The sequence below is a fragment of the Alistipes sp. AM16-43 genome (assembly GCF_003435745.1).
GTDB classification, from domain to species: domain Bacteria; phylum Bacteroidota; class Bacteroidia; order Bacteroidales; family Rikenellaceae; genus Alistipes; species Alistipes onderdonkii.
In genome coordinates this window covers 410,666-453,659 of record NZ_QTUQ01000001.1, presented here as the reverse complement: position 1 = coordinate 453,659, position 42,994 = coordinate 410,666, and the positions used below count along the sequence as shown (strand labels likewise).

Annotated in this window: 41 protein-coding genes and 1 tRNA gene; 19 read left to right on the top strand and 23 right to left on the bottom strand. The window is 59.3% G+C overall.

The window, feature by feature from the left end; translation table 11 throughout:
• Positions 1-79: 79 nt before the first annotated feature.
• A complete protein-coding gene (argS, locus tag DW189_RS01865) occupies positions 80-1,861 on the bottom strand; it encodes an arginine--tRNA ligase (protein WP_117506674.1) in 1,782 nt (593 codons plus the stop codon).
• 175 nt (positions 1,862-2,036) lie between these two features.
• On the opposite strand from argS, the gene DW189_RS01860 reads away from it, so the two are divergent.
• On the top strand, positions 2,037-3,314 hold the full coding sequence (locus DW189_RS01860; RefSeq protein WP_117506673.1) for a hemolysin family protein: 1,278 nt from the start codon (positions 2,037-2,039) through the stop codon (positions 3,312-3,314).
• Positions 3,311-4,333, top strand: a complete 1,023-nt coding sequence (gene dusB / locus DW189_RS01855; RefSeq protein ID WP_018697161.1) for a tRNA dihydrouridine synthase DusB — start codon at positions 3,311-3,313, stop codon at positions 4,331-4,333. Before DW189_RS01860 ends, dusB begins: the two co-directional genes overlap by 4 nt.
• 143 nt (positions 4,334-4,476) lie before the next feature.
• Here the strand turns inward: dusB and DW189_RS01850 are convergent, their stop codons facing one another.
• From DW189_RS01850 to DW189_RS01835, 4 genes are all read right to left on the bottom strand, one after another.
• On the bottom strand, positions 4,477-4,971 hold the full coding sequence (locus tag DW189_RS01850; protein WP_026318616.1) for a methylglyoxal synthase: 495 nt from the start codon (positions 4,969-4,971) through the stop codon (positions 4,477-4,479).
• Positions 4,972-5,090: 119 nt separating this feature from the next.
• Positions 5,091-5,495 (bottom strand): DUF5606 domain-containing protein, encoded by a 405-nt coding sequence (locus DW189_RS01845; RefSeq protein ID WP_022331879.1) that lies wholly within the window; start codon positions 5,493-5,495, stop codon positions 5,091-5,093.
• 21 nt (positions 5,496-5,516) lie between these two features.
• Positions 5,517-5,954: a hypothetical protein gene (locus DW189_RS01840; protein ID WP_117506672.1), complete on the bottom strand. Its 438-nt coding sequence runs from the start codon at positions 5,952-5,954 to the stop codon at positions 5,517-5,519.
• A 12-nt stretch (positions 5,955-5,966) separates the two neighbouring features.
• Positions 5,967-6,881, bottom strand: coding sequence for a mechanosensitive ion channel family protein (locus DW189_RS01835; RefSeq protein ID WP_117506856.1), 915 nt, complete (start codon positions 6,879-6,881; stop codon positions 5,967-5,969).
• A 103-nt stretch (positions 6,882-6,984) separates the two neighbouring features.
• Here DW189_RS01835 and serB point away from each other — a divergent pair, with 103 nt between their 5' ends.
• The 3 genes from serB to DW189_RS01820 are packed head-to-tail and all read left to right on the top strand — an operon-like array spanning position 6,985 to position 9,833.
• Entirely contained in the window at positions 6,985-8,208 is a 1,224-nt protein-coding gene (gene serB / locus DW189_RS01830; RefSeq protein WP_117506671.1) for a phosphoserine phosphatase SerB, read from the top strand.
• A gap of 4 nt (positions 8,209-8,212) precedes the next feature.
• Complete coding sequence (locus tag DW189_RS01825; protein ID WP_117506670.1) at positions 8,213-8,974, top strand: DUF5689 domain-containing protein; 762 nt, start codon at positions 8,213-8,215, stop codon at positions 8,972-8,974.
• Positions 8,952-9,833, top strand: coding sequence for a DUF5689 domain-containing protein (locus DW189_RS01820; protein ID WP_117506669.1), 882 nt, complete (start codon positions 8,952-8,954; stop codon positions 9,831-9,833). Before DW189_RS01825 ends, DW189_RS01820 begins: the two co-directional genes overlap by 23 nt.
• On the opposite strand, the gene obgE is transcribed toward DW189_RS01820, so the two are convergent.
• From obgE to DW189_RS01805, 3 genes are all read right to left on the bottom strand, one after another.
• Positions 9,763-10,776: a GTPase ObgE gene (obgE, locus tag DW189_RS01815; protein ID WP_117506668.1), complete on the bottom strand. Its 1,014-nt coding sequence runs from the start codon at positions 10,774-10,776 to the stop codon at positions 9,763-9,765. The two genes, DW189_RS01820 and obgE, sit on opposite strands and share 71 nt — an antisense overlap.
• 199 nt (positions 10,777-10,975) lie before the next feature.
• Complete coding sequence (locus DW189_RS01810; protein WP_117506667.1) at positions 10,976-11,956, bottom strand: fibronectin type III domain-containing protein; 981 nt, start codon at positions 11,954-11,956, stop codon at positions 10,976-10,978.
• Positions 11,957-11,997: 41 nt separating this feature from the next.
• Positions 11,998-13,293 carry a fibronectin type III domain-containing protein gene (locus DW189_RS01805; RefSeq protein WP_141417509.1) on the bottom strand — a complete coding sequence of 432 codons (1,296 nt, stop codon included), beginning with the start codon at positions 13,291-13,293 and terminating at the stop codon, positions 11,998-12,000.
• 281 nt (positions 13,294-13,574) lie between these two features.
• Between DW189_RS01805 and DW189_RS01795 the strand changes: the two genes are divergently transcribed.
• On the top strand, positions 13,575-14,600 hold the full coding sequence (locus DW189_RS01795) for a sensor histidine kinase (RefSeq protein ID WP_117506665.1): 1,026 nt from the start codon (positions 13,575-13,577) through the stop codon (positions 14,598-14,600).
• A complete protein-coding gene (locus DW189_RS01790; RefSeq protein WP_117506664.1) occupies positions 14,597-15,352 on the top strand; it encodes a LytR/AlgR family response regulator transcription factor in 756 nt (251 codons plus the stop codon). The genes DW189_RS01795 and DW189_RS01790 overlap by 4 nt, the downstream gene beginning before the upstream one ends.
• A gap of 21 nt (positions 15,353-15,373) precedes the next feature.
• Here the strand turns inward: DW189_RS01790 and DW189_RS01785 are convergent, their stop codons facing one another.
• The 4 genes from DW189_RS01785 to DW189_RS01770 form a co-directional block, all read right to left on the bottom strand.
• The gene (locus tag DW189_RS01785) at positions 15,374-16,039 is read right to left on the bottom strand and encodes an ATP-binding cassette domain-containing protein (RefSeq protein WP_117506663.1); all 666 of its coding nucleotides are present in this window, start codon (positions 16,037-16,039) and stop codon (positions 15,374-15,376) included.
• The gene (locus DW189_RS01780) at positions 16,026-16,346 is read right to left on the bottom strand and encodes a hypothetical protein (protein ID WP_117506662.1); all 321 of its coding nucleotides are present in this window, start codon (positions 16,344-16,346) and stop codon (positions 16,026-16,028) included. Before DW189_RS01780 ends, DW189_RS01785 begins: the two co-directional genes overlap by 14 nt.
• 119 nt (positions 16,347-16,465) lie before the next feature.
• Positions 16,466-17,572 (bottom strand): alanine dehydrogenase, encoded by a 1,107-nt coding sequence (gene ald, locus DW189_RS01775; RefSeq protein WP_117506661.1) that lies wholly within the window; start codon positions 17,570-17,572, stop codon positions 16,466-16,468.
• Between the two features lie 89 nt (positions 17,573-17,661).
• Positions 17,662-20,088 (bottom strand): TonB-dependent receptor, encoded by a 2,427-nt coding sequence (locus DW189_RS01770; RefSeq protein WP_174760527.1) that lies wholly within the window; start codon positions 20,086-20,088, stop codon positions 17,662-17,664.
• Between the two features lie 261 nt (positions 20,089-20,349).
• Between DW189_RS01770 and DW189_RS01765 the strand changes: the two genes are divergently transcribed.
• Both DW189_RS01765 and DW189_RS01760 read left to right on the top strand, forming a co-directional pair.
• Complete coding sequence (locus DW189_RS01765) at positions 20,350-22,821, top strand: outer membrane beta-barrel protein (protein WP_117506659.1); 2,472 nt, start codon at positions 20,350-20,352, stop codon at positions 22,819-22,821.
• A 513-nt stretch (positions 22,822-23,334) separates the two neighbouring features.
• Complete coding sequence (locus DW189_RS01760; protein ID WP_117506658.1) at positions 23,335-23,880, top strand: DUF4251 domain-containing protein; 546 nt, start codon at positions 23,335-23,337, stop codon at positions 23,878-23,880.
• Positions 23,881-23,991: 111 nt separating this feature from the next.
• On the opposite strand, the gene DW189_RS01755 is transcribed toward DW189_RS01760, so the two are convergent.
• Positions 23,992-25,443 carry an aminoacyl-histidine dipeptidase gene (locus DW189_RS01755; RefSeq protein WP_117506657.1) on the bottom strand — a complete coding sequence of 484 codons (1,452 nt, stop codon included), beginning with the start codon at positions 25,441-25,443 and terminating at the stop codon, positions 23,992-23,994.
• Between the two features lie 298 nt (positions 25,444-25,741).
• Here DW189_RS01755 and ispF point away from each other — a divergent pair, with 298 nt between their 5' ends.
• Positions 25,742-26,254 carry a 2-C-methyl-D-erythritol 2,4-cyclodiphosphate synthase gene (gene ispF, locus DW189_RS01750; RefSeq protein WP_117506656.1) on the top strand — a complete coding sequence of 171 codons (513 nt, stop codon included), beginning with the start codon at positions 25,742-25,744 and terminating at the stop codon, positions 26,252-26,254.
• Positions 26,255-26,300: 46 nt separating this feature from the next.
• Here ispF and DW189_RS01745 read toward each other — a convergent pair whose 3' ends face one another.
• The 5 genes from DW189_RS01745 to DW189_RS01725 form a co-directional block, all read right to left on the bottom strand.
• Entirely contained in the window at positions 26,301-26,906 is a 606-nt protein-coding gene (locus DW189_RS01745; protein WP_232045596.1) for a hypothetical protein, read from the bottom strand.
• Between the two features lie 197 nt (positions 26,907-27,103).
• A complete protein-coding gene (locus DW189_RS01740) occupies positions 27,104-27,646 on the bottom strand; it encodes a DUF4251 domain-containing protein (protein WP_022332683.1) in 543 nt (180 codons plus the stop codon).
• Positions 27,647-27,712: 66 nt separating this feature from the next.
• Positions 27,713-30,535, bottom strand: coding sequence for an excinuclease ABC subunit UvrA (uvrA, locus tag DW189_RS01735; RefSeq protein ID WP_117506655.1), 2,823 nt, complete (start codon positions 30,533-30,535; stop codon positions 27,713-27,715).
• A 103-nt stretch (positions 30,536-30,638) separates the two neighbouring features.
• Complete coding sequence (locus DW189_RS01730) at positions 30,639-31,403, bottom strand: nitrilase-related carbon-nitrogen hydrolase (RefSeq protein ID WP_087403418.1); 765 nt, start codon at positions 31,401-31,403, stop codon at positions 30,639-30,641.
• Between the two features lie 393 nt (positions 31,404-31,796).
• Positions 31,797-33,623, bottom strand: coding sequence for a CocE/NonD family hydrolase (locus DW189_RS01725; protein ID WP_117506654.1), 1,827 nt, complete (start codon positions 33,621-33,623; stop codon positions 31,797-31,799).
• A 214-nt stretch (positions 33,624-33,837) separates the two neighbouring features.
• Between DW189_RS01725 and DW189_RS01720 the strand changes: the two genes are divergently transcribed.
• Both DW189_RS01720 and DW189_RS01715 read left to right on the top strand, forming a co-directional pair.
• Positions 33,838-34,677, top strand: coding sequence for a S1 RNA-binding domain-containing protein (locus tag DW189_RS01720; protein ID WP_022332679.1), 840 nt, complete (start codon positions 33,838-33,840; stop codon positions 34,675-34,677).
• Positions 34,677-35,441, top strand: coding sequence for a class I SAM-dependent methyltransferase (locus DW189_RS01715; protein WP_117506653.1), 765 nt, complete (start codon positions 34,677-34,679; stop codon positions 35,439-35,441). Before DW189_RS01720 ends, DW189_RS01715 begins: the two co-directional genes overlap by 1 nt.
• Positions 35,442-35,547: 106 nt before the next feature.
• Here DW189_RS01715 and DW189_RS01710 read toward each other — a convergent pair whose 3' ends face one another.
• From DW189_RS01710 to DW189_RS01695, 4 genes are all read right to left on the bottom strand, one after another.
• The gene (locus tag DW189_RS01710; RefSeq protein ID WP_009597992.1) at positions 35,548-35,769 is read right to left on the bottom strand and encodes a DUF2795 domain-containing protein; all 222 of its coding nucleotides are present in this window, start codon (positions 35,767-35,769) and stop codon (positions 35,548-35,550) included.
• 161 nt (positions 35,770-35,930) lie between these two features.
• Positions 35,931-36,482, bottom strand: a complete 552-nt coding sequence (locus DW189_RS01705) for a cob(I)yrinic acid a,c-diamide adenosyltransferase (protein ID WP_117506652.1) — start codon at positions 36,480-36,482, stop codon at positions 35,931-35,933.
• On the bottom strand, positions 36,479-36,991 hold the full coding sequence (locus DW189_RS01700; RefSeq protein ID WP_117506651.1) for a hypothetical protein: 513 nt from the start codon (positions 36,989-36,991) through the stop codon (positions 36,479-36,481). The genes DW189_RS01705 and DW189_RS01700 overlap by 4 nt, the downstream gene beginning before the upstream one ends.
• A 5-nt stretch (positions 36,992-36,996) precedes the next feature.
• The gene (locus DW189_RS01695) at positions 36,997-38,274 is read right to left on the bottom strand and encodes an NAD(P)/FAD-dependent oxidoreductase (RefSeq protein ID WP_117506650.1); all 1,278 of its coding nucleotides are present in this window, start codon (positions 38,272-38,274) and stop codon (positions 36,997-36,999) included.
• Positions 38,275-38,358: 84 nt separating this feature from the next.
• Between DW189_RS01695 and DW189_RS01690 the strand changes: the two genes are divergently transcribed.
• The 6 genes from DW189_RS01690 to DW189_RS01665 all read left to right on the top strand — a co-directional run bounded on the left by DW189_RS01690 (position 38,359) and on the right by DW189_RS01665 (position 41,234).
• A complete protein-coding gene (locus DW189_RS01690) occupies positions 38,359-39,294 on the top strand; it encodes a transcription antitermination protein NusB (protein ID WP_117506649.1) in 936 nt (311 codons plus the stop codon).
• A gap of 6 nt (positions 39,295-39,300) precedes the next feature.
• Positions 39,301-39,723: a DUF1573 domain-containing protein gene (locus DW189_RS01685; protein ID WP_117506648.1), complete on the top strand. Its 423-nt coding sequence runs from the start codon at positions 39,301-39,303 to the stop codon at positions 39,721-39,723.
• 71 nt (positions 39,724-39,794) lie between these two features.
• On the top strand, positions 39,795-40,115 hold the full coding sequence (gene yajC, locus DW189_RS01680) for a preprotein translocase subunit YajC (protein WP_018695411.1): 321 nt from the start codon (positions 39,795-39,797) through the stop codon (positions 40,113-40,115).
• 357 nt (positions 40,116-40,472) lie between these two features.
• A complete protein-coding gene (locus DW189_RS01675) occupies positions 40,473-40,721 on the top strand; it encodes a TIGR03905 family TSCPD domain-containing protein (RefSeq protein ID WP_018695409.1) in 249 nt (82 codons plus the stop codon).
• A gap of 65 nt (positions 40,722-40,786) precedes the next feature.
• A complete protein-coding gene (locus DW189_RS01670) occupies positions 40,787-41,038 on the top strand; it encodes a GlsB/YeaQ/YmgE family stress response membrane protein (RefSeq protein ID WP_018695408.1) in 252 nt (83 codons plus the stop codon).
• 13 nt (positions 41,039-41,051) lie between these two features.
• Complete coding sequence (locus DW189_RS01665) at positions 41,052-41,234, top strand: hypothetical protein (RefSeq protein WP_022333428.1); 183 nt, start codon at positions 41,052-41,054, stop codon at positions 41,232-41,234.
• Between the two features lie 161 nt (positions 41,235-41,395).
• Here the strand turns inward: DW189_RS01665 and DW189_RS01660 are convergent.
• Positions 41,396-41,466: transfer RNA gene (locus DW189_RS01660), tRNA-Gln, on the bottom strand.
• 188 nt (positions 41,467-41,654) lie between these two features.
• Between DW189_RS01660 and nhaD the strand changes: the two genes are divergently transcribed.
• On the top strand, positions 41,655-42,992 hold the full coding sequence (gene nhaD, locus DW189_RS01655; protein ID WP_174760528.1) for a sodium:proton antiporter NhaD: 1,338 nt from the start codon (positions 41,655-41,657) through the stop codon (positions 42,990-42,992).
• Positions 42,993-42,994: the final 2 nt, after the last annotated feature.

Genomic DNA, 42,994 nt, shown 5'->3' with positions numbered 1-42,994 from the left:
GACGATACAGGAGGGGCAGCTCCCGCGGGGAGCTGCCCTTTTCGAAATCATATCTCAGCTTTCGCAGCCCGGCAACGGGTTACATCCGCTCCGGGACGTCGATGCCGAGCAAGTTCATGCCGCGGCGGATGACACGCGCCACCTGCCCGGCCAGCCGGAGACGCATCGTGCGGGTCGCTGCATCCTCTTCCCGGAGGATCGAATGGTCATGGTAGTATCCGTTGAACTGCTTGGCCAGCTCGTAGACATAGGCGCCGATAACCGAGGGGGCGAAATTTTCGCCCGCGGCGGCCACGACCGACGGATATTCCGTGAGCGTCTTCACCAGGTCGATCTCCTCGGGCAGGTAATCGGCCTGCACGGCGGCGGAAAAGTCGATCCCGGCTTCGGTAGCCTTGCGCAGGATTGAGCAGATACGCGCATGGGTATATTGGATGAACGGCCCCGTATTGCCGTTGAAGTCGATGGATTCGCGCGGGTCGAAAAGCATAGTTTTCCTGGGGTCGACCTTGAGGATGAAATACTTGAGCGCCCCCAGCCCGACCATCGTCGACACGGCATTGGCTTCTTCTTCGGAGCAGCCGTCCAGCTTGCCCAGCTCGGCGGACATCTCGCGTGCGGTAGCGACCATATCGGCGATCAGGTCGTCGGCATCGACCACCGTGCCCTCGCGCGACTTCATCTTGCCCTCTGGCAGCTCCACCATGCCGTAGGAGAGGTGCGTGATATGGTCGCTCCAATCGGCATACCCCAGTTTCTTGAGCACCAGCTTGAGCACCTGGAAGTGGTAGTTCTGTTCGTTGCCCACGACATAGATCATGTCGTCGAGTTTGTTATCCTCGAAGCGGCGGTAGGCCGTGCCCAGATCCTGCGTCATGTAGACCGAAGTCCCGTCGCCGCGCAGCAGCAGTTTCTCGTCCAGCCCGTCGGCCGTGAGGTCGATCCAGACCGAATTGTCGGGACGGCGGTAAAAGACGCCCTTGCGGAGCCCCTCCTCGACGAGGCTCTTGCCCAGCAGGTAAGTCTGCGATTCGTAGTAAACCTTGTCGAAATCGACGCCCAGCGCCTTGTAGGTCACGTCGAAGCCCTCATACACCCAGCCGTTCATGGTTTCCCAGAGCGAGTAGACCTCGGGATCGCGGGCCTCCCACTTGCGCAGCATCTCCTGCGCCTCGAGCATCACGGGAGCGTTCTTTTTCGCCTCCTCTTCACTCTGCCCCTGCGCCATCAACTCCTTGATTTGCGCTTTGTAGTGCTTGTCGAATTCGACGTAGTATTTGCCTACGAGGTGGTCGCCCTTCATGCCCGACGTGGCGGGCGTTTCACCGTTGCCGTAGAGCTTCCACGCCAGCATCGACTTGCAGATATGGATGCCGCGGTCGTTCACCAGGTTGGCCTTGATGACGTTATGTCCGTTGGCCTTGAGTATTTGCGCCACGGAGTAGCCCAGCAGGTTGTTGCGGATATGCCCCAGGTGCAGGGGTTTGTTGGTATTGGGCGACGAATATTCGATCATGACCGTGCGCCCGGTGGCCGGGGCCTGCCCGAAATCGGCATCGGCAGCGACCTCGTCAAAACGCGCCGCCCAGAAAGCGCCGTCGAGCACGAGGTTCAGAAAACCCTTGATGACATTGAAAGACTTGATTTCGGGGACGTTGGCCATCATATACCCGCCGATCTCGGTCGCAGTGGCTTCGGGCGACTTGCGGCTTCGTCGCAGCAGCGGGAAGGTCACGAGCGTATAATCGCCCTCGAATTCCTTGCGGGTCTTCTGAATCTGCAACTGTTCGCCGTCGAGCGTACCGTAAAGCGCCTCCACCGAGCGGCGGACGGCATCCGAAATAAAGTTCTCAATATTCATATCGTGAAAGAATTTGTCCGCAAATTTAGTATTTTTTCAGGGAATATTCAATCCCCGGCCCCATATTATTCGGACAGGGTGCAATACCCTGCCCCGGCACCGGCGGGCGCACAAATAAATTTGGCATTACACACGCCATGCATTATCTTTGCAGACAAACAAACCGGACACCCCAATGGAGTTCCTCATCATTCTATTATTAATCATCCTGAACGGCTTCTTCGCCATGTCGGAGATCGCCATGATCTCCGCGCGCCGCTCCAATCTGGAGATGCAGGCGCGGCAGGGCGACGCCGGGGCGCGGCAGGCGCAGAAGCTTATCGACGACCCGGACAAATTCCTTTCGACCATCCAGATCGGCATCACGCTGATAGGCATCCTCACGGGTATCTACTCGGGCGATGCGCTGGCCTCGAAATTCGGCCGGGAGCTCGCCGCACTCGGCATTTCCCTGCGTACGGCCACGGTCGTGGCGCAGATCACAATCGTCATCTTCGTCACCTATCTGACCCTCATATTCGGGGAGCTCGTGCCCAAACGCATCGGCATGAACTCGGCGGAGAAGATCGCCAAACTGGTGGCCCGGCCCATGCGCCTGCTCTCGCAGCTGGCCTCGCCGTTCGTATGGCTCCTGTCGCGCAGCACCGCAGGCGTGACCCGCCTGCTGGGGCTCCGCAAATCGGATTCGAAGGTCACCGAGGAGGAAATACGCTCCATCATCCAGGAAGGCGCGGAGGACGGCGAAGTGCAGGAGGTCGAGCAGAAGATCATGGGCCGCGTATTTTCGCTGGGCGACAGGACGGTCGAGTCGATCATGACCTTCCGCAGCGAACTGGTATGGATCGACACCGCGATGACGCCGGAACAGATCCGCGAACAGGTCAACCGGGAGCCCCACAACCGCTATCCCGTCGGCGAAGGGAGCCTCGACAAGCTCGCAGGCGTCGTCTACCTGAAAGACCTGTTCCGGCATATCGACGAACCCGGGTTCGACATCCGCAACCACCTTTCTCCCGCCAAGTTCTTCCACGAGGGATTCGAGGTGTACAGCGCGCTGGAGCAGCTCCGCAGCGAGCAGCTCGGCTACGGCATCGTGTGCGACGAGTTCGGCGTAACGCGCGGCATCGTCACCCTGAAGGACATCTTCGAGGCGCTGGTCGGCGAGATCCCCGACAGCTACGAGGAACCCGACATCGTACGGCGCGAGGACGGCAGCGTACTCATCGACGGGCAGTGTCCGTTTTACGATTTCCTGGCCTTTTTCGGCGAGGAGAACGCCATTCCCCGCAATGCCTACAATACGATCAGCGGACTGGTTCTCGACCAGCTGAAACACATTCCCGCCACGGGGGAGAAGCTCCGCTGGAACAGTTTCGACCTCGAGATCGTTGACATGGACGGCGTCCGCATCGACAAAATACTCGTAACACACGACCAAGCGGGCGAATCATGAAAATTGCCGACATAGAACTCGGGGAAAAACCCCTGCTGCTGGCGCCGATGGAGGACGTGACCGACCCGTCGTTCCGCTACATGTGCAAGCGTTTCGGCGCCGACGTGGTCTACACGGAATTCATCTCCTCCGACGGGCTGATACGCGACGCGGCCAAGTCGCTCAAAAAGCTCGAAATCGACGACGCGGAGCGTCCGGTGGGCATCCAGCTCTACGGCCATCTGGTCGAACCGATGGTCGAGGCGGCGCGCATGGCCGAAGCGGCCGGCCCGGACATCATCGACATCAACTTCGGCTGCCCCGTGAAGAAGATCGCGGGGCGGGGCGCCGGGTCGGGCATGATGCGCGACGTGCCGCTGATGGTCGAAATGACGCGGCGGATCGTGGAGGCGGTCGGCAAACCCGTGACCGTGAAAACCCGCCTGGGCTGGGACGACGAGTCGAAGAACATCGAGGAGATAGCCCTGCGCCTGCAGGACGTCGGCATCGCGGCGCTCACGATACACGGCCGCACTCGGGCCCAGATGTACCGCGGCGAAGCCGACTGGACGCTGATCGGCAAGGTGAAGAACAATCCGCAGATACAAATCCCGATCATCGGCAACGGCGATGTGGATTCGGGGCCGAAAGCGGCCGAAATGTTCGACCGCTACGGCGTGGACGGCGTGATGATCGGCCGCGCGACCTACGGGCGCCCGTGGATATTCCGCGAGGTGAAACACTACCTTGCCACGGGCGAAGTGCTGCCCCAGCCATCGGTCTGCGAGCGGGTGGAGATCGCCAAGGAGCACCTGCGAAAATCGTTGGAAATCAAAGGTGAATACGTAGGCATCCTCGAAATGCGCCGCCACCTGTCCAACTATTTCAAGGGGCTGCCCGATTTCAAGCCTACGCGCCTGAAGCTGGTCACGCTGCTCGACATCCCCGAACTGTTCGCCACGCTCGACTCGATCGCCGAGCGCTGGGGCGATTTCGACGTGAGCGGCACAGTGCCCGCACCGCTGTCGCACGACCTGTAATCGATCGGGTTCACACGAAGGCCGATTCCGGTCGGTGGCCGAGACGGAGATGGAACGGGGTTTTGCCCGCTCTGTGCGAAACAGCAAAAAAATACGCCTGATCCCAAACGGGATCAGGCATTTACATGCTCATAGCGCAACCATTACTTCAGCACACGCTCGACATAGGCTTTGTAGTCCTTTACGACGGGCTCGTAATCCTCGTCCTCGAAGAGCGGCGACGAGATCAGGAAATCGGCCGACGAACGGTTGATCGCCGTCGGGACATTGTAGAGCGTCGCCAGGCGCAACAACGCCTTGACGTCGACGTCGTGCGGCTGCGCCGACATGGGATCCCAGAAGAAGATAAGGGCGTTGATCTTGCCGTCGGCGATCAGCGACCCCAACTGCTGGTCACCGCCCAGCGGGCCGGATTTGAGCAGCGTGATTTTCAGGTCGGGCAATTCCCGGATCCCATCCGCGGATTCGTCTTCCTCGCGGTGATCCCGCAGTGTCTTTTCGACCATCTTGCCGGTCGTACCCGTACAAACGAGATGATGGCGGCTCAGGTTCCTGCTGTTCCAGTCGACCCATTCGGCCAGGTCGCGTTTCATATTGTCGTGGGCAACCAGTGCCAGCACTTTCGTCATTTTAGCCATAGCGATATTTTTATCCGTTGAACAAAGATAATACAAACACGGGGATTACGGATAAAAACATACGAATTTAATCGGGATACGACACAACAAAAAAGCCCCGCTCGGGCGGGACTCAGGGGTTATTCGGTTTCGGCCGGAAGCTTGAATTCGGTAAACCCGGCTTTCACGAGAATGTTGTACCATGCAAAGCACTTCTTTATGTCGGAAACGTGTACCCGGTCGCGGTCATAGTCGGGAAGCACCTCGGCGAAACAAGCTTTCAGTTTTTCGGGGGCCTCCTTGGGGCTGACGGCCTCGCGGCCGCCCGTATGGGCATAGATCTTGGTGAACACATCGGCCAGGGGAATGTCGTCTCCCTCTGTGAACATCGAGATCTCGGTCAGCGAACTTACTTTCGACGTCGCCGAAGCGTTCATCCGCCTGCCGTCGAGCAACGATTCGACGATCACGCCGTGCGTGGACTGCGCTACATACTTATAAAGTCCGGGCTGGCCCGAAATGGCCAGAATTTCTTTCAATTCCATATTAAATTATAGTGTGGTAAATTAATTCGCTTCGGGGTTGGGCATCGGCTCCGGGTCGGTCTCTTCCTGCACGGTATACTCGTACACCTCGGAGAACGTATACACGCTGTACGCAGAGACGGCAAGTATCTGGAAGGTCACTTTCGTGCCGGCCTTCTGCCCCTCGATCGTCGCCTTGTAGTTTTTCGACTTGTCTTTCTCGGAACCGAACCACACCTGGTCTTTCGGCTCTTCAGTCGTTTCCGGATCCTCGTTGAGGCTGTAAAGAATACTGATGCCGGTAAACCCGTATTCGCTCGTAACCGTTGCCGAAACATGGACATTTTCACCGGCATGGACTTCCTGCGGGCTGAAAGTGACTCCCGAAATCACGGGCGCGACCTTATACTCGGGGCCGAGTTCCTTGTTGCAAGCCGCCAGGCAGCATGCCGCCACGGCCATGATAAGCAGTTTTTTCATTTTATAGGCAGATTAATTGTTTTTCACATGCACATCCATCTGCGGGAAAGGGAAATTGATCCCCTTTTCGGGCAGCTGTTTGTAGAATATCTCGTTGTTTTCGAAGAACACGTTCCAGTAATCGGCGTTCTTCACCCAGGCTCGCGCAGAGAGGTTGACCGAGCTGTCGGCAAGGGCCGCGACCCACACCACGGGCGCAGGGTCGCCCAGCACGCGGTTATCGGCGGCAAGGATGGCGAGGATCGCCGCACGCGCCGTATCCACGTCGTCGCCGTACGAAATGCCGATCGTCCAGTCCACACGGCGGGTATCGGACGTGGAATAATTGTCGATGATGGCCGTGGCGATCGAGTTGTTCGGAATGTAAATTGTCTGGTTGTCGGCCGTAGTGATGACCGTCGAGAAGAGCTTGATCTCGCGCACGGTGCCCGACTGCCCCTGTGCCGAGATGTAGTCGCCGACACGGTAAGGTTTCATGAGCAGGATCATCACGCCGCCCGCGAAGTTCTGGGCCGTACCGCTCAGGGCCATACCGATGGCCAGCGTGGCGGCGGAGAAGACGGCGATGAGCGACGTGACGTTGACGCCCAGCGTCGAGACGACGATCAGCACCAGCAGCAGCGTGAAGATCACGCGCACGGTGTTACGCATGAACGACCGCAGCGAAATATCGACACGGCGGTGTTCCAGCGCCAGGTCGAGCAGCCTGACGATGCGCCGCAGGATCCAGCGGCCGACGAAATAGATCGCCAGCGCGAGGAGGATTTTCAGCAGTATCCAGACCGACTCGGACAGGAGGTTTTGCAATACGGTCTCGAAATCGAGGTTCGCAATTTTATGGACGGTTTCCGCAAAATTGGCTTTCTGCACACTGTCGGGCAGCATCAGCGGCGCGGGCGTATCGGTTCCTAAAAAAAGAGGCCACATATACCAGAAATAAAGTTTGTCTGCAAAAATAACCAAAAAAAAGAGAAGTTTACTAACTTTGTCTACGAATTTACGGAAAAGAAAAAAGGAAAAACGCTACAAGATGCAAAACAACGTCGAAATCATCCAGATAAATATATCCGGCGAAGACAAGCCGGGCATGACCTCTTCGCTCACCGAAATACTCGCACGCTACGACGCCTTCATCCTCGACATCGGCCAGGCCAACATCCACCAGTCGCTGACGCTGGGCATTCTGTTCCGGACTACGTCGGACAAATCGGGCAACATCATGAAGGAGCTGTTGTTCAAGGCATCGGAGCTGGGAGTGATGATCCGTTTCACTCCCATTTCGGAACAGAACTACGACGACTGGGTCGGCCGGCAGGGCAAGAACCGCTATATCATCACCCTCCTGGGACGTACGGTCACGGCACGCCATATCGCCGAAGTGACACGCGTGGTGGCACAGCACGGGCTGAATATCGACGCCATAAAGCGCCTGACGGGCCGCATCCCGCTGCGCGAGGACGACCGTGCCGCGAAGTCGTGCATCGAACTTTCGGTGCGCGGGTCGCTCACCGACGAGGAGCGCAGCACGATGCAGGAGGGGTTCATGAATCTGTCGGAGATCGGGCTCGACGTTTCGTTCCAGAAAGACGACATCTACCGCCGCAGCCGCCGCCTGATCTGCTTCGACATGGATTCGACGCTGATCGAGACCGAGGTGATCGACGAACTGGCCGAGCGTGCCGGCGTGGGCGATGCGGTGCGCGAGATCACGGCGCGCGCCATGCGGGGCGAGATCGACTTCCGCGAAAGCTTCACCGAGCGCGTGGCCCTACTCAAGGGGCTCGACGTCTCGGTCATGGAGGAGATAGCCCGTAACCTGCCCATCACCGAAGGGCTGGAGCGCATGATGACGATCCTCAAGCGTGTGGGCTATAAAACGGCGATCCTCTCGGGCGGGTTCACCTATTTCGGCAACTACCTGCGCCAGAAATACGGATTCGACTACGTATATGCCAACGAGCTGGAGATCGAGCAGGGCAAGCTCACGGGGCGCTATGTCGGCGAGGTGGTCGACGGGCGCCGCAAGGCCGAGCTGCTGCGCCTGCTGTGCCAGTTCGAGGAGATCAACATCGCCCAGTCGGTGGCAGTCGGCGACGGCGCCAACGACCTGCCGATGCTCAACCTCGCGGGCCTGGGCATCGCATTCCATGCCAAACCCAAGGTGAAGGCCACGGCACGGCAGTCCATCTCGACCATCGGCCTGGACGGCATCCTCTATTTCCTCGGCCTGAAGGATTCACGCATCGAACAATAACCCCATGCGACGGTTGGCGCTGCTCTGTGTGGCCCTGTTCGCGGCGGGGTGTTACGACTCCCGGTTCGGAGAACGCGGCGACGACGCCACGCCCGAGCCCGTCACGGCGACCATCCGGCAGCTGCGTGAGAAATTCGCCGGGACGACCTTCCCCGTCACGGGGGACATCGTGGTATCGGGGCGCGTGACCACCAGCGATTACGACGAGAATTTCTACCGCACGTTCTGCATCGAAGAGGACGGAGCGGGGATCGAGGTCATGGCGGGCATAGACCACCTGCACAACGATTTCCCGGAGGGCTGCCAGGTCACGCTCAGGCTCAGGGGCCTGGCGCTGGGCGAAAGCCACGGGGTATTGCAGGCCGGGCGGATGCCCGCCGCAGGAAGCGGGTTCGCGACCGATTACATAGGGTCGAAAGCGGCGCTGGATGCGGCGGTGACCCGCAACGGGGAAGCCCTGAAACCCATAGCCCCTACCCTGCTGTCGCCCGGCGAACTGACGCCGGAGCGATGCGGCACGCTGGTGCGGATCGGGGCGCTAAGCTACACCCCGGAAGACCTTACGCCCGGGACATGGGCCGGATACAAACGTTTCACGGACAACGCAGGCGCGGCGGTCTACACCTATGTACGCAGCTACGCCCGGTTTGCGGACGACGAGGTGCCCGTCGGCCGCTGTACGCTCACGGGAATCCTGCAATACGACGCCACCGGGGAAGGGCGTTACATCCTCAAACTGCGCGATGAAAACGATTGTACCCGTTAACCGGCTCCCGGCGATATCCCGCACGGCACTCCGAACGGCCGTGTCCGTCGTGCTGGCGCTGACGGCCCTCGCCGGGTGCGACAAGGCGTCGGGGCTGGAATTCGACGACGACACGCCGCAGGGGACGGTCACGATCGCTGCGCTCAAATCGCGGTGCACGGGAGAGCAGGCCGCCGTCACGGAGGACATCACGGTCGAAGGCGTGGTGACGGGCAACGACCTCTACGGAGAATTCTACAAAACACTGGTCGTCGAAGACACGAGCGGCGGAATTTCGATAGCCGTGGACGCCACGGAACTCTACGTCGACTACCCGGTCGGCACGGCGGTCACGATCCATTGCAACGGGCTGTTCCTGTGCGACTACGGCGGCAAGGTAATGCTCGGCACGCGCCCCACGGGCGAATATGCCGGGCCGGGGAGGATACCTCCGGCGGAGGCGGCGCTGTACCTGCGGCAGAAGCAGGCGGAAACCAGGCCCCTACGACCTCGGACGCTCACGTTCGGGGAGGTAGACATGCGGCATACCGACACCTACGTGCATTTCGAAGGAGTGCGGTTCGTGCAGCAGGGCAACTGGTGCGACCCCGATCCCGAGACCGGACGCCCCGCGACGACGGAGCGGCAGATAGCGGATGCCTCGGGACGGGAATTCACCGTCCGCACGGCGGGCACATGCACCTATGCAACGGAGCCCGTACCGCAGGGCACAGGCTCCGTATATGGGATAATCGACTATTTCAACGGAAAATACACGCTCCGCATCGCCAACCGCGAGGTGGATTTCGCTACGGTTGCAGCGCTTCCCACAGCATGTCCTTCAAGCGGGGGATATTCAGCCCCGAAACCGACGAGATAAACACCGACGGGACGCCTTCGGGCAGGTGGGATTTCATCTCTTCGATCAGTTCGTCGTCCAGCATGTCGCATTTGGTGATGGCCAGCAGCCGCTGCTTGTCGAGCAGTTCGGGGTTGTACTGCGTAAGCTCGCCCAGCAGAACCGCATAATCGCGTTTGAGGTCGTCGCTGTCGGCCGGGATCATGAACAGCAGCACCGAGTTGCGCTCGATGTGGCGCAGGAAGCGCGTGCCCAGGCCGCGGCCCTCGTGCGCCCCCTCGATGATACCCGGAATATCGGCCATGACGAACGACTTGTGGTCACGCACCTCGACGATGCCCAGGTTGGGTTCGAGCGTGGTGAAAGCATAGTTGGCGATCTTGGGTTTGGCAGCCGAGACCACCGAGAGCAAGGTGCTCTTGCCCGCATTGGGGAACCCGACCAGCCCGACGTCGGCCAAGACCTTCAGTTCGAGGATGAAGGTGCCTTCGTCGCCCTCCTCGCCCGGCTGCGCATAGCGCGGCGTCTGGTTCGTGGCGCTCTTGAAATGCCAGTTTCCGAGGCCGCCCCGGCCGCCTTTGAGCAGTACGAGCTGTTCGCCGTCGGCCGTCACCTCGCCGACATCTTCGGTGAGCGTGGTGCCGTCCTCCTGTTCGACCACACGCCGGGCGACCGTGCCCAGCGGCACGGGGATGACGATGTCCCGGGCGTCCCGGCCCGACGAGCGGGCTCCCGAGCCGCACTGCCCGTCCTCGGCGAACTGGTGGCGCTGGTATTTGAGGTGGATAAGCGTCCAGTACTGGCTGTCGCCCTGCAGGACGATGCTACCGCCCTTGCCGCCGTCGCCGCCGTCGGGGCCGCCGAAAGCCACGAATTTTTCACGGCGGAAATGCGCCGAGCCGGCCCCTCCGTGTCCCGAACGGGCAAATATCTTCACGTAATCTACAAAGTTCGAACCTGCCATACCTTGATTATTTAGGTTGCAAAGATAGTGCAAGCCGAGAGCAAAAGCAAGTTTACTTGCATTTTGCCAAGGCGCCGCCTGTCTAAAACAAGGTTAAAGATAATGCAAGCCGGGGCGATGCCGGATCTATTTGGAAACGCCCGGGCATCAAAAAAGGCCCGTGTCGGGGACACGGGCCTTGAAGCAGCCGGATGAAGGCTTATTTCTTACGCGTCAGCACGATGTCGGACACACCGAGGCAGTAGCGCGCATAAGCGCCCTGCTTGGGATGCCACTGGAACAGCGACGGTGTCCAGGTTTTCTCGGCGATCACGGTCGACCCCACACGCAGTTCGTCGCCGGCGACCGTGACGGGAAGTTCGCATTCGCAATCGGAGAAAGCCTTGTCATCGGCACCGCCGAGCAGGTAGACCGGGCCAAGCTCATCGGTGGTGAACCAGCTCAGGACATTGAACTTGGTAGTAGCTTCGACGACGATCGATCCGTCCTCCAGGAGTTTGAGAAACCACTTGGGGCCGAAGCCTTCGAGAGCCCGGGCTACGGTAAAGCCCTCTTCGATCAGCTGTTCGTAGGTTCGGGCACTGCCCTCTTTCTCGAAGTCCCCGAGGCCAAGGCAGATGAGATAGTTCTCCTTGCGGTATTTCCGCGAGCCGACCTGTGCCATGATATCGACATCGAACGTCCACTCCTCGGTCTGGTAGAAGAAACCGCCCGCAGGGTCGATGCCCGTGGCGTATTTCACGGTCTGCTTGCCGGCCCATGAACCGACGAGTGCGTCGAACTCGGCCGACTGGATCATTCCGGAAGTATCCTCTGCGAGCGTGGTCACCTTGATCTGGGCTGCGTCGGATGCGGTATACTTCGAGTCGGTGGAGAGCGCCTTGACGGTGACCGTATACTCCGTTCCCGGATTCAGGCCGCTCAAACGGGCGGAAGTTTCGGATGTGGTCGCTTCAGCGCCGCCATCGAGCGAATAGGCATATACATTTGCATGCTCGACGGCCTGCCACGTCACTGTGAAAGCGGTCTCCTCGACCGAACTTTGGGCGAGGACGGGTGCGGCGAGCTGCGTCCCGTTGTTATTCCCGTTATCCCCGTCGTCACCGGAATCGGAATCGCTGCAAGCGGTAAAACCCAGCAACAGGGAAGCACACATTAAAATTCTGCTGATCTTTTTCATTGTCGTTCGTATTTATCGGTTTTGAAATTCTTACGTGATTTTTATTCGGCCTTTTCGGTCTTCTGTGTCTTCTCGATCCAGAAATCGGAGCCGCTCTTGCTGATCCCCAGCACGCAGACCGAATAGGAGGTTCCGGCGGCCAGTCCGGTCTTACGGATGGTCTGCGGCCCGGTATACTCGCCCTTGGTGGGCATCACCTCCTTCTTGAATGCCTCCAGTCCCCCGGCCATCAATACCTCCATAGCCAACGAAGAGGTCTTTGTGACATGGACGTAATATTTCTCGATGGCGGCATCGGGCGTACAGACGACATCAAACCCGTCGGACGCGACATTCTCGAACGTTACCGTCACTTCGCCCGACGCATCGGGAAGGGTCGTGGCAGGAGCCGATACGAGGACGGTCGTGAGCAGGTCGCCCGGGGCGTACCACCCTACTGCGTAGACGACATAGTCGGTTTCGGGTTTCAGCCCGGTAAATTCGAAGGGGTGGTCACCCTGTACGAGTTGTGCGGCAAGATACTCCTCGAAGCTGACGCCCGCAATCAGGGCCGAAGCGCTGAGCTTGCGGCGCACCGACCCGATAAATTCCTCCGTCGAAGCGTATTTGTCGAAGTCGGACTTCAGGGCATAACCGCAATAGTAGGTTCGCGTCTTGCTTTTGGGAGATACGGATACGGAAATGCTGTTCATCCCGGTCTCGACAGCCGAAAGCGTAAAGGGATTCTGTTCCATGGCGGCGGCGACCGTCAGCTCGGCGAATTCGGAGTCGAGGAACTGCACTTGTCCGGAAACGGCTTTCACACGCACGGTAGCCGGCATACCGGATTCCAGCCCGGTCACGACTGCCGACAGCCCCGTAACGGTCAGCTCCTCGCCGCCATCGACCGTATATACATAGGATGCCGCATCGGGAACGGCTTTCCACACGACCGTCGCGGAATTCTCCGTGGCGTCGCCCGCCGAGAGGACAGGAGCCGCCAGTTGCGTGGCCGGCAGGGTTGTCAGGGTGATTTGGGCGAATTCCGAATCCAGGTACTGCTCCTGCCCCGCGACAGCCTTTACCTTGACAGTATAGCTGCGACCGGGCTCCAGTCCGTCGAAGCGCACCGAAGGCTGTGTTACGGTCGTCTCGGCGCCACCGTCGAGCGTACAGGCGTAGGACGCGGCGTTCTCCACGGCATCCCAGGTCACGGCGACCGATACCTGCGTTACGGCGTCTTCCGCCAGGACGGGTGCGGGCAAAGCAACGGGATCCACGGGTTTTTCGTCATCCGAGCAACCCGCCATAACAGCCCCGAGCACAAAAAAAGCTGAGAAAAGTAGTTTTTTCTTCATAGCTGAAAATGTTTAGAAAAATTTGCTGCAAAAGTTCATTAACCTACTGATTCAAAGTCCATACAGCCCGAAAAAGATTGCCAGAAAAGGCTGTATGAACGAACGAATCGGTTTTTGTAAATATCGCTACGAATCGTCCATAAAGTTCTCATACCACGCCAAAAAGGCGAACAAGGCCGATAATCGGGAAAAACAAGGCGATAAAAGGGAATGACAGAATGTGACATTTTTTTACTATTTTTGCCTGCAACGTCACCCCTTCTTCATACATACGAAAACACATGGGCTATCTCGAACAGGCTGTGCGTTCACGGTGGGCCGTCCCGATGACGGCTTTCCTGATCCAACTGAGCCAATACTGGAATACGCTGGTAACGGTCACCTGGTGGTCGAAACGGGCGACCGTATCGGTCGTCTGGTTCTGCGTCCTGTGGCTGGCGACCATCCTGCTGCTGGAAATATTCCTGAACAGGCGGTTCCCATTCCCGGTACGTTGCCTGCTGGGCACGCTCGTCATCGCGGGAGTTATCCTCACGGCCATGCTGGTCATCTCGCTGCAGTCCGAAAAACCGTGGCTCACACTGGGATACGACGAAGTCGGGTATCTGATCATCACGTATACGATATGCCTGCTGATCGGCAGCATCGTACTGATGATCAACAAGGAACGCCGGCATGAAAAAGAGATCGAGATGCTCCGGATAGAGAACCTCAGCAGCCAGTACAACGCCATTGCCAACCAGGTAAGCCCCCACTTCTTTTTCAACGCACTGAGCAACCTCTCGTCGCTCGTACGCGGCGACAAGAAACAGGAAAGCCTTGAATACATCGGCAACCTGTCGGGCATATTCCGGTACATCATCCGCTTCAAGGAGTCGTCGCTGACGACCCTGGGCGAGGAACTGAATTTCATAAATTCGTACAAGCAACTGATGGACGTACGCTTCGCCGAAAGCTACACCTGCGAGGTCGACATTCCGCAGCAGGCGCTGAACATGCGCATGCCCAGCCTTTCGCTGCTGCCGCTGTTCGAAAATATCGTCAAACACAACGTCATCGACAGCGAGCACCACATGCGGATCACGATCTCGTTCAACGACAATAACGAACTGGTGATCGCCAATCCGGTCTATCCGAAGCTCACGCCGCCCGAATCGAACGGCATCGGGTTGACCAACCTGAGCAACAGGTACAGGCTGCTGCTGGGTAAGGAAATACGCATCGAGAAAACCGAGGGGGGGGGTGGTGACGGGATGTTCCGGGTGTTCCTGCCGATGGTCAAGATGAACATAAAGCATACGCGATGAGGGTACTGATCATAGAAGACGAAATGGGGGCCCTCGACGACCTGAGGAGCATCCTCGCGGAATCGGCCCCGGACATCCGGATAGCAGGCACGACGGAGAGTGTCATGCAAAGCGTCGCATGGCTGGAAAAGAACCCCGTCCCGGATCTGATTTTCATGGACATCCATCTGTCCGACGGTTCGGCTTTCGAGATATTCAAGCGGACGGCCGTCGAGGCGCCCGTGATCTTCACGACCGCCTACGACGAGTACGCCATCCATGCCTTCAGGGTCAACGCCGTGGACTATCTGCTCAAACCGCTCGCCATCGACGAGGTGAAACGCGCACTGGAAAAATACCGGCGGCTCAGCCGGCCGCAGGTACTCCCGGATATCGAGAAGTTGTATGAAATGATTTCCTGCCAGCGGACGAATTCCCGCAGGAACATCCTGGTGGCCTACAAGGACAAACTGCTGCCGATCCCGACGGAGAAAATCGCCTTTTTCTATTCGACCAAGGAGACATCGAGGGTATACCTCGCCGATGGCAGCAACTATGCCTACAACAGGACGCTGGAGAGCATCTGCGACGACATGGATCCCCGGGCATTCTGCCGGGTCAACAAACAATACGTCGTCGCCAGGGAGCACATCACGAGCATCGTCGTATGGTCGAACAGCCGCCTGCTGGTTTCGATGGATACCGAGACGCCCGAGCCCGTATTCCTGAGCAAGAACCGGGCTGCGGAGTTCAAAAAATGGATCACGGGATAAGTCCCGTCCCGGAAAAAACATTTACAGGCGTGCGAGGTATCCGTAGCGCACCAAATCCTCTTCGCCGCGGGTGAGGTAGGTCTGGCCGTCTGCCAGCACGTAGAGGCGGTCGGCGATATCCGTCACATGGCGGTGCATATGGTCGGTCACGAGAATGCCTTTCGAGGATTTTTCCTGCCGGATCAACTCCTTGAGCGTCGACACATGCAGCGGGGCGACCTGCGAAAAAGGTTCGTCGAGCATGACGAATTGCGTCGGACTGCGCAGGATCAGGTAGGATTCCAGAATACGCCGCTCGCCGCCCGACAGGGCACGGATCTTCGTACCGCACAGTTTGCCGAACAACGGGAACCATGCCAGCAGGTCGTCCCACGGCAACCCAAAATCGCGCAGTGCCCGGTCGACGGTCAGCCAGCCCGGGATAAATCCTTGCTGCGCGAGGTAGCGCACCTCGTCGGCCCGAAAACGGTCATGCCACACCCCGTCGATGCGCATCGACCGGAAATCCGCCCGCAGCGAACCGCACAGTATCTTCATCAGACAGCTCTTGCCGCACCCGTTGCGGCCGAGCACTGCCGTAACGCCGCCCGTTTCAACGGCGAGGTACACTCCCGAAAGGATGCGCCGGTCGCCGAACGACAACTCCACGGAGTCGATCTCGAGGATATGTTTCTCAGAGGGGTTCATAAAGGAAGGCGGCCGTCAGTTTCAATAACACATAACACAGGATAAAGTCCACGCCGCAACTCACGCCCAGCAGTTCGCGGCGCCGCACGCCGAGGTTGCGGTAGTAGAAAAACTCGTCACCGTAACGCTGGACGATCCAGACATAGAGATAAAGCGGATAGACCGCCGCCTTGCCCAACAAGCACCACGGGACGATTGTCGGGCCGTGGTTCGAGACCACCCATGCCAACCCGATGCTCACGGCCATGCAAAAAAAGAACATGGCCGAATAATAAAAGCGGAGTATGAGCAGCAATTTCCGGATCATCGTCCAAATATACGAAAAAAGCGGGTGGAATACAGACCACCCGCTTTTTATTCGGCGTAAACGCCAAGTCGGTATCTCCGCAAGAGAACCCGCTGCGGGCAGGAAAGCCGGCGACGGCGTTACAGCGCCAGCGGCTCGCAGGGAAGCCCCCAGGCCTCGGCGACGGGCCGGTAGACCACTTTGCCCTGCACGATGTTGAGCCCCAGTTCCAGTTCGCGGCTCTCCTTGCAGGCACGGCGCCAGCCCTTGTCGGCGAGCTGGACGACGTAGGGAAGCGTGGCGTTGGTGAGCGCAAGCGTCGAGGAATAGGGCACGGCGCCGGGAATGTTGGCCACGCAATAATGGAGGATACCGTCGACATAGTAAACGGGGTCTTCGTGCGTCGTGGGACGCGAGGTCTCGAAGCAGCCGCCCTGGTCGATGGCCACGTCGACCATCACCGAGCCGGGCTCCATCTCCCGGAGCATGTCGCGCGTAACGAGCTTCGGGGCCTTGGCGCCGGGGATCAGCACCGAGCCGATCACCAGGTCGGCATGTTTGAGCTCTTCGCGGATATTGTATTCCGAAGACATCAGGGTCTTGACGTTCTTGGGCATCACGTCGGCCAGGTAGGTGAGGCGTTGCAGCGAAATGTCGCAGATCGTCACGTCGGCCCCCGTCCCGGCAGCCGTACGCGCCGCGGCCGTACCGACCACACCGGCGCCGATGACGAAGACCCTGGCGGGCTTCACCCCCGGTACGCCGCCCAGCAGCTTGCCTTTGCCGCCGCGGGGTTTTTCGAGGAAATAGCGCCCTTCCTGCGTGGACATACGGCCTGCGACCTCGGACATAGGGATCAGCAGCGGCAGCGAACGGTCGGCACGCTCGACAGTTTCGTAGGCACAGCATACCGCCCCGCTGTCGATCATGGCGCGGGTAAGGGGTTCGCTGCTGGCGAAATGGAAAAACGTGAAGACCAGCTGGTCTTTGCGGATCAGCTTGTACTCGGGGGCGATGGGCTCCTTGACCTTGACGATCATTTCGGCACGGGCATAGACATCCCCGATCGTGGGAAGGATCTCCGCCCCTACCGCCGTATAGGCCTCGTCGGCAAAACCGCTGTTCACACCGGCCGTAGCCTGCACATAAACCGTGTGGCCCCGCTTGACGAGCTCCTGGGCGCCTGCGGGGGTAAGGGCAACGCGATTCTCGTTGTTCTTGATCTCTTTGGGAATACCGATAATCATAAGGCTTGAAGTTTTTAGGTTTTTTTGCCTTTTAATTTACGGATTTTATCCGGAACAGCAAAAAAATCCGGCGATTTTTCGCTTGCGGATCAAAATTTATAAGAGACTGTAAGGTAGAACGAACGCGGATAGGCATAGGTATAGCGCGTGGCGTGGGGTGCGAAATAGAGGGCGTCGCCCGAACGGATACGCCGGACGCGCAGCGACTCGTAACCGCTGTAAACCGTATCGGCATCGCCCAGCAGGTTGCGCAGCATGAGCGAAGCGGTCAGCCGCGAACGGCCAAAATAGAAGGATTTGAAAAGCGAGGCGTCGAGCGTGGAGGCATCTCCGAGACGCTCCTGGTGCGTAAAGGCATCGAACGCCTCCTGTGTAATGCCGCCCTGCCGCGCGATGCGCGCCGTACGGCGCAGGGGCGCAGGCTCGACGTAACGCAGCCCCGCATATCCCGCCGAGGCGCGGAAACCCCATCCCCGGGGGCCGAAATATGAGAGTTCGGCGCAAGCCGTAAGCTGGGGTGCGGCACCGAGCGTACAACCGCCCATGTGGCTTTCGGCACGGGTGTCGACGGCCGAATTGTCGACGTCGGAGATGACCGTGACGCGCGGGTTACGGATATATTTGTACCGCCCGGCCGAAGCGGCGAGCGAAAGGCTCCAGCGGTATGCCAGGCGGAGGTCGGCAGCGGCCTCCACGCCGCAGGCCATGCGTCCGATGCCCGTAACGGCCATGTCGCTGTAAACACCCGCCATGTCGTCGTAATAACGGCGGGACTGGATGCCGTCGAGCGTGGCGACGGCGAAGGCCGTAATGCGGAGCGAAAGCCGTTCGCCGGTACGGGTGAAATTGAGCTCGGCGGCGTAGAAACGCCCGGCAGCGGGGTCGTCGACCGTACGGTTATTATACAACGGCTGGTAGAACAGGTCGGCGGCATCGGGCACCGCAGCCCCGGCTGCAGCCGATGCTTCGAGGTAGCTGCGGGGCGAGAAAGCCCACCCCACCAGTGCCTTGACCGTATAGGGCGTAAACCCCATCCGCCGCGAGCGCCCGAGGGACTGTGTCCCGGGGAAGAGCTCTTTCTCATAATACCCGCGGCGCAGCACGACGGCATCGCCCAGCGCGAGGGCGACGTCGGCACGAAGGCGGTCGGAACGGTACTCGGCCGACAGGCGGACGGTGGCCTCGCGCGTCGAAAGCGCATAGTCGTAGCCGAAACGGTCGCCCTCGCGGACGGTGCGGCCGGGATGGCGCAGGTCGTTTTGCAGGAGGTTGCCGTAGGTGTCGTCGTCCACGAGGTACTGGTCGATGTCGGTGATATGATCCGCCCCCAGCAGGTCGCGCATCTGTTTGTAGCTGCGCGTGCGGGCATGGCGGTAGGAAAAGCCGTAGCGGAGTGTCAGCCGCTCGTCCGGCGCGGTCGTAAAGAGGGCGTCGAAACCGAGGTTGCGGATACGTTCGGCGCGGTCTTCGAGCGTATAGACGGCATGTCCGCCCGCCATGCGGTTGCGGGCGATCAGCTCGTCCCAGCAGACCTGCGTATAGCGCGCGTCGTTCGACCGCCATGCCAGTTCGGTTTCCCGGTCGCCCGTATAGCCGGGCAGGTAACGGTAATTGTCGGGCATGGGCGTACGGGCGTCGTACCACCCCAGGGCGCTGTATTTCCGCACCCCGTATTCGGCCCCGGCAGCCATGTCGAGCCAGGTCGCGGGCGATAGCCGCACGCAGTACGTAGCGGCGGCCAGCGGCACGAGCTCGCGCCGCACGCGCGAATTGCGGACTTTGCCGTCCTGGAAACCCCAGGCCGGATTGTAGAGGTTGTCGCCCGTAAGGCGGAAAGCCTCTTCGACCGAAGAAAGGCGTGTGCCCCGCACCGACGGCGGGACAATGAGGAGGAATCCCAGCGTATGGCCCTCGCCGAAATGCCTGGCGGCACGGAATCCCGCCGTCAGGGCATTCGTGAAGACGCCTTCGACGTGCATGTCGCGCCCCGTGCGGGCCTCGACGGCGGCAGCGACATCCCAGCCGTGGCCCGCAGGCCGCGCAAAGGCAAGTTTCGCCCCGGCCAGGTAGTTGCGGTCGGTGAAACTGACGGAGGCATGGCAGGAGGGTTCGGCCAGCGCCCCGGGGAACCGGAAGGTACGCACGCCGCCGGCACCGCCGATGGCCTCGGGCAATGCCGCGATCCCGGCACGGCGCTCTTCCCGAGCCCCGAGCAGCCGCAGCGAACCGAAATAGCGGGACGAAATCCCCAACCCGGAAAAGGAGGCCGCCTCCGAGGAGTAATGCTGCCCGCGGCGGCCGAGCGCGATGTAGGGCAGATTGAAGGCCGAAATGCTGCCGTAGAGGTCGGGCATGGTCTGGATTGCCCGGTAGAAAAGCGAGGAGTCGGTAAGCACGATGGGCGTACGCTGCTCATAACCCGTGCCATAGGGATAGTATTCGTCGTCGGGGAGCTGGGCCGCAGCTCCGCACACGACGAACAGGAAAACCACGGTAAGAGCGTATTTGCGGAGCATGCACAGGGACTTTTCAGAATACAAATATAACTATTTTAAACATGTTTTAAATAGCAACAATAAAAACCGCTGAATTTCGTCCTTTATGGCAGTTGTGCCGGCAGAAAATATTTTTTGATTTTTCAGAATCAAATAATAATATGATATACAAACTATTACGCGCACATAAGCACGGGGGGGGCTAACACCGTCCGCAAATTTGGAAAATCGGAAAACAAACCTCATATTTGTGAACTCTCAACAATCTCAAAGCGTCCTGACATGCAAAAAGCCCTCGCTCTCCTGCTGTCGGCAGCCATGCTGCTGTGTCTGCATCCGGCTGCCGCGCAACAACCCAACACCCTGACCGGGACGGTCACCGATTCGGCTTCCGGCAAAGCCGTCGGCTATGCCACCGTCTCGCTCCAGCGCGACTCGGTCACGGTCGTGAACGCCGTAGCCGCCGATTCGGACGGCCGCTTCTCGCTCAAAGCCCCCGAAACGGGCGACTACCAGCTCTGCATCACGATGGTAGGCTACACGCCCTACAAACAGGCCGTGGAAGTGCCCGCATCGGGCAAGGCGCTCGGCAAGATCGCCATCACGCAGGGTGTCGAGGTCGGCGACGTGGTGATCGAAGTCCAGAAACCGCTCGTAATGGCCGACGCCGAGAAGACCACCTACTCGGTCGAGGACGACCCGCAGGCTTCGACGAGCACACTCGACGAAATCATCCGCAAGGTTCCGCAACTCTCGCTCGACGGCGACGGCAACGTCCTGCTCAACGGACAGAGCAATTACAAGATATTGCTCAACGGGCGCAATTCGGCAACGATGAGCAACAATTTCAAGGATGTGATCCAGAGCATGCCCGCCTCGCAGATCAGCCGCATAGAGGTCATCACCAACCCCTCGACCAAGTACGAAGCCGAAGGCGTGGGCGGCATCATCAACCTCATCACCCAACGCAAGAAGCAGTTCCACGGATACAACGGCAGCGTCGGCGCGAGCGTCACGGTGTTGGAGAACCCGGCCTACAACGGCAACGCCAGCCTCTCGATCCAGGCCGGGAAGTTCGCGGCGAGCATCATGGGCTATGCAGGCTACTACGACGGGGGCCGTACCCCCTCGGAATCGGAGTCGTGGCAGGAAAATTACGACTCGGAGAACCGCTACAACCGCAGTTACTCCGAAAACAAGGGCAGCTCGCGTTACGGCAACGTCGGACTGGACATGAGCTACCAGCCCGACACGCTCAACCTGATCACGCTCAACGGATGGCTGTGGCTCGGCCGCAGCCGCTACAAATCGCTGGGCATGAACGCGATCCTCGACCCCGAGATGAACCCGCTGCTGGAATACGGCAGCCGCAGCATCCAGAAATGGAACTACATGGGCGGCAGCGTCTCGCTCAATTACGAACACACCTTCGGCAAGGAGGGGCACACGCTGACCATATCGGATGAAGTCGAGATCGACCCGGACAAAGGCCATACAGACCGGATATACAACGACGGATACAATTACAGGGCGTTGCAGGATGCGGACAACCGCATGACGGGCAACACCGTGCAGGTAGACTACGCCAACCCGCTGTCGGAGCACCACAAGATCGAGGCGGGGCTGAAACACATCTACCGCAACAGCACCTCCGACACCGACAACAAGCAGAGCGACGAATACGGCACATTCCCGATTGAAAAAATAAAATTCACGGGCATGGATTACCGCCAGCACGTGCTGGGCATCTACGCCGGATACGGATTCACCTACACCAAATGGTCGGGACGCCTCGGTGCGCGCATGGAACGGACATGGAACGACGCCGACGTGGAGGAGACCGCCAAAGGCACCTACTCGTTTTCGAACCGCCAATTTAACGTGGTGCCCTACCTGAGCCTGACATTCATCCCCAAGGTGAGCCACAACATTTCGCTCTCCTACACGCAGCGGCTCCAGCGCCCGGGCATCTACATGCTTTCGCCGGCCGAGGACGACACCGACCCCACGCGGCTGTCGTACGGCAACCCGGGACTGGAAGCGGCCGTATACCACACGATCAACCTCCAGTACGGCCACTATGCCGCAAAATGGAGCATGACCTTCGCACTCAACACGTTCCTGTCGAACAACAACATGTCGTCGTACTCCTTCTCGGACGGGGACGGCATCACGAACACCACCTACAGCAACGACGTCCGTTCGCGCAGCTACGGATTCAACGGTTCGTTCTCGTACCGCCCGTCGGAGAAGGTCAACCTCTCGCTGAGCTACAACGGCAGGTATTCGCAGAACGATTTCGACGCCATGGACATCCACACCGACCAGTTCACGTTCAGCCAGAACCTCAACCTCGACTTCGCGCTCTGGAAGGAGGCGCGGCTTATGCTGGGTGAGAATTATTCGACGGGGTATGCGTGGCTCGGCGGCAAATCGGAAAGCTACTACTACTATTACATGGGCATCAAACAGCAGTTCCTCAAGAAGAAGCTCGACCTGAGCATCATGTGCAACAACCCCTTCGAGAAATACCGCAGGAACAGGAACACCTCGGACACGCCGACCTTCGGCGGCTGGAGCGAATACAGGTATGCGTGCCGCAGCCTCTATTTCCGCGTCAGCTACCGCTTCGGCAAACAGAACGTCGGGGTGAAACGCACTGCCAAGTCGATCCGCAACGATGACATGAGCAGCGGCGCACAGGGCGGTGGCGGCGGAAGCACCGGCGGCGCTCAGGGCGGAGGAGGGATGTAATCCCCCGCCGGCGATCCTGCCCGATACGCCGGGCGCCGGCATCACCGCGTGGGCCATCATCGCAGGAGTCATCGCGGAAATCATTCCAGGAATCATCGCGGAAATCATCGCGGCATTTACGCGGCCGTCTTTCCCCTGCTGCAAGGGACGACGCATACGGCTTCCGGGCGCGGCATCCATATCGACGAAAAGAGACTGCCGCACAAGCAGCCGGAAACAGAAGTCACCCCTGCCGGAGTTTGTTCCGGCAGGGGTGAAATCGTAAAATCGGACTTGCCGGACAGCCCCTCTGTTATTTGCAGCCTGCCTTGCAGCGCCCTGCCGGGAACACCCGGAGCGTCCATCGGTTACCCGATCCATGCGGATGGGGCCCGGATCATCGACCGCACGGATTTCATAGCCCGGCAAAAATATGAATAAAATGATTGTTTAATTCATATTTTTTAATTACATTGTGAACAATATAAAACACATGCTTCACAATCCTTTCATTAATCCTTTAAATTTACCGCCATGAAAAAACTTTTTTTACTCCGGAAAAGCCTGTTCATAGCTTTTGCGGCAGCGACCTGCGGACTCTTTTCTATAATAGGATGTGCAGCGCAAAAACCGGCAGCCGGACGGCAAGGCGAAGCGGCCGGAGGGGAGATCCGCCACGCACAAGCGTCGAAAGCGCTGGAAAAGGGGCGGTTCGTGATCGAGGCGAATGAATTTTACCTGCCGGAGGACAAATCCCCGGTCAAGTCATCCACGGGCAACTACATATCCATGGAGGGCAAACGGGGCGTTATCAGTTTCACCCCCGACCTCTTTCCGAAAACACCGCTGGGCAACCTGACCATAACGGACGACTCGGCGGAAATAACGCTGGAAAAGCGGAAAAAGAACGGAGACATGCAGTTCTGCATGAGAATGACCGGGCCGGCGAATTCCCAGGACAGGAAGGTAATAATAACGCTGTACAAGGACACGGACAAATGCCATGTACAGGTTTCGAACGAACTTCTGGCATATCCCGTGGTCAAGTTCACGGGAGTGGTAAGGCCAGCGGGAGAATAACCGCGTCACCACCCGCAACGGCAACGGCCCCGTCTTTGCGGGGCCGTTATCGTGAACCGTGCATCCGGGAACCGTGCATCCGTGGCGGGATTTGCCGCGTTCGCAGGCGGGTCAGACGGTCTTGAGCACTTCGAGCAGCAAATCCCAGAACTTGGGAACCGTGGCGATTTCGAGCCTCTCGTCGGGCGAATGCACGCCGCGTAACGTCGGGCCGAAGGAAACCATCTCCAGTTCGGGGTATTTCTCGAGGAACAGGCCGCATTCCAATCCGGCATGGATCGCACGCACCTTGGGCTCCGCACCGAACAGGCGTTCGTAGGCGCCGACGGTCTTTTCGAGCAGTACGGACTGCGGGTTGGGCGCCCAGCCCGGATAACCGTCGGAATGGGCGACGTCGGCACCGGCCAGGGCGAATACCGATTCGACCATCTGCATGACATAGGTCTTGGCGCTCTCGACCGACGACCGCTGCGACGAGGTGACGACGATGCGGTTGTCGCCCTCGAATTTCACCGAAGCGAGGTTGGTCGAAGTCTCGACCAGCCCCGGCATGGCGAACGACATGGCGATCACGCCGTTGGGAACGCCCACCAGCGAGTAGACCAGCCCGAACTGCGTCCGGGCATCGAGCACCTGGTCGACCTCGGGCATCTCGTTGAGCGTAATCCTGAAATTGGGCTCGCGGAAGCGGAATTCGGCTTTCAGGTCGGCGGCAAAAAGGTCGTAGCGTTTGACGAACTCGGACTTGAACCGTGTCGGGACGCCGAAGATGGCGTACGCCTCGCGCGGGATCGCATTGCGCAGGTTGCCGCCGTTGAAATAGCTCAGCTTCAGTTCGAACGACTGCATGCCGTCCCACAAGAGGCGTGCGACGGTCTTGTTGGAATTGACGCGTCCCTTGTCGATGTCGTCGCCCGAGTGCCCGCCCTGCAGGTCGGAGACGTCGACGCGGAAGAAGGAGTAGTTCTTCGGCGCCTCTTCCATCGCATACCGGAACGTGGCGATGGTGTCGATGCCGCCGGCACAGCCGATGAAGATCTCGCCCTCGTCCTCCGAGTCGAGGTTGATGAGGTATTTGCCCGTGAGCATCTCCTCGCCCAGTTCGAAAGCCCCCGTAAGGCCGGTCTCCTCGTCGACCGTAAAGAGCGCCTCGACGGGCCCGTGCTGCACCGCGGGGTCGATCATGACGGCCAGTGCGGCAGCCATGCCGATGCCGCAGTCGGCACCCAGCGTCGTACCTTCGGCCCTGACCCACCCGCCGTCGATGTGCGTGCGGATCGGGTCGTTGTCGAAATCGAACTCCACGTCGGAGTTCTTCTCGCAGACCATGTCCATGTGGGACTGGAGGATAACCGCCGGGCGATCCTCGAAGCCCGGCGTGGCGGGTTTGCGCATCACCACGTTGCCGATGGCATCCTTCTTATACTCGATGTTGTGCTTCCGGGCGAAATCGACCAGGAATTCGATGATCTTGCCCTCCTTCTTCGAGGGGCGCGGAACCTGTGTGATGGCATCGAACTGCTCCCACACGATCCGGGGTTCAAGGTTTACTATTTCAGACATAATCTCCTAATATAATTTACAGGCACATCGTCGGGTTGCCGCCGGCTGTAACACCGGGCGCACGCCCCTCGATTTCCGCCCATTCCGTGACAATATTTACAACGGCAGAAAGACGCTTCGAAGATGGGGCATCTGCAAGAATTCTTCCGGCCGAAGATTTTCAAATACAAATATAACAAAAACAGCGTAATTCACGGTATCCCGCGTCTGGTTTTTTTGCATTTCCGGCTGGCTGCGACGGCCGAAATTTGCTTTTGCACTCCGCTTCCACTATCTTTACGGGAAAATACGGAACTCTATGACGGATTTCAGGATAGGACACGGATACGACGTACACGCGCTGGCCGACGGGCTGCCCCTGGTGCTGGGCGGGATCGAAATTCCGCACATGAAAGGATTCGTGGCGCATTCGGACGGCGACGTGGCGATACACGCCGTATGCGACGCACTGCTGGGCGCCGCAGCGCTGGGTGACATCGGGCTGCACTTCCCCGACACGTCGGACGACTTCAAGGGCATCGACTCGAAAATACTGCTCCGAAGGGTTGCGGCGCTGCTGCGCGAAAAAGGATATGAGATCGGGAATGTCGATTGTACGATCCGGATGCAACGGCCCAAATTGCGGCCGCATATCGACGCCATGCGCACCGCGATGGCCGGTGCAATGGGCGTAGGCGATGACCGGGTATCGGTCAAAGCTACGACCACAGAGCATCTCGGTTTCGAGGGGCGCGAAGAGGGGGTTTCCGTCTCCGCCGTGGCACTGATATACAAAATGCAGGCCAAACCGGGCGAGGAAACCGTCGGATAAGGGCTTCCCGGTTCGCGGGCTGCCCGACATCAGTGAAAGCCGCCGCTCAGTCCAGCCGCCGGAACTTGGGATCGCCGATCCGTTTGTCCCAGAGCCACCCGACATAGCGCATGACAAGGTCGGGAGCCGTCAGCGTCAGCACCGTCTCGCCGGTGGCGGTCGAAACCTCGAAACCGGCATGGTAGGCCATATCGCCGTCGGCAAAACCGAAGGAGATGCGCCAGCCCCACGCCAAGCGCTCGGCCCGGTAATCGGACAGGGACGGCGAGTCGAAATTGAGCACGTAGAGATACTGCGTGATGCCGCGCTCGGTCGGCAGGTGCACCCCGATGTGGTCGATGAACATCCCGAAGAAGTAATAATCGGTATAGATGCTGCGGATCATGCCGCCCGGTACCTCCTGCATACTGTTCGGGAAAAACATGTAGTCGCGCGACTGTACCAGCGAGTCGATCTTCTGCGCATAGAGCTTCGCCCGGTAAGCGCGGCGTTCGGGCCGTGTCATGCCGCGCGTGGACTCCTCGTAGACGGTCGTATGCTCGACGACCTGCACAGGGGGCTGCTGGACAGGAACCACGGTCGTCTGGGGCACGCTGTCGACGGTGGAAGTGCCCAGCGTGAACTGCGGGACGGTCTGCGCGGACTGCGCCACAGCACCCGAGGCCCCGAAAACAAGGGCGCAAAGGCACAATATCCGGACTACCGCCCGCCCCGCAGGAGCAAAAGCCCCCGCCGGGGCGGGGGCTCGCAATCCGGGAAGGATTATCGTTGCAGCGGCATTCCGCCGCAACGGGGAGGACGGAAAGGGGGCGCCGCATCCCGTCCGGCGATACATCCCGGAACTCATGGTCAATAGAGCTGTGAAATAGTGCCCGAGTACTCCACGGGGTTATACCACGGGTTGGTGATGGTCAGGTTGGCACCGCCCGTACGGGAGAAGATCTCGAAGGTGAAGGTATAGGTCGACGCCGAGAAAAGCGAGGTGGAGAAGGTTACCATCCAGCCTTCGTGGGTCTGCTCGGTGGTATAGCCCTGCACGTTGGGCACGGTGTAGTTGATGATGGTCGTGTAATAAGGCGGCACATAGCCCTTGACATAAGGCAGGCAGATGTCTACCGTGCCGTCCCAGACACCCACGTTGAAGGCCGGGTTGATGATCTGGCGCATGGGGCCGGCCGGCTGCCGCTGCATGGTCTGGGGGTTGAACTGGAAGTTACGCGAAAGGATGACCGAATCCATCGTTTTCTCAAAATCTGCGATACGTTCCGCACGTCTCTTTTCACGCACCTCGCGGCGTTCTTCCTTGGGCGACAGAATCTTTTTCTGTCCGATCACGGTGGCGCAGACTGCGCACAGCAGCACGCTCACGACGATAATGACTGTTTTTTTCATAGCACATAAAAGGTTTATACGGCCATGAAAAATGCAAATACGGTGCCTAACTGCCTAAAGTCGTGACTAAAGACCCAGTTTTTTCAGAAATTCGCCCGTATAGCTGCGTGGGGCGCAGGCTATTTCGTGCGGAGTGCCCGCCGCGACGATCTCGCCGCCGGCCGCCCCGCCTTCGGGGCCGATGTCGATGATGTGGTCGGCGACCTTGATCACGTCGAGGTTGTGTTCGATGACGATGACCGTATTGCCGCGGTCGACGAGTTTGTTGAGCACGTCGAGCAGCAGGCGGATGTCCTCGAAATGGAGCCCCGTCGTAGGTTCGTCGAGGATGTAGAGCGTACGCCCCGTATCGCGCTTGGACAGCTCGGAGGAGAGCTTGATACGCTGGCTCTCGCCGCCCGAGAGCGTGGTGCAGGGCTGTCCGAGCGTGAGGTAGCCGAGGCCGACCTCCTGGATGGCACGGAGTTTCTGGTGGATGGCAGGGATATTCTCGAAGAACTCCACGGCCATGTTGACCGTCATGTTCAGCACGTCGTCGATATTCTTGCCTTTGTATTTCACTTCGAGCGTCTCGCGGTTGTAACGGTGTCCCCCGCATGCCTTGCAACGCACGTAGACGTCGGGCAGGAAATTCATCTCGATGGTCTGGACGCCCGCGCCGCGGCACTCCTCGCAGCGGCCGCCCTTGACGTTGAACGAGAAGCGCCCCGCCTTGAAGCCGCGGATCTGGGCGTCGGGCGTCATTTCGAACAGTTTGCGGATGTCGGAAAAAACGTTCGAATAGGTCGCCGGGTTGCTGCGCGGCGTACGGCCGATGGGCGACTGGTCGACGACGACCAGTTTGTCGATATGTCCGATGCCTTCGACGCTGTCGTATTCGAGCGGCTGCCCGAAGGAGCGGTAGAGCTCCTTCGAAAGGATCGGGCGCAGCGTCTCGTTGACGAGCGTCGACTTGCCGGAACCGCTGACGCCCGTCACGCAGATGAACTTGCCGAGCGGGAATTCGGCCGTGACGCTCTTGAGGTTGTTACCCCGCGCCCCGCGGATCACGATGCGCTGCCCCGTGCCTTTGCGGAGCGTTTCGGGAATCCCGATACGGCGGCGTCCGGTGAGGTAGTCGGCCGTGATGGAATCGGAACGCAGGATGTCGTCGATCGTACCCGCGGCCATGATATGACCGCCCTTGCGTCCCGCACGGGGGCCGACGTCGACGATGAAGTCGGCGGCGCGCATCATGTCCTCGTCGTGTTCGACGACGATCACCGAGTTGCCGGCATCGCGCAGCTCCTCCAGGCTGCGGATCAGGCGCCGGTTGTCGCGCTGGTGCAGGCCGATCGAGGGCTCGTCGAGGATATAAAGCACGTTGACCAGCTTCGAGCCGATCTGCGTGGCGAGGCGGATACGCTGGCTCTCGCCGCCCGAGAGCGAACGCGACGAACGCGACAGCGACAGGTAGCCCAAACCCACGTCCATCAGGAAACGCAGGCGCTCGCGGATCTCCTTGACGACCTCCTGTGCGATCTTCCACTCCTTGTCGTCCATATAATCCTCGATGTGCGCCACCCATTCCGAAAATTCGGAGATCGACATGGCCGACACGTCGGCAATGCTCTTGCCGCCGATGCGGAACTGGAGCGCCTCCTTCTTGAGACGCGAACCGCCGCAGACCGAACATTTGCGGTAGACGAGGAATTGCTCGCGCCATTTCTGGCCGTGTTTGGAGTCTTCGTCTTCGGTACGGCCTATATATTCGGCGACGCCCTCCCACGAGACAAGGTGGTTGCCGCCCGATGAGCCGAACTCCGAGAGGTTGATGGTCAACGGCTCGGAATCGCCGTACAACACCGCATTCAGCCCCGGTTCGGGCAGCGACCCGACGGGGTCGTCGAGCGTGAAGTCGTAACGCCGCCCCAGCATTTCGAGGATGGCGAAAAGCATGTTGTTGCGGTATTTGCCCAGCGGTTCGACGGCACCCTCGCGCAGCGAAAGCCCCATGTCGGGAATGATCTTCCCGACGTCGAAGACGGCTTCCTCGCCCAGCCCGTTGCAATGCGGGCAGGCGCCTTGGGGCGAGTTGAACGAAAAGGTATGCGGCGCGGGGTCTTCGAACGCGATACCCGTCGAGGGGCACATCAGGTGGCGGGAGTAGAAGCGCTGCTGTTCGGTACCGTAGTCGTAGACGGCCATCGTACCCTTGCCCTGACGCATGGACTCCTTGAGCGAGGTCATCACCCGGTCGCGGGCCTCCTCACCGACGACCAGACGGTCGACCACCAGGTCGATGGTGTGTATCTTGTAACGGTCAAGGCGCATACCGGCCGAAATCTCGCGGATCTCGCCGTCGATACGGGCATAGATATACCCCTTTTTAGCCAGCGACTCGAACAGTTCGCGGTAATGCCCCTTGCGGCCTTTGACGATGGGAGCCATCAGGGCGATCTTGCGCCCCGTGAAGCCCGTCATAATGAGCCCGGCGATCTGCTCGTCGGTATAATGCACCATCTCCTCGCCCGTGACGGGTGAATAGGCGCGCGACGCGCGCGCGTACAGCAGACGCAGGAAATCGTTGATCTCGGTCACGGTACCCACCGTGGAACGGGGATTTTTGTTGGTGGTCTTCTGCTCGATGGCGACCACGGGACTCAGGCCCGTGATCTTGTCGACATCGGGACGCTCCATCGTCCCCACGAACTGGCGGGCATAGGTAGAAAGCGTCTCCATGTAGCGGCGCTGTCCCTCGGCATAGATCGTGTCGAACGCCAGGGACGACTTACCCGAACCGGAAAGGCCGGTTATGACTACCAGTTTACGGCGCGGGATCTCCAGGTCTATGTTTTTCAGGTTGTGAACCCGGGCCCCCAGTATTTTGATCGTGTCTTCTTTCATCATCGTAGTCAAACGTACCGGAAGCCCCGTTTAGTGTGCGGGCTCTCCGGCGCGAATATCGTACAAAGATAGCGCATACCGGGGGCAATACCAAATTTTTCGGAAATCAGAATTCCAGTTCGAAGCCGTCGGCATCCATCCACGCCGGGAACTCCTCCCTGAAAGCCGCCTGCGCCTCGGAGTCGAATTCGGCGACGAGGGTCTGCTCCCGCTCACCGGCATCGGCCAGCGTGGCGCCACGGAAGTCGACGAGCGCCGAGTCGCCCGCATAGGAGGCATCGGGATCCGTGCCCACGCGGTTTACGCCTGCCAGGTAGCACTGGTTTTCGATGGCCCGCGCCCGCAGCAGCGTACGCCACACCTCGCGGCGGTCGTCCGCCCACGAGGCGCTGCACAGGATGGCATCGTAATCGCCCCGGTTGCGGCTCCACACCGGGAAGCGCAGATCGTAGCAGATCAGCAGCAGGAACCGGAACCCCATATATTCCACCACCACGCGGCGGTTTCCCGGAGTATAGTCGCGCGCTTCGCCGCCGGGACGAAACAGGTGCCGCTTGTCGTACCAGGCAACCCCGCCCGAAGGCTTCACGAAAAACATCCGGTTGCGGAACTCCCCGTTTTCGGCGATGACGACGCTGCCCACGACGGCTTTGCCGTATTGTGCCGCCCAGCGCCGCATGGTCGTGGCGACAAGCCCGTCGACAGGCTCGGCGACACGGGCGGGGCGCAGTTTGAACCCCGTGGCGAACATTTCGGGCAGCACGGCAATATCAGCATCGGCCGCCGCAACGATAGGCTCCAGACGTTCCAGGTTCCGGGCGGTATGTTCCCATTCCATGTCGACCTGGCAGACAGCAACACGTATTTTCATAGAAAAACTCCGTTTTGTAAACAAATATATAAAATTTTCTTACAGATCGCACCTGCGGGAATAAAAAACATGGAGGTTTGTAAGGCAGGGCGGCAACAAAGGGAACCGGGCATACAAAACAGACACACAGGGCGGCACCCTTGCGGCAGTGCGTACGGTTCGGCGATGAAAAGCAATGCGGGGAAACAGGGCGCGGGCAGCCGGTCGCAACCGGCCAAGGCGCACGGCCCTGCGACGGTCTGTCCAGACGAGCTGCCCGAACGACCAGACGCAGCCGGCAAGACAAACAGCCTTACACTGACGACCGGGCGCGGATTGTCAATAGGAGAATAGCGGACAGGCAAAACGACCGGACGAAGACAGGCACGAACGGCCGACGCCAACCCGTACGCCTCAACGCGCCTCCAGCCGCCACACCGTGACCGAGGAGGCATTGCCGCGCTGGTGCAGCAGCGAAATCCGGCAGGGCACGAAATCCGAAGCCCGGCAGTTCCAGACGTCGACGAACTGCTGGGGATTGCGTTCGGCAAGCGGGAACCAGGTGCTTTGTACCTGCACCATGATGCGGTGTCCGGCGCGGAACGTATGGGCGATGTCCGTCATCCGGAAAGGCACCCGCGCCGGGACACCGGGCGTAAACGCCTCGGGGCGCGAGAAACTGCGGCGATAGCGGCCGCGCATGATGTCGCCCCGCACGAGCATCCGGTAGCCCGGCAGCGGATCGTCCTCGGGGAAAAGGTCGATCAGCTTGACCACGAAATCGGCATCGGTCGTCGAAAGCGTCACCTCCAAGTCGGCATCGACCGGGCCGACGAGGGTCATATCCTCTTCGAGAGGCTCCGAAACGAACGTCAGCACGTCGGAACGGCCGGACAGGAAACGCTGGTCGGCGACCATATACTCTTTGGGACGGCGCAGACCGGAAACCTCGCAGTACGGCACGGGATCGGAAGGATCGGAGACATAGGTACTTGCGGATGTTTTGGCCGTCGGGCGCCGGGTATCGAGGATGCCGCCGCCGGCGAGGTACAACGTCAGTTTCCGGGCCCCGCGCGACAGAAAGCGGCCGAAAGTATGCCAGCGGTTGTCCCCCGAGGAAAAGACCGCGGCGGCCGGCAACGGAGCCGCTTCGTCCGTATTGCCGTCACGGAGGTAGTGGTCGAAGAACGGCACCTCGAAATGCTCCATATAATATTCCCACGAGGCATCGCTGCCGAAATCGAACGCCCCGAGCGTCCGGCCGCCGTTACGCCACGCCCCATGCGCCCACGGGCCCACGACCAGATGGCACGGCGTCGAAGGGCTCTGCCTGTTCAGGGCCCGGTAGAGGTTCCACGCCCCGAAGCAGTCCTCGGCATCGAACGTCCCGCCGACGATGAGCACCGCAGGCTGGACGTTGTAACAGGCACGGCGCAGGTCGCGTTCCTGCCACCAGGCGTCGTAATCGGGATGCGCGGACATCTCTTCCCAGAAGGGGTTGGGTTTCAGCAGCCCGGTAAGTTCCGCAAGCGCCGTATGCTCCAGGAAGAACGTCCGCTCGTCGGGCTGGGTCTGCCGGGACATGGAGGGCATTTTCGCGGCCGGAACACGTCCGGGAGGGGTATTCATACCGCTCAGGAAGCGGTAGGAGTCGGTGAGCATCAGCACCCCGTTGTGATGCACGTCGTCGCCCATGAACCAATCGGTGACGGGAGCCTGCGGAGAGACGGCCTTCACGGCGGGATGGCCGCAAAGGCCGCCCATCATGGCGTAGAACCCCGGATAGGAACACCCGGCGAATCCCACCCGGCCGTTGTTGTGCGGGATGTGCCTGACCAGCCAGTCGACCGTGTCGTAGCTGTCGGTCGTCTCGTCGGTCTCACCGCTGCCGGCGGGCCGGACATGCTCGAAGTCGCCCTCGCTCATATAGCGCCCCCGGACATCCTGCATGACGATGATATAGCCGCGGTCGACGTAGCTGCGCAGATAGCCTTTCTCAAACCCCTGCGGGAAGCGTCCGGCACCATAGGGCCCGCAGCCGTAAGGCGTACGAAAAATGATGACGGGGGCTTCGCCGGGCGCCTTGGGCGTATAGACCGCCGTGTAGAGGGCTACGCTGTCACGCATTGCGATGCGGTACTCGGCCTTGTCGTACAGCTCGGCGACGGGCTGCCCGGCAAAGGCCGCAACGGCGGCGAGCAGGCCGGTCAACAGGAGCGCGAAAAATCCACGGATTTTCATAGCAGGAAGGTTAAGGTTCGTTTTCGAAAGTTACGCTTTTTTCCGCAAACGCCCAAAAGTCGGCACGAACGGGGAGTACGGATCGGTGCTGCCCGATCCCACTGACTCCCGAAAAGGGATGCGGCCGCTCCCGCACCGCGGAACTTGGCCGGGAAAGTTGCAATCCCGCGAAAATAAACGTACTTTTGCAGGCGGTCAATTCCGCAATAACGATATGCTCAGAGCAGGACGCACCCAGAAACTTACCGTAAGCCGTGTTTCGGACTACGGATTATACCTTACGGACGAGGAACAGAACGAGGTTCTGCTGCCCAACCGTTATATATCCCTCACAGACAAACCCGGCGACGAAAAGGAGGTTTTCGTTTACCACGACTCGGAAGACCGCCTCGTTGCGACTACCGAAACGCCGCTGCTCCGCGCCGGAGAGGCGGGTTACCTGCGCGTGGTGGACAAGACCGTGCACGGGGCATTCCTCGACTGGGGATTGCATGGCAAAGACCTCTTCCTGCCCAACCGCAACCAGCAGGGCGGCATCCTCGCGGGACGGAGCTACATCGTATACCTCTATGAAGACAGCATCACGGGGCGCTGCGTGGCGACCACCAAGCTCAAGGGCTTCATCAACAACGACCTGATCACGGTGGAACCGCGCCAGGAGGTAGACCTGCTGGTCGCCTCGGAAAGCCCGATCGGTTACCGCGTGATCGTCAACAACCGCCATTGGGGCATGCTATACCGCAACCAGGTATTCCGCCCCGTAGCCATCGGCGACCGCATGAAGGGATACGTCCGCAAAATCACCGAGGACAACCGTATCGACGTGAGCCTCCAACAGGAAGGATATGCGCAGGTCAAGGATTCGGCAGAGGTTTTGCTGCAACTGGTGATCGGCAACGGCGGGCACTTGCCGTTGAACGACGACAGTTCCCCGGAGGAGGTGAAACGCCTTACGGAGATGAGCAAAAAGGTCTTCAAACGCTCGCTGGGCGTGCTGATGAAACGCGGCGCGGTCGAAGTGGGCGAAGACGGGATAAAAGTCAAACGGCAATAATGGGTAAAATGAACACGGCGGAACGGGTTTCGCGCGAGATGTCCGACAATTTCGTCTTCCAGCGGTCGCTGCTGGCTTACCATGCCGCGGCGCAGCGCATCGGCGGCGACGTATTGGAGATCGGCACGGGGGCGGGTTACGGTATCGAGGTGGTGGCACCCCATGCACGGAGTTTCATCACGGTGGACAAATTCGCCCCGGCAGCGGAGCTTACGCGGCATCCGCATGTCGAATTCCACCAGGCCGTAGTGCCGCCGCTGGCATTCGCGGCCAACAGTTTCGATTTCGTGATCTCGTTCCAGGTGATCGAGCATATAAAGCAGGACGTCGAATTGGTGCGCGAAGTGAAACGGGTACTTAAACCGGGCGGCAAGTTCATCGTGACAACCCCCAATGCACCGATGTCGCTCACCCGCAACCCATGGCACGTACGGGAATATACGGCGGAACAGCTGCAAAACCTGCTGGAGCATGAATTCCGCTCGGTCGAAGCCCTCGGAGTCGCAGGCAACGGGAAAGTCATGGCCTACTACGAACAGAACCGCCGCAGCGTGGCACGCATCACGCGCTTCGACATCCTGGATCTCCAGCACCGCCTGCCCCGCCGCCTGCTCCAGCTACCCTACGACATCCTGAACCGGATCAACCGCCGGAAGCTGCTGAAGGCAAATACCGACCTCACGTCCTCGATCCGGATGGAGGATTACCGCATCTGCCCGGTGTCGGACGATTGTTTCGACCTGTTTTACGTGGCCGAAAAATAGCCGCTGAGCACCCTCGGATTACAATCGGTTTACTATAAAAAAGAGCAAGCAGCCTCATGCGGGGCTGCTTGCTCTTTTTAACGGCTCGTCCGAGCGCTCGTCATGTTTAATATTCCTCTTCGTTGAAGAAGAAATCGTCTTTCGACGGGTAGTCGGGCCAAATATCTTCGATAGATTCGTAAATCTCACCCTCGTCCTCTATTTCCTGCAGATTTTCGAGCACTTCGAGAGGCGCACCCGAACGCACGGCATAGTCAATCAGTTCATCTTTCGTAGCGGGCCAGGGAGCATCTTCCAGCTTCGATGCCAATTCAAGTGTCCAGTACATAGTTCCAAGTTTTTAAGTTCCCAAATATCAGCGGATTAACATCAGGCAATAATCGCTATTCCGCTATCACTGATTTGCAAAAGTATAAAAAAAACGAGAAAAACAAAGAAAAAATTACAAAACATCCATGCGCACGCATCAATAAACTGGAATACAAAGCTTTATGGAATCCACAAGGTCTCCTCGACGCCGTAATGCTCTGTGAGCGTGCGCCCGAGCAGATAGAAATAGTCGGAAAGGCGGTTCAGCCACATCAGCACGATGGCATCCGTGCCGTATTTTTCATCGGCACGCAACGCGGCACGCTCGGCACGCCGGCAGACCGTACGGCACACGTGGCACATCGAAACGACGGCGTTGCCACCCGGGATCGTGAATTTGTCGATCGGTTTGAGCGCGTCCTGCATCGCATCGATACGGCCTTCGAGCCAGGTGACGGCCTCGGGAGCCAGCGGCGCGACCTTCCCGCATCCTGTTTTCCCGCACGCCAGCAATGCCTCGACGGTCATCAGGCGTGACAGGATACGGTTCAGGTCGTCGACATAGGGCGACAACGCAGCTTCCGCACGCATGTTGTCGCAGAGCAAAGCCGCAAATGCTGCCAATTCGTCCACCGTGCCGTAAGCCTCGACCCGTTCGTCGGTCTTGAAAACCCGTTCGCCGCCGACAAGGGAGGTCGTTCCCTTATCGCCTTTTTTCGTGTATACTTTCATATCCGGAAATGTTGTTTCGGCAAATTATTATTGAAAACCAGCAGGTAACCGCGGTTGTCCACCGTCGTCGAACGGTGCGCAGCGACGATTTGCAAGCACATGGCCCGGCGTTCACGCCCGTCGTAGGGGGACATGACCGCCACCGTATTCCCGGCGGCAGCCGCATCACCGACCAGCGCGAGCGTCTCCGTCCGGGACAGGCTGCGCGTCGCTATGCAGAACTCCGCATCCGCACGATTCAGGCCAAAAGTGGCGTAGCCGCAATGAATCGCCAGGTTTTGCAGCTGCACGGCGCGGCGTTCGGGCACCCCGGCCGCGAGCAGTTCACGGAACAACGCCCGGTCGCCGGGAAGCAGCGTATCGCGCATGAAGACATGGCGCACGACATCGTATACGAAAGGCGAATGCACGCCGTGCCCGCGGAAGAAACGGGCCCGGGAGAGCCTGTTGCGCAGCTCAGTGACCCGCCCGTAAAATTTCAAACCGAGTTTATGGCCGCCGATTCCCATAACCGTTATTTTTTCAACAGCCCCGCAAGGCGCCCCGTCGAAAAGGCGATCTGAAGGTTATAACCACCCGTATTGGCATCGAGGTCGAGCACTTCGCCCGCGAAATAGAGCCCCCGGATCTTCAGCGATTCCATGGTATAGGGGTTGACTTCGGCGCAGGAAACGCCCCCGGCCGTCACGATGGCGTATTCGAACGGCGCATAGTCCGTGATGGGGAACGTGAATCCCTTGAGCGTCTTGATAAGGCGGGTTATCTCCTCTTCGGTGAGCTTGCCGATGTAATTCTTTCCGTTGACACCGAGTTCGTGCACCAAAGTCATCACGAGCGGCTTGGGCACCAGCTTGCGCAGCAACTCGGCGAAGAACTCCGTCGGCTCCATCCCGGCTATCTCGCGGGCGATACGTTCGCGCAGTACCTCTTCGGTCAGTGCGGGTTTCAGGTCGACGACCAGTTTGACGCGGCGTTCGTCGATCAGCGCATCGACCGCATCGCGGCTCATGCGCAGCGCCACGGCACCCTCGATGCCGCGCTCGGAGAAGCCCAGTTCACCGAACTCCTCGCGCACGGGTTCGTCGTCGACATAGAGCACGGCCCTGATATTTTTCAGCAACAGACCGTGGAGGTAGCCGATCTGCGGATACGACGAAACGAGCGGCGTCAGCGAAGGACGCACCGGTTCGACGGTATGTCCCAGGTCGGCCGCAAAGGTGTAGCCGTCGCCCGTGGAACCCGTGGCGGGATAGGAAACGCCACCCGTGGCGACGATCACCTGCGGGCATTCCTCCTTGCGTTCGAAACCGCGCCTGTTGATATAGCGGACGCCGAAGACCTTATCACCCAGGGTCATGATCTCCGTCACGCGCGTATTATAAATGATCTTCACGCCGTTCTCGTAGCAATATTCCAACAGCGCATTGGCGATGTCCCACGCCTTGCCGCTCTTGGGAAAGACGCGCTCGCCGCGTTCGATGTCGAGCTTCACCCCGGCCTTTTCGAAGAAACGGATGGCGGCGCGGTTATTGAACTCGGCGAAAGCCTGTCCGAGAAATTCCGCGTTGGTACGCACCTGCGCGGCAAACTCCTCGGCCGGGCGGGCGTTGGTGACGTTGCAGCGCCCTTTGCCCGTGATACGGACTTTACGGCCCGACTTGTCCATCTTTTCGATCAGCAGCACACGCTTGCCATCGCGCGCCGCCGTACCTGCGGCCATCATGCCCGCTGCCCCAGCCCCGATGACGATCACATCGTACGGCCGGATTTCTTTTTCTTCGATTTGTTCCATACGGCTGCAAAGATAGACAATAATTCTTTCTTTCCGGAAAAATTTTTCCTATCTTTGCGGCCGAAAAAACCGTTCTAAACAGATATGTTGAGCAGAAGATTACTCCGTATAAAGGTCGTCAAGGCACTGTTCGCCCACCTCAAATCGGGCGCCGACAACATGATGGCATCGGAAAAAACGCTGATGGCGTCCGTCGACAAGGCCTACGACCTCTATTTCCAGATCCTGACCCTCCCCGTGGAGCTGGCGCGTTATGCCGAGCAGCGGCAGGAACTGGCCAAACAGAAAAAACTGCCGACATACGAAGACCTCAACCCCAATACCAAGTTCGTAGACAACCGGGTGACCCGCGTCATCGCCAACAGCGATGCCGTGAACGACCATATCGCCGCCCGCAAGCTGGGCTGGGGCCGCCATCCGGAGCTGATCCGTACGCTCTATACACAGCTCTCGGAAAGCGACTATTTCAAGGATTACATGCTGCGCGAGGAGCGCTCGTTCGCCGACGACCGCAAGCTGCTCGAAGATTTCTTCAAGGAGCTGCAGAGCTGCGAGGCGCTGGAAACCGAGCTGGAAGAGATGTCGATCCTCTGGAGCGACGACCTGCCTTACATCGTGATGATGATCCTGCGTTCGCTCTCGGGCCTGAAACCGTCGCACACCGAGCTGAAAGTCCCCTCGAAGTTCAAGAGCGACGAAGACCCCGAATTCGTGAAGACGCTTTTCGAAAAATCGCTGGTCAACTACGATGCCTACCAGGATTACATCGAAAAGTTCACCGCCAACTGGGACGTGGAACGCATCGTGTTCATGGACAACCTGATCATCGGCACGGCCATGGCCGAACTGACCTCGTTCCCGTCGATTCCCGTCAAGGTGACGCTCGACGAGTACATCGAGATTTCGAAATACTACTCGACACCCGGCAGCAGCACCTTCATCAACGGCGTGCTGGACAAGATCGTCGAATCGCTCACCGCCGAAGGCCGCATCAGGAAAGCCGGCCGCGGCCTTATCTGAGTCCCGATGCTGCGCGGGTTGTTGTTGCTGGCGCTGGCCGTGACGACGGCGGCATGCGGCACCCGGCAGGCACGCACGGGCGAGACCGGGCGGAAAGGCCGGATTATCGCCGTCACGGACACGATCCTCGACACGGGCGGCACGGATACCGTGCGTTTCGGACGCATGCACTCGGGGGAGGTGGCCGTGCTCAGGCTCTGGATCGAAAACCGGGCATCGAAGCCCGTAGCCATCACCCGATACGACCGCAATTGCGGGTGCACGACGCTCGGATATGACGCACAGCCCATTACGCCGGGCGATGCGCAGCAGGTATCGCTCACCTTCGATGCGCGAGGCGAATGGGGCTGGCAGCTCAAAACGCTGGACATCGCATTCGCCGGCGGGCGGAAACCCCTGAGGCTGTTCATCGAGGCCGAAGTGGAATAAACATTTGTGTATTCGACAATATTTCGTATATTTGTTCCGTTAACGGAAATAAACACTAAACATAACGACGTATGATTAATTTTCTTCAGGTACCGCCCGTAGAGCCCCAGCCGGGTTTCATGCAGCAGTACAGTTTCATCATTATGATCGGCCTCATGGTGCTGGTTTTATGGCTCTTCATGTGGCGCCCCGAATCCAAGCGCCGCAAGCAGATGCAGGCATTCCGCGAAGGCCTGAAAAAAGGTGACAAGGTAATTACCGCCGGCGGCATTTACGGTACGGTGAAAGAGATCAAGGAGACGACCCTGCTGATCGAGGTGGACGGCAACGTCACGCTGCGCATCGACAAGAACATGGTCGTAGCCGACAACAGCGACCTTCAGCGCCAGTAAAAACCTGTTTCAGATAATAAAAAAGCTGCAAAAATTTGCAGCTTTTTTATTTGCAGGTTCAAATATTTTATTTTACATTTGCATACCTGTCCGGAAAACCCGGGCACAGTCCCAACAACATTGTCGAGGGGGGGGGGAATTTCTAAGCGCCTCTTACAGATTACCTCTTTCTCGGCAATGTTTTTTATGTCCGTATGTCTGCAAACGATCCTGCGGGGATTTTGGCCCAAATCCGCAGCCGGCCGGCAAGGCGTTCCCCAGAAAATTCGGGACAAAAAATCCTGAACGCGCAAACAAGGCAGCAAATGCAACCGGTTTTATCGTTATATTTGCATCCGGATTCTTCAACGCATACACATGACCCGACACATATCCTACCCTACCCTCGGCACCTGCTCCCGGCAGATCGACATCGAACTGGAAGACGGCATCATCCGCAATGTGACGTTCACGGGCGGCTGCCACGGCAACACGCAGGGCATAGCGGCGCTCGTGCGCGGCATGAAAGCCGCCGACGCGATAGCCCGGCTGGAAGGCATCGACTGCCGCGGCAAGGGCACTTCGTGCCCCGACCAGCTGGCCAAAGCCCTCAGGCAGGCGCTCTGAACCGACGCAGCGACCGTTCGGGAACGGATTTTGCACACGGAGCAGCAGATCAAAACAGAAACTCTATGTATTTCGTATGGTATCTCCTGCTCGGCTTGGCTTCCGGATGGATCGCCAACCTCATTGTCAAAGGCAGCGGCTCGGGGCTCATCGTCAACCTCGTCGTAGGGCTGGTAGGCGGCGTGCTCGGCGGCTGGCTCTTTTCGTTCTTCGGGCTGGTTCCGGCAGGCACGCTGGGCAGCCTGGCCACATCGGTCATCGGCGCCGTGGTGCTACTATGGATTGCCGCAGCCATCTCGCACAAGAAAATCCGTTAAACCCGCAACGATTATGGACAACATGAAAAACGGCGTACACGCCGACACCGCAGAAGCGGAAAACACGGAGACCATGGATCTCCTGGCCGGAATGCTCGATGCCTCAACGCATTGCGGCGACAACGACGAGGACGACAAGGAACCGGCACAGGCGGTCGAAGAAACTCCCGGCGAAGAATCCGCGCCCGGAAAATAATAACCGCAGGGAAAAAACCGACAGTTCTATTCAACGAGCAAAGTGTGCGGACAGTCCGCACACTTACCGTATCCAGCATACTGGGCAGAAGCAGGACGAAGGAGGATTCAGGCGAATAATACAACAAACATAATCCCGCATTGATAGTCAATGCGGGATTGTTGAGCTGCCAGGACTCGAACCTGGAACGACAGAACCAAAATCTGCTGTGTTACCATTACACCACAGCTCAATCCGTTGCTCGAGAGCGGGACAAAGATAAGCAAAAAATCGCAATTTACAACCGGAAAACAGAAAAATGCCCGACTCTTGCAGGGGTGCAAGAAAGAATTTCATTACTTTTGCACGCATGGAGCCGACAAGCCGGACAACGGGCCGGCAGGCGCCCTGCTGAAACAAAAACGAAAAATACGATACGGTATGATCCTGACAATGATCCTGCTCTTCGTGGTGGGCTACGCCTTCATCGCGCTGGAGCACAAAGTTAAGGTCGACAAATCGGCCATCGCACTGCTGATGTGCGGAGCCATATGGACGATCTTCAGCCTCTGGGGGCACGATGAGAATATCAGCCACGACATGGTCGACCACCTGGGCGACACGTGCGAGATACTGGTGTTCCTGATCGGCGCCATGACGATCGTCGACCTGATCGACTCGCACGGCGGTTTCAACGTCATCACCGACCACATCAAGACCCGCAACAAGCACAAGCTGATGTGGCTGCTGGCTCTGATCACCTTCTTCATGTCGGCGGCGCTGGACAACATGACCACCACGATCATCATGGTGATGCTCCTGCGGAGGATCATCGCCGACCAGAAGGAGCGCTGGATCTACGCCAGCCTGATCGTCATCGCGGCCAACAGCGGCGGTGCCTGGTCACCGATAGGCGACGTGACGACGATCATGCTGTGGATGCGGGGCAACGTCACCTCGGCAGCGCTGATGGGGACGCTCTTCGTACCGTGTATCGTCTCGGTCGTCATCCCGACGGCGATCGCCATCCGGTATATCCGCAACGAGGACGCGGCCCCGGTGGACGAGAGTACGTTCGAAGCGGAACTGCCCGCGGGTGTGGGCCCGCGCCTGAGCAAATTCATCCTCATCACGGGTGTATTGAGCCTGTTGTTCGTACCCGTGTTCAAGAGCATCACCCACCTGCCGCCCTACATGGGCATGATGGTCTCGCTGGGTGTGATGTGGGTTCTGACGGAGATCATCTACGACCGCAAGCGCGGCATCGAGGAGTCGATCAAATGCCGCGTGACGAAGGTGCTCAAGCATATCGACATGCCGACGATCCTCTTCTTCCTGGGAATCCTGATGTCGGTGGCGGCGCTGGAAACCGCAGGCGTGCTGACCGACGTGGCGAACTGGCTCGACAAGCAGGTACACGAAGTGTTCACCATAGCGGGCGTCATCGGCATCCTGTCGTCGGTGATCGACAACGTGCCGCTGGTCGCCGCCTGCATGGGCATGTACCCCGTGATGGACACGGCGGCGGTGGCCGCGAGCGCCGACCCGGCCTACATGCAGTCGTTCGTGCAGGACGGGTTGTTCTGGCACCTGCTGACTTACTGCGCCGGGGTGGGCGGAAGCCTGCTGATCATCGGCTCGGCAGCCGGCGTGGTGGCGATGGGGCTCGAAAAGATCAATTTCGGGTGGTATTTCAAGAAGATCACCTTGCTGGCCTTCGCAGGCTATGCGTCGGGCATCCTGGTGATCCTGCTCGAACACCTGCTGGTCGGGCTCTGACC

Excerpts from the sequence above, each read along its gene's own strand:
- argS (WP_117506674.1), bottom strand. The coding sequence starts at position 1,861 with ATGAATATTGAGAACTTTATTTCGGATGCCGTCCGCCGCTCGGTGGAG.
- DW189_RS01860 (WP_117506673.1), top strand. The coding sequence starts at position 2,037 with ATGGAGTTCCTCATCATTCTATTATTAATCATCCTGAACGGCTTCTTC.
- dusB (WP_018697161.1), top strand. The coding sequence starts at position 3,311 with ATGAAAATTGCCGACATAGAACTCGGGGAAAAACCCCTGCTGCTGGCG.
- DW189_RS01850 (WP_026318616.1), bottom strand. The coding sequence starts at position 4,971 with ATGGCTAAAATGACGAAAGTGCTGGCACTGGTTGCCCACGACAATATG.
- DW189_RS01845 (WP_022331879.1), bottom strand. The coding sequence starts at position 5,495 with ATGGAATTGAAAGAAATTCTGGCCATTTCGGGCCAGCCCGGACTTTAT.
- DW189_RS01840 (WP_117506672.1), bottom strand. The coding sequence starts at position 5,954 with ATGAAAAAACTGCTTATCATGGCCGTGGCGGCATGCTGCCTGGCGGCT.
- DW189_RS01835 (WP_117506856.1), bottom strand. The coding sequence starts at position 6,881 with ATGTGGCCTCTTTTTTTAGGAACCGATACGCCCGCGCCGCTGATGCTG.
- serB (WP_117506671.1), top strand. The coding sequence starts at position 6,985 with ATGCAAAACAACGTCGAAATCATCCAGATAAATATATCCGGCGAAGAC.
- DW189_RS01825 (WP_117506670.1), top strand. The coding sequence starts at position 8,213 with ATGCGACGGTTGGCGCTGCTCTGTGTGGCCCTGTTCGCGGCGGGGTGT.
- DW189_RS01820 (WP_117506669.1), top strand. The coding sequence starts at position 8,952 with ATGAAAACGATTGTACCCGTTAACCGGCTCCCGGCGATATCCCGCACG.
- obgE (WP_117506668.1), bottom strand. The coding sequence starts at position 10,776 with ATGGCAGGTTCGAACTTTGTAGATTACGTGAAGATATTTGCCCGTTCG.
- DW189_RS01810 (WP_117506667.1), bottom strand. The coding sequence starts at position 11,956 with ATGAAAAAGATCAGCAGAATTTTAATGTGTGCTTCCCTGTTGCTGGGT.
- DW189_RS01805 (WP_141417509.1), bottom strand. The coding sequence starts at position 13,293 with ATGAAGAAAAAACTACTTTTCTCAGCTTTTTTTGTGCTCGGGGCTGTT.
- DW189_RS01795 (WP_117506665.1), top strand. The coding sequence starts at position 13,575 with ATGGGCTATCTCGAACAGGCTGTGCGTTCACGGTGGGCCGTCCCGATG.
- DW189_RS01790 (WP_117506664.1), top strand. The coding sequence starts at position 14,597 with ATGAGGGTACTGATCATAGAAGACGAAATGGGGGCCCTCGACGACCTG.
- DW189_RS01785 (WP_117506663.1), bottom strand. The coding sequence starts at position 16,039 with ATGAACCCCTCTGAGAAACATATCCTCGAGATCGACTCCGTGGAGTTG.
- DW189_RS01780 (WP_117506662.1), bottom strand. The coding sequence starts at position 16,346 with ATGATCCGGAAATTGCTGCTCATACTCCGCTTTTATTATTCGGCCATG.
- ald (WP_117506661.1), bottom strand. The coding sequence starts at position 17,572 with ATGATTATCGGTATTCCCAAAGAGATCAAGAACAACGAGAATCGCGTT.
- DW189_RS01770 (WP_174760527.1), bottom strand. The coding sequence starts at position 20,088 with ATGCTCCGCAAATACGCTCTTACCGTGGTTTTCCTGTTCGTCGTGTGC.
- DW189_RS01765 (WP_117506659.1), top strand. The coding sequence starts at position 20,350 with ATGCAAAAAGCCCTCGCTCTCCTGCTGTCGGCAGCCATGCTGCTGTGT.
- DW189_RS01760 (WP_117506658.1), top strand. The coding sequence starts at position 23,335 with ATGAAAAAACTTTTTTTACTCCGGAAAAGCCTGTTCATAGCTTTTGCG.
- DW189_RS01755 (WP_117506657.1), bottom strand. The coding sequence starts at position 25,443 with ATGTCTGAAATAGTAAACCTTGAACCCCGGATCGTGTGGGAGCAGTTC.
- ispF (WP_117506656.1), top strand. The coding sequence starts at position 25,742 with ATGACGGATTTCAGGATAGGACACGGATACGACGTACACGCGCTGGCC.
- DW189_RS01740 (WP_022332683.1), bottom strand. The coding sequence starts at position 27,646 with ATGAAAAAAACAGTCATTATCGTCGTGAGCGTGCTGCTGTGCGCAGTC.
- uvrA (WP_117506655.1), bottom strand. The coding sequence starts at position 30,535 with ATGATGAAAGAAGACACGATCAAAATACTGGGGGCCCGGGTTCACAAC.
- DW189_RS01730 (WP_087403418.1), bottom strand. The coding sequence starts at position 31,403 with ATGAAAATACGTGTTGCTGTCTGCCAGGTCGACATGGAATGGGAACAT.
- DW189_RS01725 (WP_117506654.1), bottom strand. The coding sequence starts at position 33,623 with ATGAAAATCCGTGGATTTTTCGCGCTCCTGTTGACCGGCCTGCTCGCC.
- DW189_RS01720 (WP_022332679.1), top strand. The coding sequence starts at position 33,838 with ATGCTCAGAGCAGGACGCACCCAGAAACTTACCGTAAGCCGTGTTTCG.
- DW189_RS01715 (WP_117506653.1), top strand. The coding sequence starts at position 34,677 with ATGGGTAAAATGAACACGGCGGAACGGGTTTCGCGCGAGATGTCCGAC.
- DW189_RS01710 (WP_009597992.1), bottom strand. The coding sequence starts at position 35,769 with ATGTACTGGACACTTGAATTGGCATCGAAGCTGGAAGATGCTCCCTGG.
- DW189_RS01705 (WP_117506652.1), bottom strand. The coding sequence starts at position 36,482 with ATGAAAGTATACACGAAAAAAGGCGATAAGGGAACGACCTCCCTTGTC.
- DW189_RS01700 (WP_117506651.1), bottom strand. The coding sequence starts at position 36,991 with ATGGGAATCGGCGGCCATAAACTCGGTTTGAAATTTTACGGGCGGGTC.
- DW189_RS01695 (WP_117506650.1), bottom strand. The coding sequence starts at position 38,274 with ATGGAACAAATCGAAGAAAAAGAAATCCGGCCGTACGATGTGATCGTC.
- DW189_RS01690 (WP_117506649.1), top strand. The coding sequence starts at position 38,359 with ATGTTGAGCAGAAGATTACTCCGTATAAAGGTCGTCAAGGCACTGTTC.
- DW189_RS01685 (WP_117506648.1), top strand. The coding sequence starts at position 39,301 with ATGCTGCGCGGGTTGTTGTTGCTGGCGCTGGCCGTGACGACGGCGGCA.
- yajC (WP_018695411.1), top strand. The coding sequence starts at position 39,795 with ATGATTAATTTTCTTCAGGTACCGCCCGTAGAGCCCCAGCCGGGTTTC.
- DW189_RS01675 (WP_018695409.1), top strand. The coding sequence starts at position 40,473 with ATGACCCGACACATATCCTACCCTACCCTCGGCACCTGCTCCCGGCAG.
- DW189_RS01670 (WP_018695408.1), top strand. The coding sequence starts at position 40,787 with ATGTATTTCGTATGGTATCTCCTGCTCGGCTTGGCTTCCGGATGGATC.
- DW189_RS01665 (WP_022333428.1), top strand. The coding sequence starts at position 41,052 with ATGGACAACATGAAAAACGGCGTACACGCCGACACCGCAGAAGCGGAA.
- nhaD (WP_174760528.1), top strand. The coding sequence starts at position 41,655 with ATGATCCTGACAATGATCCTGCTCTTCGTGGTGGGCTACGCCTTCATC.